The sequence below is a fragment of the Rhizobium sp. SAFR-030 genome (genome assembly GCF_059415005.1).
Genome location: NZ_JBPFDO010000009.1, coordinates 1 through 57097, shown reverse-complemented (window position 1 = coordinate 57097; position 57097 = coordinate 1). Strand labels below are relative to the sequence as shown.

55 protein-coding genes and 3 pseudogenes (1 of these 58 cut by a window edge) are annotated in these 57097 nt (G+C 58.6%); 38 read left to right on the top strand and 20 right to left on the bottom strand.

From position 1 onward, the window contains the following. Window positions 1–614 carry the final stretch of an nSTAND3 domain-containing NTPase gene (locus tag ACR65N_RS21665; RefSeq protein ID WP_440458708.1) on the top strand. The gene continues 3184 nt to the left of window position 1, outside the view, so only the last 614 of its 3798 coding nucleotides appear in the window; its start codon lies off the left edge, out of view; its stop codon occupies window positions 612–614. A gap of 136 nt (window positions 615–750) precedes the next feature. Here the strand turns inward: ACR65N_RS21665 and ACR65N_RS21660 are convergent, their stop codons facing one another. From ACR65N_RS21660 to ACR65N_RS21645, 4 genes are all read right to left on the bottom strand, one after another. Continuing rightward, window positions 751–1407 carry a hypothetical protein gene (locus ACR65N_RS21660; RefSeq protein ID WP_202048852.1) on the bottom strand — a complete coding sequence of 219 codons (657 nt, stop codon included), beginning with the start codon at window positions 1405–1407 and terminating at the stop codon, window positions 751–753. 175 nt (window positions 1408–1582) lie between these two features. Then, the gene (locus tag ACR65N_RS21655; RefSeq protein ID WP_202048853.1) at window positions 1583–2224 is read right to left on the bottom strand and encodes a hypothetical protein; all 642 of its coding nucleotides are present in this window, start codon (window positions 2222–2224) and stop codon (window positions 1583–1585) included. A 385-nt stretch (window positions 2225–2609) separates the two neighbouring features. Beyond that, window positions 2610–4061 carry an argonaute/piwi family protein gene (locus ACR65N_RS21650; RefSeq protein ID WP_440458707.1) on the bottom strand — a complete coding sequence of 484 codons (1452 nt, stop codon included), beginning with the start codon at window positions 4059–4061 and terminating at the stop codon, window positions 2610–2612. Continuing rightward, window positions 4061–5818: an SIR2 family protein gene (locus ACR65N_RS21645; RefSeq protein WP_440458706.1), complete on the bottom strand. Its 1758-nt coding sequence runs from the start codon at window positions 5816–5818 to the stop codon at window positions 4061–4063. Before ACR65N_RS21645 ends, ACR65N_RS21650 begins: the two co-directional genes overlap by 1 nt. A 254-nt stretch (window positions 5819–6072) precedes the next feature. On the opposite strand from ACR65N_RS21645, the gene ACR65N_RS21640 reads away from it, so the two are divergent. Continuing rightward, on the top strand, window positions 6073–6942 hold the full coding sequence (locus ACR65N_RS21640) for a hypothetical protein (RefSeq protein WP_440458705.1): 870 nt from the start codon (window positions 6073–6075) through the stop codon (window positions 6940–6942). Window positions 6943–7366: 424 nt separating this feature from the next. Here the strand turns inward: ACR65N_RS21640 and qatD are convergent, their stop codons facing one another. The 4 genes from qatD to qatA are packed head-to-tail and all read right to left on the bottom strand — an operon-like array spanning window position 7367 to window position 12397. After that, window positions 7367–8116, bottom strand: coding sequence for a Qat anti-phage system TatD family nuclease QatD (gene qatD / locus ACR65N_RS21635; protein ID WP_440458717.1), 750 nt, complete (start codon window positions 8114–8116; stop codon window positions 7367–7369). Beyond that, window positions 8113–9486, bottom strand: coding sequence for a Qat anti-phage system QueC-like protein QatC (gene qatC / locus ACR65N_RS21630; RefSeq protein WP_440458704.1), 1374 nt, complete (start codon window positions 9484–9486; stop codon window positions 8113–8115). Before qatC ends, qatD begins: the two co-directional genes overlap by 4 nt. Continuing rightward, window positions 9483–10418 (bottom strand): Qat anti-phage system associated protein QatB, encoded by a 936-nt coding sequence (gene qatB / locus ACR65N_RS21625; RefSeq protein ID WP_440458703.1) that lies wholly within the window; start codon window positions 10416–10418, stop codon window positions 9483–9485. The genes qatC and qatB overlap by 4 nt, the downstream gene beginning before the upstream one ends. After that, window positions 10418–12397 carry a Qat anti-phage system ATPase QatA gene (gene qatA, locus ACR65N_RS21620; RefSeq protein ID WP_440458702.1) on the bottom strand — a complete coding sequence of 660 codons (1980 nt, stop codon included), beginning with the start codon at window positions 12395–12397 and terminating at the stop codon, window positions 10418–10420. The genes qatB and qatA overlap by 1 nt, the downstream gene beginning before the upstream one ends. 527 nt (window positions 12398–12924) lie before the next feature. On the opposite strand from qatA, the gene ACR65N_RS21615 reads away from it, so the two are divergent. Further along, window positions 12925–13557 (top strand): hypothetical protein, encoded by a 633-nt coding sequence (locus ACR65N_RS21615; protein ID WP_440458701.1) that lies wholly within the window; start codon window positions 12925–12927, stop codon window positions 13555–13557. Between the two features lie 4 nt (window positions 13558–13561). On the opposite strand, the gene ACR65N_RS21610 is transcribed toward ACR65N_RS21615, so the two are convergent. The 6 genes from ACR65N_RS21610 to ACR65N_RS21585 form a co-directional block, all read right to left on the bottom strand. Continuing rightward, window positions 13562–14266: an SPM autocatalytic domain-containing protein gene (locus tag ACR65N_RS21610; RefSeq protein ID WP_440458700.1), complete on the bottom strand. Its 705-nt coding sequence runs from the start codon at window positions 14264–14266 to the stop codon at window positions 13562–13564. A gap of 579 nt (window positions 14267–14845) precedes the next feature. Next, the gene (locus tag ACR65N_RS21605; protein ID WP_440458699.1) at window positions 14846–16159 is read right to left on the bottom strand and encodes a hypothetical protein; all 1314 of its coding nucleotides are present in this window, start codon (window positions 16157–16159) and stop codon (window positions 14846–14848) included. An 842-nt stretch (window positions 16160–17001) separates the two neighbouring features. After that, window positions 17002–17469: a heme-degrading domain-containing protein gene (locus ACR65N_RS21600; protein WP_440458698.1), complete on the bottom strand. Its 468-nt coding sequence runs from the start codon at window positions 17467–17469 to the stop codon at window positions 17002–17004. A 12-nt stretch (window positions 17470–17481) separates the two neighbouring features. Next, window positions 17482–18465: a Gfo/Idh/MocA family protein gene (locus ACR65N_RS21595; protein ID WP_440458697.1), complete on the bottom strand. Its 984-nt coding sequence runs from the start codon at window positions 18463–18465 to the stop codon at window positions 17482–17484. Window positions 18466–18481: 16 nt separating this feature from the next. Next, the gene (locus ACR65N_RS21590) at window positions 18482–19678 is read right to left on the bottom strand and encodes a mandelate racemase/muconate lactonizing enzyme family protein (protein WP_440458696.1); all 1197 of its coding nucleotides are present in this window, start codon (window positions 19676–19678) and stop codon (window positions 18482–18484) included. 37 nt (window positions 19679–19715) lie between these two features. Continuing rightward, window positions 19716–20501: an IclR family transcriptional regulator gene (locus ACR65N_RS21585; RefSeq protein ID WP_440458695.1), complete on the bottom strand. Its 786-nt coding sequence runs from the start codon at window positions 20499–20501 to the stop codon at window positions 19716–19718. A gap of 325 nt (window positions 20502–20826) precedes the next feature. On the opposite strand from ACR65N_RS21585, the gene ACR65N_RS21580 reads away from it, so the two are divergent. The 13 genes from ACR65N_RS21580 (at window position 20827) to ACR65N_RS21520 (ending at window position 31281) form a co-directional block, all read left to right on the top strand. After that, on the top strand, window positions 20827–21930 hold the full coding sequence (locus tag ACR65N_RS21580; protein WP_440458694.1) for a mannonate dehydratase: 1104 nt from the start codon (window positions 20827–20829) through the stop codon (window positions 21928–21930). Between the two features lie 81 nt (window positions 21931–22011). Then, a complete protein-coding gene (locus tag ACR65N_RS21575) occupies window positions 22012–23229 on the top strand; it encodes an ABC transporter substrate-binding protein (protein ID WP_440458693.1) in 1218 nt (405 codons plus the stop codon). 69 nt (window positions 23230–23298) lie between these two features. After that, window positions 23299–24159: a carbohydrate ABC transporter permease gene (locus ACR65N_RS21570; protein WP_440458692.1), complete on the top strand. Its 861-nt coding sequence runs from the start codon at window positions 23299–23301 to the stop codon at window positions 24157–24159. Beyond that, window positions 24156–25007, top strand: a complete 852-nt coding sequence (locus tag ACR65N_RS21565; RefSeq protein WP_440458691.1) for a carbohydrate ABC transporter permease — start codon at window positions 24156–24158, stop codon at window positions 25005–25007. Before ACR65N_RS21570 ends, ACR65N_RS21565 begins: the two co-directional genes overlap by 4 nt. 4 nt (window positions 25008–25011) lie before the next feature. Then, window positions 25012–25824, top strand: a complete 813-nt coding sequence (locus ACR65N_RS21560) for an aldo/keto reductase (RefSeq protein WP_440458690.1) — start codon at window positions 25012–25014, stop codon at window positions 25822–25824. A 55-nt stretch (window positions 25825–25879) separates the two neighbouring features. Beyond that, a complete protein-coding gene (locus tag ACR65N_RS21555; RefSeq protein ID WP_440458689.1) occupies window positions 25880–26935 on the top strand; it encodes an ABC transporter ATP-binding protein in 1056 nt (351 codons plus the stop codon). 4 nt (window positions 26936–26939) lie between these two features. After that, window positions 26940–27419 carry a VOC family protein gene (locus ACR65N_RS21550; protein ID WP_440458688.1) on the top strand — a complete coding sequence of 160 codons (480 nt, stop codon included), beginning with the start codon at window positions 26940–26942 and terminating at the stop codon, window positions 27417–27419. Next, complete coding sequence (locus tag ACR65N_RS21545) at window positions 27419–28174, top strand: sugar phosphate isomerase/epimerase family protein (protein WP_440458687.1); 756 nt, start codon at window positions 27419–27421, stop codon at window positions 28172–28174. Before ACR65N_RS21550 ends, ACR65N_RS21545 begins: the two co-directional genes overlap by 1 nt. Before the next feature lie 37 nt (window positions 28175–28211). Beyond that, complete coding sequence (locus ACR65N_RS21540; protein WP_440458686.1) at window positions 28212–28637, top strand: VOC family protein; 426 nt, start codon at window positions 28212–28214, stop codon at window positions 28635–28637. Window positions 28638–28660: 23 nt separating this feature from the next. Next, window positions 28661–28981: a Gfo/Idh/MocA family protein gene (locus ACR65N_RS21535; protein ID WP_440458685.1), complete on the top strand. Its 321-nt coding sequence runs from the start codon at window positions 28661–28663 to the stop codon at window positions 28979–28981. Beyond that, window positions 28978–29646: a Gfo/Idh/MocA family protein gene (locus ACR65N_RS21530; RefSeq protein ID WP_440458684.1), complete on the top strand. Its 669-nt coding sequence runs from the start codon at window positions 28978–28980 to the stop codon at window positions 29644–29646. The genes ACR65N_RS21535 and ACR65N_RS21530 overlap by 4 nt, the downstream gene beginning before the upstream one ends. Before the next feature lie 280 nt (window positions 29647–29926). Further along, complete coding sequence (locus ACR65N_RS21525; protein WP_440458683.1) at window positions 29927–30667, top strand: RraA family protein; 741 nt, start codon at window positions 29927–29929, stop codon at window positions 30665–30667. Window positions 30668–30735: 68 nt separating this feature from the next. Beyond that, window positions 30736–31281 carry a helix-turn-helix domain-containing protein gene (locus tag ACR65N_RS21520; RefSeq protein WP_440458682.1) on the top strand — a complete coding sequence of 182 codons (546 nt, stop codon included), beginning with the start codon at window positions 30736–30738 and terminating at the stop codon, window positions 31279–31281. A gap of 287 nt (window positions 31282–31568) precedes the next feature. Here ACR65N_RS21520 and ACR65N_RS21515 read toward each other — a convergent pair whose 3' ends face one another. Further along, entirely contained in the window at window positions 31569–32594 is a 1026-nt protein-coding gene (locus tag ACR65N_RS21515) for an IS110 family RNA-guided transposase (RefSeq protein WP_440458681.1), read from the bottom strand. Window positions 32595–32608: 14 nt separating this feature from the next. On the opposite strand from ACR65N_RS21515, the gene ACR65N_RS21510 reads away from it, so the two are divergent. The 4 genes from ACR65N_RS21510 (at window position 32609) to ACR65N_RS21495 (ending at window position 35933) form a co-directional block, all read left to right on the top strand. Further along, window positions 32609–33157, top strand: a complete 549-nt coding sequence (locus ACR65N_RS21510) for an IS630 family transposase (protein ID WP_440458680.1) — start codon at window positions 32609–32611, stop codon at window positions 33155–33157. 422 nt (window positions 33158–33579) lie between these two features. After that, entirely contained in the window at window positions 33580–34245 is a 666-nt protein-coding gene (locus tag ACR65N_RS21505; RefSeq protein WP_440458679.1) for a transcriptional regulator, read from the top strand. Next, window positions 34211–34933, top strand: coding sequence for a prolipoprotein diacylglyceryl transferase (locus ACR65N_RS21500; protein ID WP_440458678.1), 723 nt, complete (start codon window positions 34211–34213; stop codon window positions 34931–34933). Before ACR65N_RS21505 ends, ACR65N_RS21500 begins: the two co-directional genes overlap by 35 nt. Window positions 34934–35390: 457 nt before the next feature. Then, window positions 35391–35933: a ribonuclease H family protein gene (locus tag ACR65N_RS21495; RefSeq protein WP_440458677.1), complete on the top strand. Its 543-nt coding sequence runs from the start codon at window positions 35391–35393 to the stop codon at window positions 35931–35933. A gap of 363 nt (window positions 35934–36296) precedes the next feature. Here the strand turns inward: ACR65N_RS21495 and ACR65N_RS21490 are convergent, their stop codons facing one another. Next, window positions 36297–36500, bottom strand: a complete 204-nt coding sequence (locus ACR65N_RS21490) for a hypothetical protein (RefSeq protein ID WP_440458719.1) — start codon at window positions 36498–36500, stop codon at window positions 36297–36299. Here ACR65N_RS21490 and ACR65N_RS21485 point away from each other — a divergent pair. From ACR65N_RS21485 to ACR65N_RS21445, 9 genes and pseudogenes are all read left to right on the top strand, one after another. Beyond that, window positions 36456–36804, top strand: a pseudogene (locus ACR65N_RS21485) (chromate resistance protein ChrB domain-containing protein); the annotation flags it as partial. The gene ACR65N_RS21490 and the pseudogene ACR65N_RS21485 overlap by 45 nt on opposite strands. A gap of 171 nt (window positions 36805–36975) precedes the next feature. Beyond that, window positions 36976–37836 (top strand): transketolase, encoded by an 861-nt coding sequence (locus tag ACR65N_RS21480; protein WP_440458676.1) that lies wholly within the window; start codon window positions 36976–36978, stop codon window positions 37834–37836. Then, window positions 37836–38825 (top strand): transketolase family protein, encoded by a 990-nt coding sequence (locus ACR65N_RS21475; RefSeq protein ID WP_440458675.1) that lies wholly within the window; start codon window positions 37836–37838, stop codon window positions 38823–38825. The genes ACR65N_RS21480 and ACR65N_RS21475 overlap by 1 nt, the downstream gene beginning before the upstream one ends. Next, window positions 38822–40123: an aspartate aminotransferase family protein gene (locus ACR65N_RS21470; RefSeq protein ID WP_440458674.1), complete on the top strand. Its 1302-nt coding sequence runs from the start codon at window positions 38822–38824 to the stop codon at window positions 40121–40123. Before ACR65N_RS21475 ends, ACR65N_RS21470 begins: the two co-directional genes overlap by 4 nt. Window positions 40124–40183: 60 nt before the next feature. Further along, complete coding sequence (locus tag ACR65N_RS21465) at window positions 40184–41191, top strand: ABC transporter substrate-binding protein (protein WP_440458673.1); 1008 nt, start codon at window positions 40184–40186, stop codon at window positions 41189–41191. Window positions 41192–41205: 14 nt separating this feature from the next. Continuing rightward, complete coding sequence (locus ACR65N_RS21460; RefSeq protein WP_440458672.1) at window positions 41206–42252, top strand: ABC transporter substrate-binding protein; 1047 nt, start codon at window positions 41206–41208, stop codon at window positions 42250–42252. Between the two features lie 113 nt (window positions 42253–42365). Next, window positions 42366–43523 carry an ABC transporter permease gene (locus ACR65N_RS21455; protein WP_440458716.1) on the top strand — a complete coding sequence of 386 codons (1158 nt, stop codon included), beginning with the start codon at window positions 42366–42368 and terminating at the stop codon, window positions 43521–43523. Window positions 43524–43526: 3 nt separating this feature from the next. Beyond that, window positions 43527–44327, top strand: a complete 801-nt coding sequence (locus ACR65N_RS21450; RefSeq protein ID WP_440458671.1) for an ABC transporter permease — start codon at window positions 43527–43529, stop codon at window positions 44325–44327. Between the two features lie 18 nt (window positions 44328–44345). Continuing rightward, entirely contained in the window at window positions 44346–45098 is a 753-nt protein-coding gene (locus ACR65N_RS21445) for an SDR family NAD(P)-dependent oxidoreductase (protein ID WP_440458670.1), read from the top strand. An 18-nt stretch (window positions 45099–45116) separates the two neighbouring features. Here the strand turns inward: ACR65N_RS21445 and ACR65N_RS21440 are convergent, their stop codons facing one another. Next, on the bottom strand, window positions 45117–45794 hold the full coding sequence (locus ACR65N_RS21440) for a GntR family transcriptional regulator (RefSeq protein WP_440458669.1): 678 nt from the start codon (window positions 45792–45794) through the stop codon (window positions 45117–45119). 191 nt (window positions 45795–45985) lie between these two features. Between ACR65N_RS21440 and ACR65N_RS21435 the strand changes: the two genes are divergently transcribed. From ACR65N_RS21435 to ACR65N_RS21395, 9 genes and pseudogenes are all read left to right on the top strand, one after another. Beyond that, entirely contained in the window at window positions 45986–47350 is a 1365-nt protein-coding gene (locus ACR65N_RS21435) for an aminotransferase (RefSeq protein WP_440458668.1), read from the top strand. 8 nt (window positions 47351–47358) lie between these two features. After that, complete coding sequence (locus tag ACR65N_RS21430; RefSeq protein WP_440458667.1) at window positions 47359–48795, top strand: amidase; 1437 nt, start codon at window positions 47359–47361, stop codon at window positions 48793–48795. 28 nt (window positions 48796–48823) lie between these two features. Beyond that, a complete protein-coding gene (locus ACR65N_RS21425; RefSeq protein ID WP_440458666.1) occupies window positions 48824–49903 on the top strand; it encodes an ABC transporter ATP-binding protein in 1080 nt (359 codons plus the stop codon). Window positions 49904–49922: 19 nt separating this feature from the next. Further along, entirely contained in the window at window positions 49923–51404 is a 1482-nt protein-coding gene (locus ACR65N_RS21420; RefSeq protein WP_440458665.1) for an NAD-dependent succinate-semialdehyde dehydrogenase, read from the top strand. A 40-nt stretch (window positions 51405–51444) separates the two neighbouring features. Continuing rightward, the gene (locus tag ACR65N_RS21415; RefSeq protein WP_440458664.1) at window positions 51445–52449 is read left to right on the top strand and encodes a histone deacetylase family protein; all 1005 of its coding nucleotides are present in this window, start codon (window positions 51445–51447) and stop codon (window positions 52447–52449) included. Further along, window positions 52446–52721: a hypothetical protein gene (locus ACR65N_RS21410; protein ID WP_440458663.1), complete on the top strand. Its 276-nt coding sequence runs from the start codon at window positions 52446–52448 to the stop codon at window positions 52719–52721. Before ACR65N_RS21415 ends, ACR65N_RS21410 begins: the two co-directional genes overlap by 4 nt. Further along, window positions 52691–53110, top strand: a pseudogene (locus ACR65N_RS21405) (alanine racemase); the annotation flags it as partial. The gene ACR65N_RS21410 and the pseudogene ACR65N_RS21405, both read left to right, overlap by 31 nt. Window positions 53111–53196: 86 nt before the next feature. Then, window positions 53197–53295: pseudogene (locus tag ACR65N_RS21400) on the top strand (hypothetical protein); the annotation flags it as partial. A 31-nt stretch (window positions 53296–53326) separates the two neighbouring features. Continuing rightward, window positions 53327–53569 carry an alanine racemase C-terminal domain-containing protein gene (locus tag ACR65N_RS21395; RefSeq protein WP_440458715.1) on the top strand — a complete coding sequence of 81 codons (243 nt, stop codon included), beginning with the start codon at window positions 53327–53329 and terminating at the stop codon, window positions 53567–53569. A 109-nt stretch (window positions 53570–53678) separates the two neighbouring features. Here the strand turns inward: ACR65N_RS21395 and ACR65N_RS21390 are convergent, their stop codons facing one another. The 3 genes from ACR65N_RS21390 to ACR65N_RS21380 all read right to left on the bottom strand — a co-directional run bounded on the left by ACR65N_RS21390 (window position 53679) and on the right by ACR65N_RS21380 (window position 56296). Beyond that, window positions 53679–53882 carry a cold-shock protein gene (locus ACR65N_RS21390; protein ID WP_148171087.1) on the bottom strand — a complete coding sequence of 68 codons (204 nt, stop codon included), beginning with the start codon at window positions 53880–53882 and terminating at the stop codon, window positions 53679–53681. 365 nt (window positions 53883–54247) lie between these two features. After that, window positions 54248–55240 (bottom strand): MBL fold metallo-hydrolase, encoded by a 993-nt coding sequence (locus tag ACR65N_RS21385; protein ID WP_440458662.1) that lies wholly within the window; start codon window positions 55238–55240, stop codon window positions 54248–54250. Window positions 55241–55393: 153 nt separating this feature from the next. Next, window positions 55394–56296: a LysR family transcriptional regulator gene (locus tag ACR65N_RS21380; protein WP_440458661.1), complete on the bottom strand. Its 903-nt coding sequence runs from the start codon at window positions 56294–56296 to the stop codon at window positions 55394–55396. Between the last annotated feature and the right edge of the window lie 801 nt (window positions 56297–57097).

The following is a 57097-nucleotide window of genomic DNA, read 5'->3' as shown; positions in this document are numbered from 1 at the left end:
GGCCGGATCATCCGTTGTTCGAATTGGCATGGAATGCGATATCGGGGACGGGCAAGGCCAACATCGTGCGCCAAATCATCGAGGACTGTGGACCCCAGCACGCCGAACTGTTTCTCGGTCTGTTGATCAAACACAAGGTTGGACGCGTCGGGGATTTTATGCCTCAAGCATGGTCCGCTGTTCTGGACCAAGCCCCTGATCGCGACACGCGGACCGAATGGCTCAGCCGCGCGCTAATTTACACGACAGTGATCCTAGAAGACTTGGGAGACCTAGAGCTCTGGTTACTTGACGAAGGCGATAAGATAATTGCGCTGCACATCCTCGAACCGGATATCAAAGCGATCATGACCTCGAGGGAGGTTTCTGAAAGGGAGGACAGGCTCTCAGCAGCGCTCGAGCTCCTTGAGCAATTTAATAGACAGCTTCCCCGTCTGCACGGCACTTACGGTCGCATTCAAAGACTTCTAACAGATCCGAATGAAGAGAATGTCGAATTCAACGAACTGCTAGAAAAGCTGCGCCTTAACAATTTGGCCTTGGGTGGCAAGCTGAAAAAGCACTTGCTTGGCGAAAAGGAATGGCCGGAGCCAATAGGATGGATGCACCCTTGATGGCCGAGAGGGCTGACAGCTAAGGCTATTCGGGCGGCGCGGGAGACCGGTTAGGAGCTTGGCATACGCGAAAGGCCCCGGTGGAGTGGTAGTCATCAATAGATGTGGTGTGCGATTAGTGCAAGAACAGGCGGGATCAGGGCTTGGTCGCGATCATTGAAGTGACGGTCTCGACCTTGTCGAGCCAATCGGCGGTGGTGACGTCGGTCCAGGCGACGATCGAGCGGATGCGATCATACTCCTGCTGGACATTGCGGCGGAAGATAGGTTCGTGATGGGCGATGCGGTTGCGCAGGTCGCGGATCCTTTGAAGCTTGTCAAAACCCTCGCCGCGCAGCTGCTGGACGGTTTTGGCCGGGTCGGCATTGGGAAAGACCGCCATCAGCTGAGAATTCCAGATCGTCTTGTCATGGCTCAAAGTGAACATGCGTTCCCAGAAGACGAACTTCAGTTCGGCGACGATCTTGCCGGCCGTCGGCAGCCGGCGTGCAAGATCGGTGAGGTCGCGCCGCGGACTATAGCCGCGCTGTGGGTTTCTGAGCGAAATCTCGAAGCCCTTCTCCCACGGCCAGTTGGCGCCGTACGTGTTTTCAATGGCGCTGACGATTGAATTTCGGACGCTGACTTCGCATATCTGAAGAGGAACAAAAAATGCTGCCGATACTTCCATGTTCCAGCGATACAGCTCTAACGCCGCTTCCTTGTCACTAGTCTTCTCGGCGAGATAGGTCGCAAAGCGAGGAGCCGACAGGACGGTCGGCAACCTATGGATCTCTTCGGGCGTGAATGGCATTGTCTCTATTCCATATGGTCAGCAGGCGACGATTTCGTTGACAGTAGTGCCGTGCTTGTAGTAAACGGGTGTCCGAAAGGCGCGTGAGGTCGCGGGTCAACACCACCCTCATCGTCATACGATCTAAGGGAAATGCCCGCTTCTGGCGGGCATTTCTCGTTTTGGTCCGCCGCCATCAGACGGTCTGCTCGCTGGCAGCTGCAACGGGTGCTTCGGAGGCGACTTGCCCCGCGGCTGCGGTTTTCGCTGCTTCCGCTGCGGCCTGCTGCTGTCTCACTAGGTCCATATGCTCGCGAAATCCTTCGATCTCGCCGAAAGCACCGACCTCCATGACCCGATCGATGAAGCGGGCGTAAAGACCATCCTGGATCTGCCCGTTCATCTTCATCCACTCGACCGCGACGTTGGGGTTGACGAGAAAGACGTAATGAAATTCTCCCGACGGACCCGCCTTGGTCTGAATAAACCACAGGGCTCGCAAGGCCTTCATCCGCTTTCGCCAGGTATCGACTACCCTTGTACCTGCAAAGCCAGCTTCTGCCGCAAAGGTCGTTGGGTTCTCGATTGTCAGGAACGGGTAGTCGGGCGCGCGCGCCCACAAGCTGAATAGGGTGTGGCCGGCCGGGTGTCCCTTAGACTGGTCGTCGATCGCCTGCATGGCGATCGGGAGGGTACGCGGCAGGGTGGTATAGCCATCATTCGTCTTGCGGTGCCAGAAGAAAGCTGCCGGCACGCCAGGAAAATGCAGCTGCATCTGTTGCTGTGCCCGCTCGGCCATCTTAAGGCGCTTTACCGTTGATTGCCGTCCGTTGGCCATTTGACCAGATCCTCTTCAGCTCGTTGCTGAACTGACAATGACTGAACCGGACGCGCGCCGCAACGAGGGAATACGCGCGCCAGATTGCTGTCTTCAATCCCACGAAATCGCCTTCGGCGTAGTGGTAGAGACACGATTTGGCAGGGCTTGATTACCTGAACTGCGCGATTTAGCGCAAAGGTGTGGAAATTATGTTTGCAATACAGTAGGTTGCGGTGTGTGTGCGGTGCTCCGCGTCTTCCTGTTCTGCCGTCCTCCCCTGTCTTCCCGATGCTCCTGGGGTTTTAGGGGGCTTCAGGTGGTGGCCTGACCCAGCTAAAAGCGCATTTTTAACCTGCCGGCTGTCGCCGATCGCGCCATCATGTCAGGCCGCGATCGAAACCTATTACATAAAAAGACGGTACGGATAGACACTCTTTGGCAGGTCGGGGACATTCGCGATCGTTCGCGCGAGCCGCTGTGAGTAGCGTATGCTTACCGGGACCGGATCGTAGAGCGCATCATTGTTCCAGTCCATTTTTGTCAATGCCAGTGCTTCATGGGCCGACAATTCGAGCGGGCCGCTCCCAGCGTGCCTGATCAATTGCAGCGGCTTTGGGATGCTCTTCTTACCCTGATAGTAGTCGCCCTTGGTCGAAACTTCAGGTGCATTGCCTGCCACCCAGACAAGCACCGAGGTCCCAGACCTGACGACACAGGTTCCCCTTGGGACGGGATAGCCCGACGGCTGCGAAGGTGGGGTCTTTCGCCCTGACGAGATGAGCCATACGCCACGCCAGCCGGGGGACGGGTTGATCTCGATACATTCTATTTCCGGAACACCGGCAAGAGCATCGAATGCTCCGTCGATCTCGGATTGTTTGAATGCGGTGGTCTTGTGAATCACCAGCCGCTTCGGGAGGATCCCGCCGTTGCGGCCCTGATAAAGCTCCAGGCTGCGGGCAAGCACGGCCCGCATGTCGTCCCGGCTCAGAAAGGGGTTCCGGCGGGCTTCGGCGGCATCCGCAACCGGATCGCGCGCCTCGAACGCGACAAACTGCATTCCCCCGCCATCCATGTCGAAAACCTGCGAACAACAAGTGACATAATGCGCGTCTCGCTGATCTCCTCTCAGCGCATAGGCCAGCCCGATATAGGCCGTATCGGTCGGAACACCTTTCAGAGGGGCAAGTTTCCAAGGCGTGCCGGCGGCTTTCACATAAAGAGCGATCGCGAGGCGCCAGGAGCGGGACGCTGCGTGTGAGAATGAGAAAACGCGGTCGTTGATAACCTGTGTCGGGATGTTGTATTTCGCACCAAGCGCCTTCAGCGCATCATGGGCGTCGAAAAACTTGCCGCGTGTCGCGAATGCCCAATCGTCGGGAAAATGCACAAGGACGACGTCGAATTCTGCCCGGACAGCGTCCAACCGCCTCAAAGCGTCTTCCATAGCAAGGAAGAGACGAGACTGGGCATCGCCTTGGCCAGGGAGCTGATCAAGAGCGTCCGGCCATTTGATATGGGTGCCGCGTCCGGCGGGTTCGAGGCTGACGCGAAAAAGCGCCTCGAAGCCGGGATAGGGCGGCACATATTCAGAGCGATCACTCGCCTGATAGGCATTGCGCAACGACGCCATCAAGTCGCCACGGCGCCTAAACGAGGCCTCGGGCCCGACAGTCGCAATCCGTAGTTTGGATGTGTAGCCGCCAAAAGAACCTTTCGAAAAAGGTCCGAAATTGAGCAGGCCGCGCAGCGGATGAACATCGACCTCCCGGTCGTCGGACGCCGAAAAGGAAAGCAGCGGCTCGTCGAGGAGCGAGAAAGGTGGAAGCTTCGACGTAGGACCTTGGGTTGCCATCACTTCTTCCTGTCAAAATAGCGGTGGTGGTGACTCGGCCGGCTCCATCCCGTAACTTCGGACAGTCGAAATACAGCATCCACGCCCACTTCGTCCTCAAGGCCGAATGCCTTGGTCTCGCCATCGGTGGAACGGGTCAAAAGGCCAGCCCATGCGTGAATAATGGCGGCCCACTGCTTGTTGTATCTCTGCGCCCAGCGCTCCCGTCGCCAGTCGCCTGCCGGATCGCCGCCATGGCGTTCACGGGGGGCGGACAGCGAATCAACCGAAGGTTCGTCGACGATGCCGCCGGTGCCTGTCGTGGGGTCCAGCCTTGGAATGTCCACATGGGTGTATGGGTCAAACCCACACCACCATCGTCCGTCGATCTGTTCGAGCTTCAACAGAATGCCCTCAGAAAATGGATAACCAAGGCCGGGGACTGCGCCGGTCAGCGGGGTTTGATAGGCGTCACGCAGCGGTTTCAGGGTCTCGCTACGTCTCCGTCGCCGCTGCTCATCTTCGCCCTCGCGTGGCGACGATACGGTCAAGGAGTGCCCTGACCGTCGTAGGCGTGGGGTAAGCGGGCGCCAACGCGAAAAGGCAGTCACCAGCGCGTCATAAAGAATGCCGAGAGCCCAGCTGTCGGCTTCTGGGTCGAGAGAAACCGTTCCGGCAAGTTTCGGATTGAGCGACGACAGAGCCTTCAATAGCTCCTGGTCATTTCCGAACGCTGCGATCTCGCGACCGTTCGCGGCGACGATCGCCCGGCATTTTGCAGCTTTGAGGAGCTCCCTTACGGCGGGGGAGGTTGTCGACTGCCCAAGGACAATCTTTCGCGCATGCGAAGGAAGCGTCTCCACCATGAGGGCGGAATATCGCAAAACGGGAAAGGCCCGCGCCTCGGAGGTGGGTACAGTGACCGGAATTAACCGAGAGTTGGGCCTGGCCTTCATGATGTGGTCGTGCAATTCGCTTGGGAGGTCTATTGCACTGATGACGTCCGCCGCAAGCTCGTCGAAGGTTGCGCATTCGACAACCGCAACATCGACCCCTGCCTTTTGCGCCTTCGTCAAGAATTCGGTCACGGCCGGCAGCAGACGGGACGCGGACGATGTCATCCAGTAAAGCCCGTTGGGAAACGGCGAGCGCTCGGTCAGCACAGACGACAAGGCGTCCATGACGGAAGCATCGCGCCCACTATATCCAACAAAAACCATGCCGAACCTTTTACTGGCCTCCACCAGCACATGCCTCATGCGCTCGTCTTGTTTCTCCAGCTCGGAGCCGGTGTTCTTGATGGATATCTCCTGATAGTCGCCGTGGAGCTTTGCAACCAGCGGCCAGTCCGACTCATTGAGACAGCGTAGCGCCCGTTCAGCAGAATCGATCCCTGCCACCGTCGGCCTGCGCTGCATGGCAACTGAACGCTGCGCGTTGGCCGATAAGGTTGCATCTTCGATCAGCGGATCGAAGTTCGTGGTGAACACGCAATCAGTCTTGCCGCCGGCGATGAGGCTCGCCAGGACCTTCTGGCCGAAACATGGGGAACCCTTCGAGATTGCATCGTCAATATACTGCCGGCGATGGCGAGCCTGCGGATAGACCGCTTCAAAGGCTGCAGCATACTCAGTCGGATCTCCGTCTGGCGGGAGCAGGGACGTGCGATGGAAAAAAGCGTCGATCCGGTCGATCCAGACCGGGTCGCCGATGTCTATCTCCCGCTTGGAGAGCTTGTTCTCACGGCAGAAAATCTGAGCCTTAAAGTCGCGGATCATCGCGTAACCGGTCGGAATTCCGGAAGCCGCCGATGCGCCAGCGCCCAAAAACCATGCGACCAGATTTGGCCTCAAGGCGAGAGCAGTCGAGAAAGCTCCCGCAGAAATCGTCGGAATGGGTGGAATAGCTACGCTCCTCTTTCGCGCGATTCTCGATGTTTTATAATCTATTCGATAGCGTGGGGCCTAACGCGAAAGAACAGCACGCAGACTAATCCACCGTTACTGTCGGGTGAGCTGGTGAGGGGTGATTGATGGCAAGAATTGATATCGGATTACGGCAGGCTCGAAAGATCGTTAACCTGCCTTTTGCCGAGCGCCTGGCGTTCATCGCGGAGGGATTACCGATACTCCTTCAGAGCGCGCAAGGTCTACACGCAGCATCCGAAGCGGTTTCGCAAATGCCGCGAGAATCCATGCTGCTCAAAGGGCATGCCGAAGAAGAAGCTGCCAAAATACTCATTTTCATGGACATCATACGGTGCCCAAAAAAAGAGGTTTCGAGGCGCATTGGAGTGTTGATGGGATGGTATTACGACCATTTGGCACGTCTTCTTTATGCTGAAGCCTGCCAGTGGCGCCCGGTCGATTTAAAGGAACTTCGCAGGATCATCGACCGACGTAGGGTGACCCACTATGTCGAAGGCAATATGGGAGAATTCATCGCACCAAACGATCTCATCTATCGCCGCGAAACGAGACTTTATGCCGACATCGAAGCCTTGGATGATGGTAGCCTGCAATGGGTTGTACCGTCTGCCTACGTCGGCTTCTACAATCCCAAGCCTGATGCCCTCGTCGTCGCCGAAGCGCTTGATGCGTTCGGTGCATTTACGATCGAGGGCCTGGAGCTGATCTCCTCTATTTGGAGCGAGGTCAATTTTCGAGATGAGACGCCGGCGCAGGAAAACGATCGGTTGATTGAAGCAACGCTGACGCGATTGTTCGAAAGAAAAATGGCATCGGAGAGCGCGACAACGGATAATGCTCGCGACCTGTATGGTCGTTGGCAGATGCCACTTTATGCGCTCGACATGAAGGCGATAGAGGTTGCTCGATCTGACTTGGAGGCAGAACAGGAGCGGTTGCTTCTGGTCGAAATGGGCGTTGAAAACGAATACTGACGCGGAGATAAATCGCAGTGCGGGTAGCCGCAATCGCGGCGCTGGCTAAGGCGCGCACCTTGATTAAGACCGCGGAAGGGGGATGTGAATTCCGAGACGCATTGATTCCTGTGACCTCCGTGGATGTGCTTCTTCAGGTGAGGACGATACGGAACAACCTCTTCCACGGCTCGACGGTGTATTTCACGGACCGTGACAGGGAACTTGTTCAGCAGGTATACACGTGATCCGTCTTATGTCTGAAGCGATTGAGAGGTCCGAGAAATCGAGAAGGATCCAGGCCGCCTGGGGCTATGCGCATGTAGGCCATCAATAACGGATGAAGAGTTGAGCTCGCCTGTCACCAATCCTCATTCTATCCGTCGCGAGTTCGTGTAGTCCAGCATAGTTCACGGCAGCCGAAGTGAGCTGGAGATTAGGCCACTCACCGGATTTGGCCGAGCAGGCGTTTAAGGTTCTCGAATACGAGTGATTGCACTGCGGTCGGATCACGTCCGATCTGGGCAGCGAGATGTTTGACGCAGATACCGACATCTTTCGGGCGGCTCGCCTTGCCGCCCGTTTCCGTGAACGGGCCATCTGTCTCCGTAAGCATCGCCTCCTCCGGAATGGCCTTCAGCAACTGCTCGGCCTTGGATCCGGTCAGCATGCGGTCGTTAATGGAGAACATGCAGCCGAGCTTAGCAGCCCGACGCGCTTCCGAGGGTGAACCGGAAAACCAGTGGAGTACCGGAGTGTTCGTCGATAGGTCGAGATGCTCTTCAAGCATGTCCAGGACAAGGGAAGCGGACCGGACAGCGTGGATGGAGAGGACCTTGCCGCCCTCGTACGAGCAGGCCTTTAGGACACGTTCGAAGACGTGCTTCTGTTCTGGCAGCGACTTGGCGTACTGGGGACTGGCATCAATACCCACTTCGCCCACATAGGCGGTTTCATGGAGAAGCTTCTCCCAGAGATCGATCTCATTGCCATGCGTACCGACAAGTTGGGGGTGGAGGCCAAGCCCGACACGGATGTATTTGGTCTTGGATGCGACGGACTTGTTCTTCGTCCAAGCGCGCGGCGTGGTGGTGACCGCAAGCGTGTAAATGGAAAGCCGCTCGCACTCCGCGACGAGGGCCTCGAAATCCGGGTAGAGGTCAAGGTGACAATGGAAGTCTACAAGACGGGTCAGGTGTCGGCCTCTGAAGATATGGTCTCGATCCCTTTCAGGAACGCTGCGACCTCCTCCATACCTCTCGAATAGACACCTTCCAACCCCTCGATCTTGTCCAGATCCTCCATGAGGGGGCCAGTCTTGTAGATGAAGGATCGGGTCCGGGTCGGATCCTGACGGAGACGTTCGATCGCGTATTCGAAGCCGCGGTACTGCTCGCCTTTCTTATTCGTGCTATCGAGGTCCGAATTCGCGGGATCTTCCATTCGATACTTGGACGGATCGGCCATGACCTCCGTTCCTTTGAGAAAGGCGGCGCGTCGGATGATGCAGGGCAGGCAATAGCCGCAGTGAGGCTCGCTGCTACCTTCCCACCTGCCGTGCGCGGGCTTGGCGCAGGAAATCGACAACCCCGCTGTCGCCCTGAGGATGTCCGGACGTGCGCATTCCAGGATCATCTCGCCTTTGGTCCTGTTCCAATAGGGATTTTGCACTGTCCCGGCGATGCCAAGCGTCGTCAGCAGCTCGTTCCAGCGGTGGAAATAGAACGGGTGCGTCGTCCTGGTGCTGTTGCTCGCCAGTCGCGTCGCGTCGAGCGGCACGTTAAGCGAGATAAGGCCGTTCTCCGGAACATAGATGGGGAATGGCGTTCCGAGAGCCGAGCCAGCGAACGCGGCCAGTGCGATGAAGAGGAATGAGCGCCCTCGTGTGGAATTTTCGCTCCCTAGTTCGGGGAATACGTCCTGAACTTTCCCCGTAGGAAAGGCCAACCGCATTGGAGAGCGGTTGCGGAAGGCCCGCGTGGCGAGCTCATAGACATCGTTCTGGGGCTTGCTGATCGCGCCGTCTGCCTTGTGGCTGACGAAATAGATGTTCTCGGCCCCATCGTCGAGTTTATCGATCGCGCCAATAAGACTATCGAGACCGCCCGAGAATAGCGACACTGCATTGAAAGTCGGTGTCATCAAGCTGCCTTGCAGACGCACTCGACCGAGTTCGCCAAGCCAGGCTCTGAAATCCACGGTCCAAAGGTCGCCAGTCAGGAAACGCAGCATCCTTTCGAGGATGGGTTTCGCGGGATACCAGCTCACCGGGTCGGCCACGGGAAGATAGAGCCCGATCTCGCGGGTCCATCCGTCCTGGCTTGAACGAGCCCGGTTGATGCGGGTGTCGGCCAGGGATACCACCGTGGCCAGAAGCAGCAGCTCGAGACCATGCCCGGTCGGGACCCCCTCCGCCTTTCTCAGTTGTGACAAAGCGCTCTTGATGCCCAGCCTTAGATGACCGTCGTGAAGGATGTCGAAACGGTGGATCTGCTCGTCACCCCTCGGTGCCGGATCAAAACCGTCGGATGGGCCAAGCAAGGGAGCGATTACGTATCTGGTCACTGGTCATCTCCATCGTGCTGTCCGGCCCGTTCGAGGATGCCGTAGGCGGTCTCGTAGATGCGGTCTATCTGAGCGGAAACCTGTCCTTCGCGGAACACCCCCTTGGTCGCCTCCATAGCATCCTGAACACGCCCGAGAATCCATTCCCGGAATGAATCGTTTAACGAAACGGCGGAGGCCGCCGTCTCAGGCAGCGTGATGGCACCGTTCCCGACGGCGTTGAGCAGCCTGCTCATGATGGTGTTCGTGATGAAGCGTTCTAGTACGAAGTTGATCGTCGCGCTGTCGGGGCGCTCGAGGCGGTCGATCATGTCCTTGGGCACCTCGTGCAGCGCCTCGGAATACGCGTCGCGGACGAAAGCCTGGTCGAGGTCTCCGCCTGGTTCGCAGACATAGTCGATCAGAGCCTCGAAGATCTCTGCGGTCGAGCGTTGTGCCAGCGACGCGAGGTCGAGGCGGCGCAACTCCTGGCGGATGTCAGAGCCCTCGGCACCTGCGCGCATGAGGAGATCGACCAGCCGTCCAGCGGCACGTCGGTCAGTGCTGGCTCTTGCAGACGCGCCCGCTCCGCCGCCGGAACGAGACACGTACGACGAAGCGGATCTTCCGAAGGCCCGTTCCCGATCACCCGAATCCCCTGATCGCGCGCCCTTGTTGAAGGCCTTCCGACCTGGAGTGAAGCGCTTGTCGGAGGGCGGAGGCGGCGCCGGCGCTGCGGGAGGAGTATGTGTTGGAGGCCCCCCGGGAGGCGGCGCGTCGGGTGCAGGGCCGCCAGGTGGCGGATTACTCGGTTGCGGCTGGCCGGGTTGTCCAGGCTCTGGTGGGGCGGGTGGTGCGGGTGGTGCCCCCGGGTCGCCGGAGGGGTCGTCCAGCCAGGATGGCAGGAGCGGGTTCGAGTTCTTGCCGCCGTTGAAAGGTGTGGAGGTACCCATCAGTCTTCCCCATCAACCTGGATCATCGACTTGAGGCTGTCGCTTCCCGTGGTCTTCCAGCCCTCGATGATCTGCTTGAGGCGTGCCTTTCCTGCCAGAGTCTTCACCGCCCGGTTATGGCCCGACGCTGCCCATGCGCCGAGCTTGTCCGCAGGTAGCTGTGCCAGCAGTTCAAGGTATCTGCTCTCGAATTCCGGGACCTTCGTCAGGAACTGGATCATGCCTGTGACCGCCTGGGGCTTCCGCTCCCAATCAGTGGTTCTGAGTACTTTGGCACGGAGTTCTTCGAAAACCAGCATCCGGTCTTCCGGGACGAGTGCGGCCACTGAGACGAGCGCGGTAGCTGCCGAAATGTCGTCTTTCGTGAGCTTGTCGACGATGACGAGAAGGCGCGGGTCGAGTGCTGCCGCGAGCATCGCGAAATTCTTGACGTCATTGACCACGAACAGATAGGGCCTAAGGTCAAGCGCGCCGATCTTGAGTTCCTGCCCCGCCCAAGGAATGATGTTCGGCTGGATCATCCACGCATCGATCCGCGGCTCATGGGCCTGCGCGCTAGCCACCGGCGCGATCGGTTCCGCCTGGTCGGTCGCGGCGCTCTCCGTCACCGCACTCTCGGCTGGTTTAGCCGTCTTGTCGCAACGCTGTTCCAGCCGTAGCAGGCTAGGGCTTATCCCGTCCGGATTTGCCCCGACTTCACGCGCGATCTCTTCGAACACGTCAGGGAAGAATTGCTCGGCAAGCATGATCTTGGCGAGGACCTGGCTATCGATTGCGTTCTCGAAGCCTCTCGCCTTGGCCACGGCGAGACGCAGCGTTAGGGAGTTCAGAAAGCGCTTGACGTTCCGTGGGTTGCCCTTCGTCCCGGATGCCAGAACGGCGGATATCTGATCGACCATAGTAACCGCCGCTACAACATCGGAGTCGTAGGCGTCGCCGAGGGCCTCAGCGACCTCGCTATCGCCGATCGACTTCTGAAGCCACGGTGTCGACATGTAGCCTTCGGCCTTCTTAAGGAGCGCCATGAACTGATCGCTTCCCTCGCCCACCAGAGACCCCACCGCCAACAGAGTGAGGTACGTCTTCGTCTCAGCCTCACCCATGGCAGGGATGCGGAACGGAACCTGTATGAGTTTCTCGAGATAGGCCCGCGGATAATCCTGGGTCGCGTTCCCTGTAGGAAGATCGGGGAAATGCCGCGTGACCGCATACCTGATCATCGCCTCATCCGCGCCTATGACGAAGGCGGTTCGCGGCAGCATGACGAATAGCCGGATCGCCTCCAGTGTCTCGATCGCTGTCTCAGGAAGGCATCGGTCGAGGTCGTCCACAAGGACGATCAGGCGCTCAATATCCGCTTTTTCAATGAGTTTCTGGAAGGCGCTGTTGAACTCGCGGATGTTTTTCGCAACTGTCGGCTTGTCTTCGGCATCCTTGAGGTAGCCCTTTACACCCTCGGCCGCCGCTTCGACATTTTCCTGTGTCGCCCATTCTCCGCCTGTGATTTTCCCCATGGCGAACTTTGCGAGGTCGATGGCCTGATCAGGCGAGGGCAATCCGGTGGCGGCCGTGAAGGCAAGCCCGCCGGCCTTTTTTGCTGCCTTGAGCCAGTCGATGCGTTTGACGACATCGAGGATTTGTTCCTTGGCCTTGGCGTAGATAGTCTTGTTTGCGATCAACTGATCGACCACGCCCTCGATCAAGGCGATCTTGGCGTCCTCGAAACCTTCGAATTGCCAACCGTTGAAGCGGATTACCAGAGTCTTTCCACCAGGAAACTGGTGCTCGGCGATCATTTCGAGAACGCTTGACTTGCCAGCACCCCAATAACCATGAACGCCGATCGTGAGAGGCTTTGTTCCGCTTCCGGTGATGATGCCTAGGATGGTGGTTGCTATCGCCTTGTTCCGGAGAAGATCAACCTTCGTTTCGTGGTCGCTGATATACCCCAACTTCCGGGTAGAAGATGCGTTTGCCAAGCGATATCTCCGCTGATTGCTCAACCTAGGATAACAGCTTGGCTCCTGCTGCGATTTGCTTGTCAATTACTTCATTGTCGGCCACGCAAAGAACCGGCCTGTATCCACAATCTTCTGAATGCAGATGGACGTGAGTTCTTTGCAAAGAGCATCAAGCCGACCTAGCAAAAATTTGGCGACGGATGGCGTGCTCGCGATAATGCCGTCCATCCTAGCCTACTTTCTGGCAAAATTGAAAATGGTTAGTGATTTCAATGCGCGAACTTGATGCACAAGGGGTCGCTGGTTCGTATCTCTTCAAGACCGTGTCGAAGGTCGTGGGATCATGGCTCCCTCGGTTCCAGTACGCGAAAGGATACGGAACGGGCTTCGTTGTGCGTCTAGCTTTTCCTGAGCTGGCTTCGCCTAAACGAATACGAGACCGAAGGAAATCGATCTGAAAATTGTTCTTTCCGAAGATACAAGCACTCGACTTGCACGCGAAATAAGTGGATGCTCAGGGCGAGTTTATTCGAACAGATGTGGCCATGCGCGTATATCTCAACACGAAAGCGGCGTTGTCGAAACGCTTACTTGTTTCCGCAGTCAAATATCTGAAAGCCTATACCTCAAGTGCAGCCGGAACTCGGGCGTTTATGGCTTTGCTTTTGGCTACCGCGTTCATCGTCACAATTGCCACCCCCTTTCTCTACGCGGAGATCGCTCGCGTGCGCGATTGGTGCTACGTTCCATATACAGAGACGACGCGCGGCATACTGCGCGAAGTTGCGGTCCTTGGCACTTTGATCGCCATGATATGCGTTTTCCTTGGCGCAACTATCTTGTCCCTGCTCAATTCTCGCAACATCGCTGCCAACGTCGCGGTTTTTTTGTGCGCATACCTCGTAGTTGTCAGCGCGTTCGCGATGTACTTCTATACCTTTGGCATCACTGTTACGCCCGTAGGCGCGAAGAACCTAGAGTTGGACAGCGGTTCCATCGTGTCCAATATGTCCGATTACATGTATTTCTCTCTCACAAATTCGATCTTTATGACGCCGACAGAGTTCGAGTCATGCCCATCGTTGAGGGCAGCGATAGTTGTCCAGCGCGTGTCGTCGCTCATTGTCGCATTCGGAGCAGGCCTTGTAGGATCACGGATCACGAAACTGATCGAGTAAGAGGCTACCAACTCACGAGGGTCGAGACGTCACGATCATATTCGTAGACTTCTCCCTCGTTCAGGAACCAAACGTCTTCCATGTAGAGACCATCACCTTCCAACGTTGCCGCGTAAGCCGTCATTTTGATCCCGCCATAAGGCGCCTTCGTTTCCTCGCTTTCCGTCGGCAAGCCGACGATCTGGTAGTCGCTGAGCTCCTTCATCTCTGATGTTTCAAATAGAGCATCACCATTGTCAATCCAGAGTTTGATGGCAACGAGTTCCTCTCCGGTCAGTTGCTCATCGGCGTTGGTGTCAAACTCTTTGAGCTTTGCAAACCCGTTTTCAGCGCCATCGAAATTGGCGAAAAGCCAGCTACCATCAATCTCCTTGGGGGGTGTTCCGCGCCGAACATCAAGAAGGAAACCGTCGGTGTTTGGCACAAGCCAGTCAATCTTCTGTTTGCCGCCACCCTGAAGATCGAATTCGACAAACCTCGGAATCGAGAAAAGGGTATAGATCTGCCGCTGTGTTGTAGTGAAGCCTCCAACGTCTATCTCCTTATTGCCGTTAAGGTCGATGACGATTGGGCAGTCCTGTGATATGGCCTGTTTGACAGATATGAGATAGATTGTTGCGGCGAATATCGGAACGCTGACAATGAGCGTAAAGTAGATTCTCCGCATTGATTGTGTTTTTCGCTGACCAATACCAATGTTCGCTTGCATCGAAATCGCTTTCTCCGGCGGTGACCTCTTTTGCAAGAATACGATAGTGGCAGGCGTTTACAAGGATAAGTAAAAGACACAACTGTTGGCGCGCAAAAATTGCTAAATGTTGGAACGCGGTTGACGGCTCACTTGATTCGCTAGTCTAGCGTGTTAGTTTAACGACATGAAGGCCGTCGGTATGCTATCGGCCCCATATCGGCCATTCCGAACAGCAAGTGGCCGCCTGGGTTAGGAAATTTGGTGCGAACATCGAGCTGAACGACGGGGTCGCGGGTCCATTTCCCTTAAAGAGCTTAGGACCATGGCCAAGCCTCGGAGGCAGGCGTACAGCTTTCTTACCAGCGTGAAAAACTCACGGATTTGGAAGAAGTTTGGGACAAGAACGGCTCAGTTGCGGTTGTTCCCAGCTCGGTCGTATCGGCTATAAAAACCGGCAAGGCTTTCAGGTTTCTGAACCGCGAGCGCGTGCTGCGCGCTGACCTACGGGAGCAATAATACGCGACCGTATGGGCGGGCGGCGGCGGGCCAAAATTTGGGTATCGAGAGGCGGCACATAGCCGAAGAGCTGTCCGCCGGTCAGGCTGCCTCAAGCCGTTGCTCGAGATTCTCGAATTGAAGAACGCCTTTGTAGGCAAGCAACGACGTGATGACAGACTCTCTCACATGGAATTTCTGCGCCGCGCCTGCGATTTGCACATCAGACGGTGCGCTCATGTCGATGCTGTCTTTGAGCGCATCGTACGGACAAAGCAGGCTTTGCGCAAAGGCACGCTGAAACTTCTGCCGATCCGTTTTGGCGCGGCTGACCAAGCCGAACTTCGCATCACCGCTCCAAATTGCATCACCCAACATGCGGGCGAGTTCGAAGCGGCGATCCTTCTGATGGGTTGTTTGCAGCGCAACATTATTGAGTTCGCCTTTTCCCATGAGTCTGGCGGCATAGGGCAGGTCGGCAGCGATCGCGCGAGCGTCTTTGATCGTCTGCCAATTTACGTTCAGAATTTGCGCGAAATCCCGGTTTAACAGAGGTGTTGATCGGAGACCAAGCTTCTGTCTCACATTTGCGGCGGCCGCTTCTGCCAGCTGCCACGGATGCGCATTGGACATACTCGCGTCAATGTTCACTCCCTCGATCACAGCGAAATCTAATTGCAGGGGAGAGTTTTGCGTCGCCTCGAGCGCTGTTGACAATGTGGATGCTGACTGCGCCCCAGGTGAAGAAGCGGCGGCTTCCTCGATGCCGCTTTCGCCAACCAAGGACTCAAGCTTGATAAGATGCTCCAACAGGTTTTCAGGAGCGGCATCGATGTTGTAGCCGAGCGCCGCCTCAAGCCTCCGCCAGCCGGCGAAGTCTGGATCTACCCTCTCGTCTCGCCACCTCGCGACGCGGGCTATCAACTCCTCACCGCTAGCGCGGTTTCCATGATGATCGATAACTTTCGAAAAGAACCGTTCTAGTTCGTCGTCAAAATCCCGCCCGATCACGGATCCAGGCAACACCTCAAGAAACTGTTGTGCCCCGACATTGGTGCGAGGCCCTACACTCGGCGCGAAAATAACCCTTTCACCGCTCCCGTAAATCATGGCGGGCGGCCACAGCAGACCGGCACCTACAGATGTCATGTCGTGGCTTAATCGCCAATCGACCGAGGGGTATCGCGGGTCGTGCAGCGTCTCGTATCTCAGCCGCCACGCATTCTCGACGAACCAAAGAGCCAGAGTGGTAGCCGAGGCGCGAAAGAAATCGCGATTGGTCCCCAGCTCGAAATCGGCAACTCTTGTCAGGATGTTATAGCCAAGCCGAATCCCGATCTCGGCAGTTTCCTCGTCACTCTTGTTGCGCGACGGCGGCCAGGTCGTGGAAAGCTCAAAAAATCGACGATCGCTCATTTATACTTCACCTGGGCAGCCTGCATTGAAACCGAAGCATTCGGATAGGAGAGTAGCTCACTCGCCGTCAAGTTGGAAATCCAGTCCTCGAAGCGCGCTATCACAAGACGTGCGAGCGCGTCAGATGGAAGTAGCGGGTAAGCATGGTAATTCGCTTGGCCTGGGATAGTAATCCGAGCTTCGTAGATCCAGCCATTCAAGTCGACCGTCCAGAGCATACTAGGATCGCCTTGGCTATCGTTTTCTCCCCATAGGCCGGCCATAATGCCAAGCGTCAACAAGCCCCCGATGCGAGGCACGTCCGCCGGCTGGAAATCTGCATGGTCATCGCAGAGGACTCGATCGGGAGAGACGCCTCGATAAGCTGGTAGCCCATAAGCATGTGGATGCGCCTTATGCTTGGAATATGGCGCATAAGTTGCGCGCTGGGACAGGTCGGCTCGTTCCTGTGCCGACGGTGAAGCCCGAAGGCCCCGCTTGGGGTTGTCACTGGATCGTTCGATCTCTCGGGCAGGAGGACGCTTTCGCCTCATAAGCATCCTTTTAAGCTGGTTTCCGACGCCTGCAACCGCGCAATGCACGATAATAGTAATTCAGTTTCGCTGACGTGGGCCTTTGAGAGTTCGTGTGTCAACCCTCAAGTGGCAGACCGCCTCAGATATCAGAGCTCTCCAATCGCCGCTTTTTTGCAACAGATGCATTCGCCGGCGCAACGGGAACGACTATTACTCAATGTAATGACATAACATGTCGCATAATTTCGTGGATGAATACAATCCTCAAGTTTCAATGGCTTAGGTTTTGAAACTTGGTACCGCAGATTCGAATCCCTTCAAGGCGCACTAACTCGATTGCAGTCTTAGCGTTTCGGAAATCAGGCGGTGGTCTTCGACATTCGGCAAACCGCTCACGCCCACCGAACCTATGAACGTTCCGCCTTTCAGCACAAGCGGGACCCCGCCGCCGCTGGCAGCGAAATCGGCGGGCGGCAATCGGAAACGCGTATTGAAGTCATACCCGTTCTGTTCCGCCTCAAGCCGCATGGCAAGCGAGCTGCGGTGGAAACGATGCACGACGGCACATTTGCGTCGTGCCCAGTCGAAATTGTCGATCGTCGCCTGACCAACCAGAGTAGCAAAAATGACGTCGCTGCCATGGCGAATTTCAATGGCGACGTCATGGCGGCCTTTATTCGCCTTATCGCGTATCTGCATACCCAGGTTCCAGGCAAATTCATGGTCGAACCTGTCAATCTCCAGGGACTTTAGCTCGTCCGCGAGCTCGGCAAGCGTCGGTTCCTTTGGCAACATGTACGTTCCTACTTATTTCGTTCGTGACAGCGGCAGGGTAAACCCCGCAGCTTGGTAGATGCGCTCAAGCGCGATCATGTTGTTGATGGAGTCCTCTGCACCGGTGAGCGGTTCCTTGCCGGTCAAGACCGCTTCCAGAAAAGCCTCGAGCTGGTAGTCATAGGTGGTGCCGCCCGCCAGGGTGAACTCCTGCAACGCGCAAGTCAGGTCATGGCGGATGGCGTGGCCCTTGTGCGGCAGGACCGGATTATCGATTTCCAGGAAACCATTGTCAGTCTCGATACGCAGCCGTGCCTCGAACGGGGGGTGGGCGATGTCGGCGAGCAAGGTCGCGGTGATCGAGCCGAAGCGCAGTTCGGCCGTCATGCTCTCATCGACGCCGAGGGGCGTTTTTCGTGCAGAGGCGGCGAGGACTTCAGGCTCCGAACCGAAGAAGCTTCGTAGCCAGTGCAAGGGATAGCAGCCAAGATCCATCATGCAGCCTCCGCCTTGCGCCGGGTCATGACGGATGGAGTTTTCGTCGAACGGAATGTTGACGTAAAATTCCGCCTTCACATGTTGAACCCGATCCAGCAGTCCATCCCGTTTCAGTGACATCAGATGCAGAAACACCGGATGGTAGCGGTCGTGGAACGCCTCCATCAGTATTTTCCCGCTATCTCTTGCGACGGCATACATTTCGCGAGCCTGCGTCACATCCATGGCGATCGGCTTTTCACACAGCACATGTTTGCCGGCTTTCAGCGCCGCAATCGCCCATTTTGCATGTCCGGCTGGGGGCAGGGCGTTGTAGACGAGGTCGATCTGTGGGTCGGCCAGAAGATCGTCATAACTGTCGTACGCCACCGTGATGCCATGCTTTTGGGCGTAGTCGCGCGCAACATCGGCCCGACGGGACGCCACGGCATGGACGACGATATCGTCGCGGCGGTTGACGGGTTGGATGATGGACCGCGGCGCGATGCCGGCGGCGCCGAGAATGCCAATCTTGAACAAGGTCATCTCCTCCCGCTCACTCGAAGAATGCCTGGTCTTCCGGTGCCAGATAGGCGCGCGCCGCTTCCGGGATGAGATCGACGCCCATGCCCGGCCGTTCGAGAACGTCGATGAAGCCGTTCTTGACAATGGTTTTCGGGAAACCCTCGACGATGTCGTACCACCAGGCCGGATCGCCCGTCGTGTATTCGAACGCGAGGAAATTATTGGGCAGCGTGGCGCTGACCTGGATCAGGGCAGCCAGTCCGAGCAGGCCGTTGGCGGTGCCATGCGGCGCCATCATTATGCCGTGCAGATCGGCATATTCGGCAATCCATTTCAGCTCGGCGATGCCGCCGACATCGGCCGGATCGGGGCCGATGACGCTTACCGCCTGGCTCTCGATCAGTTCCTTGAAGTTCTGGCGCAGATAGATCTGCTCGCCGGTGTGGATGGGCGTCGACGTCGCTCTGGTCAGTTCGCGATAGACGCCGGCATTCACCCAGGGCGTATAGTCGCCCGACAGCAGGTCCTCGACCCACAGGAGGTGATAGGGTTCGAGCTTGCGCGCCAGACGAATGGCATCCGGCAGCATCCAGCCTGGACCTGCATCGAGCGCTAGCCCGATCTTGTCGCCGGTGACTTCCTTCATCGCCGCAACGCAATCGACGAAATGGTTAAGGCCCTTTTCGGTGATCGGGCCGCGATCCAGGGCGCCATGAAACGGGCTCTTGTTCGGTTCGCCGTAGTAGAAGTCCGCCACCTCGCGCTTCATGGCCGAGTGGAAGCCGATCGGCTGCTTGATCATAGTGAACCCTTCGGGCAGGTCCATCATCCGCTTGATGTCGGCGGCAAGCGATTGCGGCGAGTGGTCGGGCATCGGGAAACGGATCGAGCCGTTATAGACGCGCACCTTATCGCGGACACGGCCGCCGAGCAGCTTGTGCACCGGTAGGCCGGCCGCCTTGCCGGCCACGTCCCAGAGCGCCATTTCGATGACGGAGACCGCCGATCCCCAGGGCTTGAACCCGCCGCGCTGGCGGATCTTCAGCATCACCCGCTCGACATTGGTGGGATCTTCGCCGATCAGCGCGTCGCGAAACGCCAGGATATGCGGCTTGAGATAGCTTTTCCAGGTTTCGGCCTGGCCGTAGCCGCTGATGCCTTCATCGGTCACGATCCGCACGATCGGGCTCTTGCCGATGATGGCGCATTTCAAGTCTATGATTTTCATGGTTCTCCTCCAGCCCGCGCGTCTCTCCCGAGTTCGTTCAGCGCGGCATGCTTTCCGTCATAAGTCGTGCCGCATCGATGACGGCAAGGCGGATGGTCGTCATCCGGTCGTTGGGCGTACCGGCAAGAAACGGCACGCTGATCGCGGCGACGACATTGCCGTTGCGATCAAAGACTGGGGCGGCGAAAGCCTGGATGCTCGGGCCGTTTTCGCCCTTGTCCTCGGCCCAGCCCTGCCGGCGGATGCGGGCAAGCTCGGTTTCCAGCCGTTTCGGATCGGTGATGGTCTTGCTGCTAAAGGCGGCGAGGGGTCGTGCAAGCCATGCCAGGATCTGGTCGTCCGGCAAATGGGCGAGCAGCAGCTTGCTGGCCGCGCCGGCATGGATCGGCATGCGCTGGCCGGGCGCAACCGACAGCGCGTATTCCTGTCGGCCCTGCACCGCGGACAGAACGAGAATGCCGGCATCGTCCATGATCGACAGCTTGACCGCTTCGCCCAGTTCGTTCGACAGGCGATCGAGATGCGGATGGGCAAGGGTGATGAGATCCAGCTCCTGGCCGCCGGGACCGACGTGAGCCGCAAGGCTGAGCAGGCGACGGCCGAGGAAATAGCTGCCCTCGGCATCGCGCCGGACCATGTCATGCAGCTGCAGGGTATTGAGAATGCGGTAGACTGTCGAACGCGGCACCATGAGGCCGGTGACGACGTCACTGATTTTCGCGCCGGGACGGCGTTCCAGATGGACGAGAACGTCCATCATCCGGTCGATCACAGGCACGCGGTGTTTTTGCGCAGCCTCGTCGTTGACGTCGAGCTCCAGCATTTCAACTTCCTCCACTACCACTGAGCTAACACGGCAGTCTGATCAAGTGAAGTTCAAATAGGAATATTAGACGAGAAATTTTCCAAGGAGTTCGACATTTAAAGCCTGCTTTCAGGAAAGTCCACCAGCGGAGATTACGGGTGCAAATTTCGGAAAGTCAGCAATAGATGCCAAAAATCTTCAGATCCACGGACAATGCTGCGCAGAAAGATTCCGGCAAGGCCCGATTGACAACCGTGTCGCTTCACCCCTATGGTTACAAATAGAACTGGTGTTGTTCATATTTGAACTGAAGGCTCGGGAGGCTGAACCAGCGGAGGAATGCATGCGCGTCGGAATGAGCCTGTTCGGTAAAACCCTCAACGAGGATGGTGCACGTTATGCGGCGCAGCTCGGCGTGAGCGACGTGGTGCTGCATCCGACCGACTATGCCCGCAATTGCGACAATTCCAGTTATCTTGCCGGCGGCGTCGGCCCGATCAATGGTGATTGCATCGATGCGCCGCTGTGGACCTTTGAGACCTTGGCGGATCTGGTCGCCATGCTGGCGCGGCACGACATTCGCCCTGCGGCGATCGAGAATGTTTCGCCGAACTTTTGGTCGGATATCCTGCTCGACGGACCGAACAAGCGCCGGCAGATGGACGGCATGAAGCAGCTGATCCGTGACGTCGGTCGCGCCGGCATCCCGGTGCTTGGCTACAATTTCTCGATCGCCGGCGTCTGGGGATGGCAACGCAAGCCTGTGGCACGCGGCGGCGCTATGACAGCGGTGTTCAACATGGCGGAAATTCCCGCCAATAGCCCGATGCCGGACGGCATGGTCGGCAATATGCGCTACCGCGCGGCACTCTCTACCTCGGAAATCATCGAGATCAGCGAGGATGAACTCTGGCAGCGCCTGGCCTGGTTCCTGTCGGAGCTGGTGCCTGTGGCGGAAGAGGCGAGAGTGCGGCTCGCCGCCCATCCCGACGATCCGCCGGTCGACCGGCTCCGCCGGACACCGCGCCTAGTCAACCAGCCCGACAAATATGACCGGCTGCTGGACATTGTTCCAAGCGCTGCAAATGCGCTCGAATTCTGCCTCGGCTCGATCCAGGAAATGCAGACCGGCAATGTCTACGCGGCGACTCGCCATTTCGCCCGCCGCCGGGCCATCGGTTATGTCCATTTTCGCAATGTCCGCGGCAAGGTCCCACATTACGAGGAAACTTTCGTCGATGACGGCGATATCGACATGGTCGAGATCGTCCGCATTTTGCGCGATGAGGCCTATGACGGCGTCCTCGTGCCGGACCATGTCCCGGATCTGGCCTGCCCGGCGCCATGGCACGCCGGCAATGCCTATACGATCGGGTTCATGAAAGCTCTTGTGTCCAATGCCGACGTGCTTGGACCGTCCACAACGCAGCCGAAGCTGGCCGCCTGAACATCGGGGTTCGCAAGCGGCATCTTGGGTTAACACAAGCGTCAAGTTTACCGACCAACAACCACTCAGGGAGGAGAGGTTATGACCAAACGAACTTTTGCAATGATCGCGATGCTTGCCGGCGGCATGATGGCTGCCGGCACCAGCTTTGCACGTGAAGTGACATGGTGGACGCCGAATTTCAACGAGGCCCGCGCACGCGGGCTGGTACAGGCGTTCGAGGCCGAGCATCCGGATATCAAGGTAAAGCTTGAGATTACCACGGCAGACGGTCTGCCGCAGCGCATTCTCACCACGCTGCAGTCCGGCGCCTCTCCGGATCTGATCGATGTCGCCCATGGCTGGATCAACGGCTACGCACAAAACAACCTTCTGACGAAAGTCGATGACGTTCTGACGGACAAGGACGACTATGTGCAGGCCGGGCTGGATTACGGCATGCTGAATGGAAGACTCTGGTCTATTCCCTATCGTGTGGAATCGCATGCGATCATCTTCAACAAGCAGCATTTCCGCGATGCAGGTCTCGACCCGGAAAACCCGCCCAAGACCTGGAGCGACCTGACAACGGCCGCCAAGGCGCTGACCAAAAGCGGGCGCTCGGGCTTTGCGATCACCGGTGGCGGTGAAGTCGGCAACACCATCTTTCGCTCGCTTCCGTTCATCTGGATGAAGGGCGGAGACATGATCTCGGCCGACCAGAAGACGGCGACGATCAACCAGCCTGCGGCCGTCGAAGCCGTCAAATTCTACACCGACATGCTGACAGAGCTGAAGGTCTCGCCGGCCTCGACGCTCGAAAACGACGGCACGGCAAACCGCCGGCTGTTCATTGCCGGTACGGTGTCGATGTATCAGTCGGGTCAGTTCGATGTCGCATCGATCAAGAAGGAGAATCCGCAAATCGAGATCGGCACCATGCCCATCCCGTCTCCGGATGGCGGCAAGACCGCCAGCATCATCGGAGGCTGGAGCCTGATCATTCCGGCGCATGCGAACAATCCGACGGATGGCAAGACGCTGCTGAAATTCCTCGCGGAGGCCAAGAACCAGGCGATCTTGACCGACACTTTCCCGGCCCGCAAGTCGGCGATGGATGCGGAGCGGTTCCAGGACCCGCTGCTCAATCCGTTCAAGGAGATGCTGGCCTTTGGTCGCGCCCTTCCGGCTAACCGCAACTGGGTACAGATCAGCCAGGCCTATTTCGACGGTATCCAGCGCATCCTTCTCGGTGACGAGGACGTCCAGGAAGCGATGGACGGCGCAGCGGAAGAAATCCAGGTCCTGCTCGACAACTAAAACGCCACCCTCGGGCAGGCAACATGATTGCGGGTTCCAATGCCCGCAATCATGCAACAGGAGTTTGTAATGGTTCGCCAATCGACGGGACTGATTTTTGTTCTTCCGGCACTGATGGTGCTGATGATGCTGATCGCCTATCCGCTCGCCTATACCGGCGTGCTGAGCGTCACAGATCAGCAGGGCGCCTTTGTCGGCACCAGCAATTTCGCCACCGTGCTTGCTGCCCGGGCAACGCCGCAGGCGTTCTGGAACACCGTCTATTTCGTCGGTATTTCCATCATCTTCCAGGTCGTGCTTGGAACGGCTGCCGCCATCCTATTGAACCAGAACTTTGCCGGCCGCGCCATCGTCCGCTCGATCACGATCATTCCGTGGGTTGTTCCCGGCATCGTCGCGGCGACAACCTGGGCGTGGATGTTCCACACCGAATTCGGCATCATCAACTACATGATGACAGCGCCAGGCCTGATCGAAGAGCCGGTCGGCTGGCTGACCAACCGCGACACGGTGATGCCGGTGCTGATCGCCATCAATGTCTGGAAGATGTTTCCCTTCGTCACGGTGATGGTGCTGGCCGGGCTTCAGTCCATTCCCAACGATCTCTACGAGGCCGCCCGCATTGACGGCGCCAATATCTGGGAAGAGATCTGGCACATCATGCTGCCGCAGGTGCGCTCGGTTATCACCGCGGTAACTTTGCTTTTGGTCATCTGGGGCCTCAACTCGATTACCATCATCTACGCCATCACCCGCGGTGGGCCAGCCAACCGTACGCTGATCACGCCGATCCAGATCTTCCGTCTCGCCTTTGATGCGGTCCAGTTCAATCAGGCCGCCGCATTGTCGGTCCTGTTCTTCGCCGTCGCGATCGTCATCGTCTTCATCTACGTCAAACTGGTGCAGACGCCTTCGGGAGAAACACGATGAGCATTCCAGGCTCCACCCCTGCACGCACCGGCCTGCCGCTGCCGGTCATCATCATCGGCGCGATCTTTCTCGTTCTGATCTCGATCTTCCCGTTCGTCTGGATGGCGATCTCGTCCATCAAGACGCTTGGCGAGCTTTACACGATACCGCCGCGCTGGTGGCCGCAAACCCCGACGCTCGCCAACTATTATACCGTGATCTTCGAGTCGAACATTCCGCGCTATTTCCTCAACAGCGTGATCATTTCAGTCGGCTCCACCGGGCTCGCCCTGTTCCTGGCGATCTTCGCATCCTACGGATTTGCGCGGTTCGATTTCCGCGGCAAGGCTGCCTTGCAGTCCTTCGTGCTGGTTGGGCAGCTGCTGCCGACTGCGGCCATTATCGTGCCGTTGTTCATCACCCTGCGGGTGCTCGGGCTGGTCAACACCTTCTGGGGGCTGATCCTCGTCTACATGATCATCACGCTGCCGCTGTCGGTCTGGATGCTGACCAGCTATTTCAAGGCCATTCCGGTGGAACTGGAAGAAGCGGCGATCGTCGACGGTGCGTCGCGACTGGGCGTGTTGTTCCGGATCACGCTGCCGCTTTCGACGCCGGGCATCGTCGCGGTTCTGGTCTATGCGTTCGTCACCACCTGGAACGAATTCATCTTCGCGCTGTGTTTTGCGACCGACAGTTCCGTCAAGACACTGCCGATCGGGCTCGCCGAATTCTCGACCGAGTTCAACACCGACTGGGGTGCGGTCATGGCCGCGTCGCTGGTGATGACGCTGCCGATCGCTCTCCTTTTTCTCACCATGCAGAAGCTGTTCGTCGGCGGCCTGACCGCTGGCGCCACCAAGGGGTAAGGCCATGTCCAATTCCAGCATTCCGGCGATCGGCCTTGGCACCTATGGCCGCACCGGTGACGAGGGGCTCGCAGCGCTGCTCTCGGCCATTGAAATCGGCTATCGCCATCTCGATACGGCGCAGAGCTACGGCACGGAGTCCACCGTCGGTCGCGCCTTGGCCGCGTCGGGACTGGCGCGGGATGCGTTCTTCGTCACCACCAAGGTTGCCGACACCAATCTCGCCCGATCGTCGTTCATGCCGAGCGTCGAAAAGAGCCTCGAAACGCTCGGTGTCGATCACGTCGATCTGCTGCTCATTCACTGGCCGACACTCGACGAAGTTGTGCCCTTCGAGGACTATATTACGGCGCTTGGGCAAGCGCGCGAACGCGGCTTTGCCCGCCACATTGGCGTGTCAAATTTTCCGATGGTACTTCTGGACCGGGCCGCCGGCATCCTGGGGGAGGGGCAGCTCGCCACCAACCAGATCGAGATCCATCCCTATCTACAGAGCCCGCGCATCCGCGACTACGCTCGCAAAGTGGGACTGCAACTGACCGCCTACATGCCGCTTGCCAAGGGCGCCGTGACGGATGACCCGCTGCTGGCAGCGATTGCCGAGACGCATGGCGTCACGACGGCGGCGGTCTCGCTCGCCTTCCTGATGGCCGAGGGGCACGTCGTCATCCCCTCGTCTGCCAACACACAGCGGTTGAACGACAACTGGTCAGCCCGCCGCATCACGCTGAGTGCCGACGACATGCAGCGGATACGCGGCCTCGACCGATCGAACCGAATGATCAACCCGGCGAAATCCCCCGCATGGGACGATTGAGACAGACTGTCCCGCCACAAAATGACAATCGGCCAGGTGCCGAGGAGACAACAACATGGGCTCAGTGAGCATACGCAACGTCCACAAATCCTACGGTGCCTTGCCGATCCTGCATGGCGTCTCGGTGGATATCGCCGACGGCGAATTCGTGATCCTTGTCGGCCCATCCGGCTGCGGCAAATCCACACTTTTGCGCATGCTGGCCGGCCTGGAAGGGATTACCGCGGGCGAGGTGATGATTGACGGACAGGTGGTCAACACCAAGCCGCCGAAGGACCGCGACATCGCCATGGTCTTCCAGTCCTATGCGCTCTACCCGCATATGACGGTTGAGGCGAATATGGGATTTTCGCTGAAACTCAGCCGCGCGCCGAAGGAGGAGATCAAGGAACGCGTTGCCAATGCCGCAAAAAGCCTCGGGCTTGAGCCGTATCTGCAGCGTTATCCGAAACATCTGTCCGGCGGCCAGAGACAGCGTGTCGCCATGGGCCGGGCAATCGTGCGAGATCCCAAGGTCTTCCTGTTCGACGAACCACTGAGCAATCTCGACGCCAAGCTGCGGGTGCAGATGCGCTCGGAGATCAAGCAGAACCACCAGCGGCTACGCACCACCACGGTCTACGTGACCCATGACCAGATCGAAGCCATGACCATGGCCGACCGGATCGTGGTCATGAATGCCGGCCGGATCGAACAGATCGGCACACCGCTCGAGCTTTACGATCGGCCCGCCAACCTGTTTGTTGCAGGTTTCATTGGCTCGCCGGCGATGAATTTCCTGACCGGCTCCCTGCAGCAATCGACCTTCGTTGCTCCTGACGGATCGAGACTGCCGCTTCCGTCGAGCGCCACGGCCAATGCCGACCAGATTACGCTCGGCATACGGCCCGAACATTTCCGGCTCGACCCGCAGGGTCTGCCGGCCGAGATCATCACCATCGAGCCCACTGGTGCGGAAACCCAGGCGATGATGCGTTTCGGTGGCCATGAGGTGGTCGGCGTCTTCCGTGAGCGTATCGATATCGCCGCCGGTCAGACGATCAATGTCGGCCTCGACACGGAAAAGCTGCATCTGTTCGACACCACCACCGGCAAGCGGATCGGCGGGTGATGCTATGAGCTTTGATCGCCGCCTTCTGGACGAAGACACCGTCATGCAGATCTGCTTCGTCACCCACGATGCAGTCAAGTCTGCATCCTGGTTTGCCGATCTCACCGGCAAGCCGATGCCGCCGATGACGTTCTCCGCCGATCCCGACAAGGCCCGGGCCGAATATCGAGGACAACCGGCAGACGTTACCTGCAAGATCATGATGTTCCACTTCGGCAATATCGACCTTGAATTTCTTGAGCCGGGACCGGAACAAAGCGCCTGGCGGGATCTGCTCGAGGAACGGGGGCCGGGCTGCCACCACATCGCCATCAAGACCCGCAACCTCGCCGAACGGGACGCCTACCTGACGTCGCGTGGGCATGAACGCCTGCAGCGCGGCGAGTTCCAGAGCGGGACCGGCCGTTATGCCTATTACGACACGCGCCCTGAACTCGGCGCGCTTGTCGAACTGCTCGAGTTCGATCGGGACAAGGTGATCTGATGTCTTACAAGCTCTCCTACCAGCTCTATTCATCTCGCAATTTTCCGCCTTTGTCTGCGCAATTGCCGCTTCTGAAAGCCATGGGTTATGATGCGGTCGAGCCATGGCTTCCGGCCTATGAAGCCGATCCTGCCCTGTTCCGCCGGCAGCTCGATGATGCCGGACTGTCCTGCCTCGGTTTCCACATGCCGCTGACCGGCCTGGTCGACGAGCCGGAACGGTTCTTCGATATTGCCGAAACCCTCGGCACCACGCTGTTGATACCGCCCTATGTCAAACCCGAGGATCGCGGCACGGGCATCGGCTACTGGAAGTCGCTGGGCGAGCAACTAGCAACGGGTGCCACCGGGGCCGCGCGCCGAGGTCTTCGTGTCGCCTGGCACAATCATGATTTCGAGTTCGCAGCGCTTGAGGATGGCAGCCGCCCGATCGACCATATCCTCGGTGCCGATCCCTCGGTTCTGTTCGAGATCGATTGCGGCTGGATTGCCCGCGCCGGCGGTGATCCGTCAGCCGAACTGCAACGTTTCGCCAGCCAGATCGTCGCTATCCAGATGAAGGATCTTGCGCCCGCCGGCACCGAGGCGGAAGACGGCTGGGCTGCCACCGGCGACGGCATCATCGACTGGCAGGCACTTGAGCCGCTTTTCGCATCGACGGCCGCCGATCAACTGATTGTCGAACATGACAATCCGGCGGACTGGCAGCGCGTGGCGCAACGGTCGATCGACTATATCAAGCGCCTCACGGCGTAAAATTTCTCCAGCCCTTTTCATTCCACGAGAGTTCAAGATGCTTACAGTTTCCGGCCTTGCCCATGTTGCCATCCGTGTCACCGATATCGATCGCGCCCTGGATTTCTACATCAATAAGCTCGGCTTCGAGCGATTGATGCATCTCGATCGTGACGGCAAACTGTGGCTCGTCTATCTGCGCGTCACTGACAATCAGTTCGTGGAGCTGTTTCTTGACGGGATCGGCGAGCGCGCGCCCGGTGCAGACACCACCGGTTACAACCATCTCTGCCTTTCCGTTCCGGACATCGAAACATCAGTGACGGAACTGCAGGCGGCTGGCATCGACCTGACGCGGCCGAAAGTGCTCGGTCTCGACGGCAACTGGCAGTGCTGGATCGAGGATCCGGATGGACACCGTATCGAGATCATGCAGATGATGCCTGATAGCATGCAGTCCAAAGCCATCGCTGCGCGCCTCTAGGCGGGCTAGCCGGGAGAATAAACATGGAAAATACGCTTGGCTGGGGAATTCTCGCCACCGGATGGATTGCCGGCCTGTTTGCGCAAGACCTTCAGGCCGCAGGGCTCAATGTCACTGCTGTCGGATCGAGATCGAAAAACAAGGCAAAAGATTTTGCCGAGCGATATGCGATTCGGAATTCGCATGGAAGTTATGAAGGTCTAGTGACAGATCCGGCTGTCGATATTGTTTATATCGCAACGCCGCATCCCCATCACGTCAGCGCAGCGCTCCTGGCGCTGGAAGCAGGCAAGCACGTCATGATCGAGAAACCCTTGCGCTTAACGCGGAAGAAGCGCGGATGATCGTAGAGAAGGCCCGAGCGAAGAACCTGGTTGTTCTCGAAGCCATGTGGACCCGTTTCTTGCCGCACATGAAGCGAATCCACGAAATCATCGACGCAGGGACGCTGGGGGAACTGCGCTCCGTCTTTGCCGAACATCGCCAGTTTCTTCCCACTGATCCGGGGCATCGGCTCAATGCTCCCGAGCTGGGAGGCGGGGCTCTGCTGGATCTGGGCATCTACCCGATCTCCTTTGCCTTCGACATTCTCGGCCGGCCAACCACCATCAAAGCCTCAGCGCGTTTCCAGGAGACTGGTGTGGATGCGGAGGTGGCCGTAATCATGGAGCATGACGGCGAGGCAATCTCGACCTCTGTTGCCGCACTGGACGTTGCCGGGCCGAATGGGGCGATGATTTACGGGTCGAAGGCGCGCATCGAGATCGCCGCGATCTGGTATACGCCGACATCGTTTAGGGTCATCGATCAAAAGGGCGAGGTTCTGGAAGACTACGATTTAGCAGTCGACAGTCGTGGCATGCAGTTTCAAGCATTCGAAATGGAGCGGCTGGTGCAAGAGGGCGAGGTGTCAACTTTGATGCCGCCAGATGAAACCGTTGAAATCTTGGCAGCACTGGACGCAGTCAGAAAGCAGATCGGGCTAAGTTACCCCGGCGAGGCACGCTAGGTGCGTCGATAGCACCGATTAACTGATGAAGACGATCAAAGGCCCGGCAATTTCTGGCACAATTCGCAGGCCAAGAGGCGCCTTTCGATACATTGGACGGTGCGGTTCACTGCACGGCAGCAAAGTTTGACTACCGCTCGAGGTGATCGACGGCGTGCTGTCGTCAGACTTGGAGGGGGCGAGGTTCTCGGCGGAGTAACTGGGGATAGAGGCTAATTACTCCTATCCCGGATTTGAACAGATGGCAGTTGCGAAACTTTCACGGAATGCAGGATCTCTTATGCAGATACTAACAATCAGCCGTCCCCCAAAAGAACTGATTCAAGCGCTCGCCAAAGTGGGCACGGCCACTCTCAGCGGCGAAATGAGTAGAATCGGTTTGCGGGATGCGTACATTTGTGGACCCGTTTCGGTCTCTCCCGGCATCACCATCGCTGGGCCTGCGCTGACACTACAGTTCCTGCCGAAGCGTGAAGACGTTTACGAGGACGATGAATACGGCGATCCGGAAGCGCAGATGCACCGGCAAGTTCTCTATCAGGTCGAGGAAGGTGATGTTGTCGTTGTCGATGCACGCGGCGACCTGCGTAGCGGCGTGTTTGGGGAGATGATGATTACCTATCTACAAGGCCGCGGCGGAGCGGGCCTCATCGTCGATGGATGCATCCGCGACTCTCGCAAGGCACGTGAAATTGGCCTGCCGATGTGGACGCGCGGCGCAACACCAAATTTTCACACTCAAACGGGACTTTTCCCTCACGCAGTGAATGTTCCAATTGCCTGCGGCGGCACGCTTGTCATGCCTGGCGACATCATCGTGGCGGACGACGACGGGGCGATTGTGGTGCCAATCAAGTTTGCGGAGCAGGCACTGAAAATCTCGAGCGAACATAGGGAGTGGGAAGAGTTCTCTCGCCTTCGCCTCTCGGAAGGCGGCGATCTCCGCAAATATTACCCCCTCCAGGCTGAGGCACGCGCTGAGTACGAAGCGTGGCGCGAAGCTGATACCAACCGTAAGTGAGTATGACTCTGAAGGGGATTCCCAGCAGCCGACGAATCTGAATCTGTGATGCAAACTGGAGGTTTGTGATGGGTTCAGCGATTTCTTTGCGATCGGACTTCGACGGAGCCAGGTTGCGGCTTCTGGCTCGGCAGACACGCGATGCCGATCAGGCACGGCGGCTTCTGGTACTTGCATCGATCTATGATGGCGGCTCACGCGCCGATGCCGCCCGGCTTGGCAGTGTGACGGTTCAGATCGTACGCGACTGGGTGGTGCGCTTCAATGAACGCGGTCCCCACGGCCTTATCAACGGCAAGGCCCCGGGCAAACCTTCTCTCCTGCACGATGAACAGCGAACGGCTTTGGCGCAAGCCATAGAGCGCGGACCGACCCCGTATCTGGATGGAGTCGTTCGCTGGCGTCTGTGTGATCTGGCGCAATGGATTTGGGAAGAGTTCCGCATCTCGGTGAGCGAGGAGACCCTTGGCCGCGAAGTGCGTGCCATGGGCTATCGCAAGCTCTCGGCTCGCCCAAGACATCATGCCCAGGATGCCGAGGTGGCGGAGGCATTTAAAAAAACTTCCCCACCGCTGTGGCAGAAATCGCTGCCGGTCCCGCCAAGGGCAAAGTGATCGAAATCTGGTTCCAGTGTATGGTTCGCCTCCGGTTTGCAAGAAGAAACGACAGTCCCGATAGACCCTGCTTCAGCGTATCCGGCTTTCTAATGGGCGAAGATGCCCGAGCCACAATGGGAGCCGCTGGGATGCGTTCCTTACAAGGCGACCAGATGCTGTGATCTCTGCATTCTCCGGTTTGTACCAGGGCGAGCCGGGATCAATCTACTGGAACATCAGGCTGCGCATCCTGTCAGATGCACGGTACCATCGCTTTCTCCTCGCAAGTCAATCAGCCTCGCACCTCAGGCGGCGTTCGGCTGAAACGATATATTCTGTGTTAGGATAGCCCAGATGATGCGCGCAGCCTTGTTGGCGCTCGCTACCACAATCTTGTTCGCATGCATGCCTCGCTCGACCAGCCTTTCCATGAAAGTTGAAAGGCCGTTCTCTCGCTTTTTGCGGTTATAGAAGGCCGAGCGCATACCGTGGATCATTAAGGTCCGGACGTAGGTGTTGCCACGTTTTGATATTCCCAACAGTGTCGTCTTTCCACCCGTTGATCGTTGCCGTGGAACGAGCCCCAGGAAGGCAGCAAGATCCCGGCCGCTCCTAAAATCCGAAATATTTGCCACAGCGCTGAACAGGGCCGTGGCCACGATCACGCCGACACCAGGCACCGACAACAACGCCCTGCAGGCAGAACTGGATTTGGCGAATGTGGCAAGCTCTGCATCGATCTCTTCGATGCGGGCGTCGACTGCTTCATATTCGGCGGTCAGTGTGGCGAATAATGCCCGGCAAACCGAGTTGAGCTGGATCTCTTGGCCGGTCAACAGTTCCCGCAGGAATCTATCGAAACGCATCCGGCCCGAGCCAAAGACCAGACCCCGTTCGCGCAGAAGGCCACGCACCTGGTTGATAATGGCGGTCCGTGCCGTCACCAACCGTTGCCGCACCCGGTGCAATGCCTGAATGTCCAGTCGCTCCTGTGACTTGACGCCCACGGCATGGCGGCCCGGTCGTTGCGCGGCTTCCGCGATCGCCAGTGCATCATTCCAGTCATTCTTCTGCGCCTTTGCGAAAGGCCGGACACTCTCGGGCGTCAGGAGCCGGACTTCATGGTCGATGGCGATGAGCTGATGCGCCAGCCAATGCGCCCCGGAACAAGCCTCGAAGGCGATCTCGAGCCGCTCCGTCTTTTGTTTAAAGAAAGCGATCAGCCCGGATCTGGTGAATTGTCGGCGAAACACGATATCGCCCTCCATGCCGAGCCCGATCACATGAAAGCTGTTCTTGCCAATGTCGATGCCGATTTGCTTGATTTGCATGTAATGCCTCCTTCTTGTTGGACGACGAAGCGTATCCGCCGGGGAGGAGGCGAACCATCCCACAAGACGAAGCCCGGATAGGCCAGAAGAACAAGATCACGCGTCGTTGGGCCAAGCGGGGCTCAAGGCCGTCCGCGCCGCACGACCAGCGAACCCGCTCAGCCTATATCTTCGGGGCGATCTGTCCCCGGCACGGCAAGGCCGCCGCTCTCGTCATGCCGTGGTACGATACCCATGCCATGAACCAGCACCTCATCGAGATATCCCGCAACATCGACGAAAATGCACACGCCGTCCTCATCATGGATCAGGCCGGATGGCACATGTCCAACAATCTTGTCGTTCCAGAAAACATCACCATCCTGCCACTACCGCCCAAATCGCCCGAGTTGAACTCGGTCGAAAACATCTGGCAGTTCATGAGGGACAACTGGCTCTCAAACCGCGTCTTCAAGTCCTACGAGGATATCGTCGAACACTGCTGCTACGCCTGGAGAACCCTCCACCAACAACCATGGAAGATCATGTCAATCGGCAGACGCAAGTGGGCGCAAGAGTTCTGATCAATGACGGTTGGTATGAGTCCTCAAGAGAGCTCAAATAGAACGGTGGGCGCTTCATAGGGAGAATAACGGGTCGTTGGTTCGTATCCGTTCAAGGCGAGCGGTCGACGGTGATCAAAGTTCGATTGGTTGCCGCCCGTCCCCAAGGGTCGTGTCGCGTTTCGGTACAACATCCGGATTTGCGGGCAAACGAGGCGCTAGCAAGCAGCACGAGGCTAAATTCCACCTACGCGATCGGCCGGAACGTTCTAATCCGTTCAAGCTGTTCCGAGCTTCCTATGCGCAGAAATACTAAGCGAAAATCCTTCCATAACTGGGATGTGTTGTAGGGCTAGACTGCCCGCGGCGTAGTCGCTATTTCAGAGCTGCAGCGATAGATAGATACCGCTATGAATTTCCTATCTCCACACGAAGGCCTCCGAGTGAAGAAAGTACAACGTAGTTTTGCCGTAGAGTACAAAGACGGCCGTCGGAAAACCGGTGTGAAGTCGAACTCGATCTGGGGCAGTATGGACCTTAAGTCCGTCGCAAGGGACGTAGAGGAATCGGCAATGCCGCCTATCCCGGACGGTACTATGGCTGATAAATCCACCGGAGACGTCTCGTCACCGAAAATGGATCGCATATTGCCAACATTGACACCGCCCGAGGCGACATCGAAAACTGCGGCAAATACACAGGAGTTAGTCATGGCCGAGGATACTGATACGATCGCCAATGCTGACGCGCCGGCCATTGCCGAGACGCCGGTTGAGCCGAAGAAGCAGCGCAAACCCCGCGCCAATAAAGCCGCTTCTGAAATGGCTGCGGCCGACATCGCGGCAGAGCCTGCAGGTGGCTTGGACGGTATCAGCGGTCAAAAAAAAGGTCGAAAGAGCAAGATAATCGAAGGTGCGGCAGGCGCTAAGAGAGCCTATGTAAAACGCGCGCCCAAGGCCGATCAGCCAGCAACGATCGTGTCGTCAGCTGGCGACGAAATGGCCGACCTCCTGCAATTGGAGGAAGAGAACCAGAGGCTGCGCAAGCTGTTGGCCGAGAAGCTTCGTTCCGAAAATGCCGATCTGCGGAAGAAGCTCAAACTCGGTTAATAGTGGACAGGCGGCTGACGCCGTCGACATCCTGCCTTTCGGTTTTTCATTTGGTGACGGGCCGACTGTCATCAAACCTAAAAACTCGCAGCCTGCATGCGGGGTAAGAAGCGAGGTTGAACGAATGGCGTCCCCATGGAAGTTTCTCAGCCGGCTGGTGTCACCCGGACGCAAGCAAAAGCCAGACGAGGGGACAGTTGACGAAGCGAAGCCAGATGTGTTGGCTATCGCCGGTCCAACCGAAACACCTGCCGAAGAGAACTTCAGTTCCGCAAACCGATCGACTGCCGCCGAGCTAATCAATGGTGAGTTCACTGATCGAGTTTCCCCTGACACTGCGCCGTCGGGTCAAGCTGAGAGCAAGGATCACCGTACAGCTGAGAGTGTTGGTACCGACGTCGCCGAAGCTGGCGGTTCGGTATCCTCCGATGAAACGGATGACGCTGTCGCTGCACCAGAGGCTGCGAACCTCAAGCCGGCCCTTGAGGGGACAGCGCGCAAGCAGAGGGGCCGCAGCAAGAAATCAGAGGCTGTGGTCGCCGAGCCATTCTATCCACCCGCCCAAGTTGTTGCTGATGTTACACTGAGGCTGGACGATGAGATTAAAGTGCTCAGGAGTCAGCTGGCGCGCAAGCTCCGGACGCAGAATGCGCAGCTGAAGAAGATGCTGGAGCGGTTCCAACGATGACGTACCCACTTGCCTTACCGACAAACCGGGCTCGATCATAGTCTTCGCGGGCTGATGTTTTTCCCGATCATTGATTTGAGCGCCAACAGGTGGCAGTTCTTTAGCCTTGAAGCGATACGATGATCGTAGCTCTTCGAGCGAGGCCTCTACGCTGAACGCTCCGGCGTTAGTGAGATCCGCAGTAGCGGGCATCTGGTCAACGCGTGAGAACAGAGTCAAGGGAGATGTCAAGGCGCCGTGCATCGCAGCGACACGTAGCACCAGTCAAAGGCCGAGCGAGAGGTGAAGTCCGGCTCAGAAGTACAAAGGCAAAGCTAGAACCTGACGAAAATGCTCTCATTGTTGTCCTAAGCCCAGGAGGTAAGGTCGATGCAGTGTCGCCCCGGCCTTTTTTGTTGCTCAAGAAGACCTTCCTTATGATGTCCAACCAGCTATGCCACACACGAGTGCGAGTCGAATGTCGTCGCGTGTCGTGCCGTTGGAGATCTTCACCGACGGGTCGTTTGATGCCGGCACACGGAGCGGGGGATGGGCCTTCGTGGTGACGCAAGGGGATCAGCGCATTTGCGCCATGCATGGCAGAGCGACAGCAAATTCAAACAATTCTCTCGAACTGCTGGCGGTCATCGAGGCGATAAGCTGGCTGGCTCGTTCGGGGGATCTTCCCTTTGCGACGATCTGGACCGACTCCGCCCATGTCGTCGACGGATGCCGCCACTGGAGAGCCATCTGGCGTAACAATGGCTGGAAACGCATCACCGCCAATCGCAAGCTGCGGAAACGCGCTATCCCGGACGCCCAGCTGTGGATCAAACTGGATGAACAGCTCGACCGTCATCGGGAGGTGACGGTCGCCTGGTGCAAGGGACATGCGGGGCTCGTCGGTAACGAGACTGCCGACGCCTTAGCCCGCGCTGGTACAGTGAATGGCGCCTCTGCACCTCGCTCGCGCTGGTGCAGAGTGGCTTCCACTACAGACATACGCTCTGCCATTCGCTGACGGCAGGCCGAACATCTGGTTCAGGCACCGAGGTACCGCGCAGGCTCAGCATGGCACGCTGATCTCTTCCAAGACGCCGCGGTTAGCCTCCTGAAAATTCAGCTGGGACCAATGGCGCAAGACGGCGCTTGGCATGTCCTGGATACGTGATCGCGGAGCCACAGAATTCCAAGGATAGGTCCGCGGTCGCGGTTTCCCAATAGCCAAAGAACATGCATACTTTGCGGTTACTTGCGGTTGACCCCCTATCAGCAGTCAGTTTGAAGCCTCCGCAGCGCCGCCAAGACCATTGGATGCTGGTAAGGACTTCGCCCTCGTCGTGGCATCGCACAAGCGCCCGGCAGCGCTTCTAGACTGGTCTCTTCACAAAGACAGCAGACACAGCGCCGTGGCTGCTGCAAAAAACGCTAGTTTTACCATATGAGGGGACGTCGGATCGAGCATATCTTCCAGGGCGGCTTTGATGAGAACAGCAACTCTGTGGAACCGATTATCAGTCCGCGGCAAGAAATCGCCAACAAAGAGCCAGTTGTGACCATCTGCCAGAAAGGCAAGAAGCTCAGCCATGGCGTGGCGGCCTATCTGCGCACGTAGAGCACGCCCGCCGAGGTCGTAGAGAACGGCATCGAGGCATGGGTACCCGCAGGTCTCCCTCTGGTCCCCCCCCAGTCAGTTGCCCGAACGCGGCGCGCAAGGGCGGACGGTCTGGGTGACACGATCGCGACCGAAGATCGACCGCATTGCCCGTCCATGGCCGATCCGGCGCTTCATCGATCCTGGTGCGGCCTTCCTGTTCGTCGCGCCAGGCGAAGTATCCGCCGCGGCTGATCGCTTCCGCGCAACGCCAATCGATGTCGACGATGTCTTCTGGAGGGATCCCACAACGATACCGTCCACGTCCAGCTTCCAGTTTTCGCAGCAGGTGCCGACGGTAAAAAACTGTTGCGCATCTTGAATTTCCATATATCTTATAAGTTATAAGTTAATGAATACCGGGAGCATATCCGTGCCAGCGTCACATCCTGTAGGCGGCCATCGCGAGATGGCGCGCAACGATGATCCATTGTCCAACGATCAGCTCGAACACCTCAAGGAGAGGGCGAAGTTCGTCCGTCTGGAGACGATCAGGCTGATCTCGATCGCCAAGGTGGGGCATTACACGTCCGTCTTTTCGTGCGCCGAGATTTTCGCGGCGCTCTACTACGACGTAATGAGGATTAGAAAAGGCGAACCCACCTGGCCCGATCGCGACCGCTTCCTGATGGGAAAGGGGCATGCCGCAGTAGGCCTATTTCCCATCCTCGCCGACCTGGGCTTCTTCGACTCAAGGTGGCTGGATACGTACACCCGTCTGGGGAGCCCGCTCGGCGATCACCCTGACATGACCAAGGTGCCCGGTGTCGATTTCAGCTCCGGCTCCATTGGGCATGCCCTGTCGAACGGGGTGGGAATGCTCCTCGGCGGACGCTTCCAGAAACGCGACTTCAACGCGTTCGTGCTTCTCGGAGACGGGGAGATGCAGGAAGGCCAGGTCTGGGAGGCTGCCCTGTCGGCTTCCAGTCACGGACTTTCGAGCCTTGTCGCGATCGTGGACCGCAACGGCTATCAGCTTGACGGGAAGGTGGACGACGTCCTGGCGGTGGAGCCGCTGGACGACAAATGGCGGTCCTTCGGATGGGAAGTGCATACCGTCAACGGGCACAACATTCACGCCCTGACCACGCTTCTCCGGCAGGTGAAGGCTGACAAAAGCCGCACGAAGCCGTGCTGCATCATCGCCCAGACGGTGAAGGGCAAGGGTATCGAGTACATGGAGACCGAGCCCGGTTGGCACCTTGGCTATCTCGGCGCGGAAGACGAAGCCAACGCCAGCGAAACGATCCTCAACACGGTGATCTCATAATGAACCAGCTGATTTCGAAGGACTCGTGGCAGTACCGCGAAGTGAACCGCCGCGCTCCGTCCCTTCCGACCCTCTCCAACGCTTTGATCGAACTTGTTGATGCTGGTTATCCCGTCATGGCGGGGACGGCTGACCTTCAGTATTCCAACGGGCTCAACGAATTCGCCAGACGTTTCCCCGAAAGGTTCGTCCAGTTCGGCATCTCAGAGCAGAACATGGTCTCGGCAGCGGCCGGAATGGCGACCACGGGAGTGATCCCCTACGTTGCCACGTTCGCCTCTTTCCTCGCGCTCCTTTGCTGCGAACAGATTCGGATGGATGTCGCGTACTGCAAGCAGCCGGTCCGCCTCATCGGCCATCACACCGGCATTTCGCTCGGCTTCTACGGCACGTCTCACCATGCCACCGAGGACATCGCGATCACCAGGAGCATCGCCAATCTTGCCGTCGTCTCCACGGCCGACGGACCTGCGCTGGCGGCTGCTCTGAAAGCCACCGTTGACTATCCCCTTCCGATCTACTTCCGCATTCATCGCGGGCACGATCCGGTGGTCTACGAGAACGGCGTCGAGTTTGAGCTAGGCAAGGCGGTGACCCACGGGATCGGCAGCGAGGTCACCATCATCGCGGCGGGTTACCCGGTTCATGGTGCGAAGAAGGCCATGGAGGAGCTGAATGCCGCGGGCCACTCCGTCGGCTTGATCGACATGCATTCCATCAAGCCTCTCGACGAGGAAGCCATCATCGAGGCGTCGGCGCGTTCAAGGATTATCCTTACGGTCGAAGAGCACAACGTACTCGGTGGCCTTGGCGGGGCGGTCGCGGAAGTTCTTGCCGAGAGGGGGAAGGGCGCTCGCCTTGTGCGCCATGGAATCAAGGACGAGTACAGCCTCATCGCGCCTCCGACGCACCTCTACAGGCATTACCGCCTGGATGCCGACGGCATCCGCGCGGTCGTCCTCGAGAACATCGAAGGAGCTGCCCGATGACTTCGAACAACGAGGCAATCGCAAGTCGTGCGGAGGTGGTCATCCCAGGTGGCCTTCTAAGCCCCAGCCGCCGACTGGGCGCGCCCGTAGCTTTCGCCAAGGCGGAGGGCCCCTATCTGTTTGACGCTGACGGCAATCGCTATACCGACTATCACTGCGCGTTCGGTGCGAACGTCCTGGGCCATCGCAACCCGGCGGTCTTCAACGCGATCGCGGAAGTCAACGAGAGTGTCGATCTGATCGGAGCGGGAGTTCTCGAGCTGGAGGTCGAGGTCGCAGAGCTTCTGGTGAGCGCAATCCCGTGTGCGGACCAGATCGCGTTTTGCAGCAGCGGATCGGAGGCTACCTATCACGCCCTGCGCCTGGCTCGCGCATATACCGGCCGCAAGCAGATCATCAAGTTCCAAGGCGGTTACCATGGTTGGCACGACTACGTGGCCATGAACGGCCAGTCCAGCCGCCAGATGATGAATTCGTTCGACCCGATGTCGGACGGAATACTCTACGACGCGGCTCGCCATACGAAGATACTGCCGTACAACGACGCGACTGCCGTCGAGGAGTATATCAAGGCGAACCCGGGCGAGGTCGCCGCCATCATAATCGAGCCGATCGCCCACAACATGGGAGCGGTTATCGCGCAACACCAGTTCCTGCGCGATCTCAGGCGCATCACTACCGAGAACGGCGTCGTGCTGATCTTCGACGAAGTGATAACGGGTTTCAGGCATGCGCTCGGCGGTTATCAATCAATCGTAGGCGTCACTCCGGACTTGGCCACGTTCGGCAAGGCAGCCACGAGCGGCTATCCCATAGGCTTGGTGGCCGGTTGTCGCGAGATCATGGAGCGCGTAGGTCGGACCGGCGAGGGGGCCGTCTTCATGGGCGGTACGTTCAACGGCACTCCGTCGTCGCTGGCGGCTGTCAAAGCGACTGTTCAGGAGCTGTCGAAGCCCGGCGTTTACGACCGCCTCTTCGATCTTGGAGACTACCTGCGGAAGCAGATCGACCAGATCATCGCGCGGCACGGCATCAAGGCCCAGACCGCGGGGTTCGGCTCGGTCTGGCTCGTGTACTTCTTCGACGGCGAGTTCAGTGAATACGCCGACCTGCTCCGGAACGACAACGAGCTCGACATGCGGTTCCGGCGGGCGCTGATTGCCGGAAGACATATCTTCCAGCCTCTGCAGCTCAAGCGCCTGTACCTGTCCCTCAGCCACGACCAGAGCGTGCTGAACGACACCCTCGAGCTTATCGACACTGCCATGGCCGACCTCGCGCGGTCGGCTGCGGCTTAACTTCCACAACCTGATCTCAATAAAAAAGGGGAACCAATGAGACATCGGTTAATAAAATGGATGGTCACCGCCGCCTGTCTTGCGGCCACGACTCCGGCCCTTGCCCGCGATCTCACTGTCGTCGGCTTCGGGGGCGCGACGCAGGAGGCGATGCGCGGCACACTTTTCAAGCCATACGAGAAGATGTCCGGCTCACCGCTTCTCGAGGAGTCCTACACCGGAGGCATCGCCAAGGTGAAGGCGATGGTCGAGACCGGAACGACGACTTGGGATGTCGTGCAGATGGACGAGAACGAGATGATCCTGGCATGCGATCAAGGCCTCCTCGAGACTTTTGACTGGAAGACATTGCCGAACTCGAGCGACATCATCGGCCCGGCCAAATCGGACTGCGGGGTCGGCGCGTTCGTCTGGTCGAAGATACTGGCCTACGACGGAGACAAGACGACGGACGTCTCTTCATGGGCAGACTTCTGGGACGTCAAGAAGTGGCCGGGAAAGCGGGGGCTACGCAAGCAGGCGCGGATGACCCTGGAGATCGCGTTGCTGGCGGACGGCGTGAAACCCGAAGAGCTTTATAAGGTTCTGGCGACAAAGGAAGGTCAGGACCGCGCCTTCGCTAAGCTCGATCAGCTGAAGCCGAACATCCAGTGGTGGGAGAGCGGCGCTCAACCGATGGAATGGTTGGCTTCAGGCGAAGTTACCATGACCTCCGCGTATAACGGCCGGGTAATCGTCGCCAACCAGCAGGGCAAGCACTTCAGGATGTCCTGGACCAACCAGCTTTATGCGATGGACTTCTGGGCCATTCCCAAGGGCGGAAACAGAGACAAGGCTTTCGACCTCGTGAACTACATGACAAGTGCCAAGCCGCAGACGGCATTCGCCGAAAAGATGGTCTACGGCGTCACGAACGCGAGCGCGACATCCAGAATTTCAGCGGACATCGCTCCGCAACTTCCTACTGCCGAGAAGAACATGTCGGGCGCGCTAGCTCTGAGCACGCCGTTCTGGGTGGATCACGAAGAAGAACTGCAGCAGCGGTTCAATCGGTGGGTGGCACAATGAGGAGGAGAGGTTCCATGCATTATCGCACACTCGTTGGCGGGCTCGTCGTGCTTGCCGGGCTTGGTATCACATCGGCTGCATTGGCTGACTCCGGCAAGCTGACTGTGGTCGGAGCCGGCGGCGTGCTGCAGGACGCGGAGCGGAAGGCGTTTTTCGAACCGTTTGCCAAGTCCTCGGGCGTCGCCGTCACAGAGGACTCATATTCTGGGCAGATGGCCAAGGTCCGCGCCATGGTCTCCAGTGGCAGCGTTTCTTGGGACGTAATGCAGGTCGAGCAAAACACCTTGCTTTCGGGCTGCGCTGAGGGCCTCTTCGAAGAACTCGACTGGGCGAAGATCGGCAATAAGGAAGACTTCATTCCGGAAGCCTACAGCGACTGCGGCGTGGGGGCTTTCGTCTGGTCCATGGTTCCCAGCTACGACAAGACCAGGATTTCCGACGGACCGAAAAACTGGGCCGACTTCTGGGACATGAAGAAGTGGCCGGGGAAGCGGGGCTTCCGCCAGACGGCGAAGATGACGCTCGAAATCGCGCTTCTCGCGGACGGCGTTGCTCCAGGCGAGGTGTACAAAGTTCTCGCGACGAAGGCCGGGCAGGACCGCGCGTTCGGCAAGTTGGACCAGATCAAGGGCGACATCATCTGGTGGACTTCCGGCGCCGAATCCCTCGAACGGCTTGCGGCGGGCGACGTGACGGCCACCGCGACGTTCAATGGCCGGGTGACCGCCGCCAACGCGGCAGGCAAGGATTTCGCGCTCATCTGGAACGGCCAGGTTTACGGAATCGACTACTGGGGTATCGTGAAGGGCAGCGCGAACCGCGAGAATGCGGAGAAGTTCATCGGCTTTGCCGCCTCCGATGCGGCTCAGTCGGCTTTTCCCCAGTACATCGCGTATGGCGTCACCAACAAGAAAGCCATTGGGAGCGTCAAACCTGAGTTGGCGAAGGACCTGCCGACGACGGAGGCGAACATGAAGGCCGCGGTCGGACTGAACACAGAGTTCTGGGCAGACAACGGCGAGGCCCTTGAGGCGAGGTTCGCGACATGGCGGGCTCAGTGACGTCTGAACCTACTGTGCGGCAGCCCTCCCGGGCTGCCGCTACCCAGCCGGAACGCGCTTCTGCGTTGGCGGCCGGGTTCCGCGCTGATCGACGAAGGCAGACCGTGACCTCGATGGCGCTCATCGGTCCGCTTGTCGCCTTCATCGTGTTCGCATTCGTACTGCCGCTCGGGACAATGCTGTTCTACGCGATAAACAACCCCGAAGTACGTAATGCTCTTCCCCGGACGCTGGAAGTTCTTAAGTCCTGGGACGGAGCGTCCGATCCGCCCGCGGCCGCCTACGAAGCCCTCGTCGCGGATATAAAGTCAAACGGCCGGCCCAACGTTCTCGCCGAAGCGGGACGCAGGCTGAACTACGAGATCACCGGCTTTCGAAGCCTTCTGGCAAAGACGGTGAGAAGCACGAGGAACGCCGAGGTACCGGCGGCCCAGCAGTACCTTGTCGGCATCGACGAGCAATGGAACAATCCCTCCTACTGGAGGGCGATCCAGCGTAACGGTTCGCCTCTGACAGCGTTCTATCTGCTGTCTGCGGTTGACCTCAGGCCGGGCGACGACGGAGGCGTGAAGCTTGCTCCGCCGGAAGAGCGGCTGTTCCTCTCGACGCTCGTGAGGACGCTTACCATAAGCGCCTTCGTCACGATCATCTGCGTGATGCTCGCATACCCGATCGCAAACGCGGTCGTGGCTGTCGGCGGACGCTTTTCGGCCGTCATGCTGGCTTGCGTCCTACTGCCGTTTTGGACGTCCCTTCTAGTGCGGACGAGCGCATGGATCGTGATCCTTCAAAAGGAGGGAATCGTGAACCGCGCGCTTCAGGCGGTCGGGTTTACCAGCGCGCCACTGGAACTCGTGTTCAACAGGACCGGGCTCTACATAGCGATGGTGCACATACTGCTGCCGTTTATGGTCCTGCCGCTAATCAGCGTGATGAAGGGTATCTCTCCGTCCTACGTCCGGGCCTCATCTTCTCTCGGAGCAGGGCCCGTGACGACATTCCTGCGGGTCTATCTTCCGCTGACGCTGCCGGGCGTCGGAGCAGGTTGTCTATTAACGTTCATCATCGCCGCCGGATACTACGTTACACCCACGCTGGTCGGAGGCGCGTCGGATCAGATGCTGAGCTATTTCGTCGCCTTCTACGCGAATACGACGATCAACTGGGGGATGTCCGCAGCTCTGGGGGTCTTGCTTCTAAGCTGCATCCTGGCGCTTTACGTCATCGTCGGCAGGGTCGTCGGGATCGGCCGCATCGTAGGAATGGAGTGAGCCGTGCCTTCAATTATCCGACGCGTGCAGATTGCCTTCTGCATAGTGGCGATGGTCTTCCTGATCGGGCCGACCTTCGCCATCATCCCGATCTCGTTCAGTTCCGCCAACTTCCTTTCATATCCGGTGCCCGGGCTCTCTCTGCAGTGGTATTATAAAATACTTCAGCCGCAGCCTTGGATGTCTGCTTTGCTGAACAGTCTGATCATCGGCGTGGGGGCGACAATCCTATCCAGCATTCTTGGCACGCTGGCGGCCCTCGGTCTGTCGAGAGGACATCTGCCTGCAAGGGGGGCAATTCTGGCCGTCGTGATTTCGCCGATGATCGTTCCCGTCGTCATCAGTGGAGTGGGGATGTACTTCTTCTTCGCGAAGCTCGGTCTCGTAGCGTCGTTTCTGGGACTCGTTCTGGCCCACGCGGTTCTTGCCGTTCCCTTTGTCGTGATTACGGTCACGGCTACCTTGAAGAATTTCGATGTGAATCTCGCACGCGCTGCGGCCAGCCTCGGAGCTACGCCCTTCCATGCCTTCCGAACCGTCACGCTACCGCTTATCGCGCCTGGCGTCGTGTCTGGAGCTCTCTTCGCGTTCGTTTTTTCCTTCGACGAGGTGGTCGTGGCACTCTTCATCAGCGGCCCGGGCCAGCGCACGCTGCCACGCCAGATGTTCGATGGTCTGAGAGATAATATCGATCCTTCCATACTCGCGATGTCGACTCTGCTTGTCATCGTTTCAATCATTCTTATGGGCGTAGGGGCGCTCGTTCAGAAAGGCGCGGCGGCCAACAAGGCCCCGGTCAGATAATCCGGAGAAATTCTACAGATGATCATCGTCACAGGTGCCACCCACGGAATCGGTCGCGCATGCGTGGAGACACTCGCCGCCGCAGGAAAACAGGTGCTCGCGACTGGCCGAGACGCCACAGCCGGTGCCGAGCTGGCGGCTTCAAACCGCGGCGTCACGTTTGTCGCGGGCGACGTCAGCCACGAGAGCGACTGCAGGACGGTCGTCGAGCGAGCTCTGGAGCTCGGTGGCGGGCGGCTTTCCGGCTTGGTGAACAACGCCGGTATGTCAAAACGCATCTCCTTCGCCGAGGCCACTCAGGCCGACTGGGACGAGGTGCTGGCTGTCAATGCCCGTAGTGCGTTCCTCTTCACGCGCCATGCCCTTGAAGGGTTGCGCAAAGGGCGGGGCTCGGTGGTCAATGTTGCTAGCATTGCTGGAAAGACAGGCGAGGAAGGCCTCGCCGTCTACTGCGCCTCGAAAGCAGCGGTGATCGGAATGACCGAAGCGCTCGCCTTGGAGTTCGGCGAGGAGGTGCGTTTCAACGCGGTCTGCCCCGGCCAGATAGCGACCCGTATGATGAACAAGATCATGACAGACCCGCTTCGGAAAAAGCAGCTGGAACTCAGAATCCCCGCCAATCGCTTCGGCGCGCCCGAAGAAGTCGCGGACGTCGTCGCATGGCTACTTTCAGAGCAGTCGAGCTACGTGAACGGGACCGTGATCACCGTGGACGGCGGCGAGACCGCAGGGCTGAGGACTCCCCGGGTCGCCGAGCTGCCCAAGGTCTAAGAGCAGTCCGAGCGGAGGTCACGCCAGCTCCCGCTCGTCGAAATACCTTAGAAGGCTTGTTGCCGCGCGCTTGATATCGTTCTCGACCGCGATACGCGCCTTCTCCTTGTCCCCGGCACGAAGGGCTTCTATCACGTGCAGGTGTTCCTCCGCACCGACGTACTCGTGCGGGATTTCCCTGTAGTAGACGTTCAGGATCGGTCCCATGGACACCCACATGCTCTCGATCTGGCCGATGAGCATTGGCATCTTGGACAGGCGGTAGACGCCGAAGTGGAAAGACCTGTTGGCCGTTCTTGCAGCTTCGAAGTCGCCTGCCTTCTCGCTTCTCACGAAAGCGGAATGGAAGGTTTCGAGCTGCTTCGTGTCGCCGGCGGCGACATTCTCCACGGCGAGTTCCGCGGCAAGGCCCTCGAGCGCCATCCGGATCGACTTGATCTGGATGTACCGATCGCGGCTGAGCTCGGGGACAATGACGAACCTGCCTGAGCGCAGCTCGAGCGCCTGCTCGCTTACGAGCCTTAGGCACGCCTCTCGGACGGGCGTGACGCTGGTTCCGAGCTGCTCCGCCAGGTCCTGCATTAGCAGCCGTTCACCAGGAGCGAAGTTCCCCACGATGAGTCCTTCGCGCACTTTATTGTAAATGCGGGCCGACAGGCTCCCGATCTCGCCGGGCTGCATCTCCATGGTGTTCATCCGATAACTCCTCATCCTCGGTTGCAGGGTTATCGGAAACGAGCCGGCCCGCCACCCACTTATATCTTATGATAACAGTGCCGGTTGTCGCTGAGCCAGAAAAAACTCGGCCTACATTCCAAATCCGCTTGCAACGCAGATCTGATAACTTATAACTTATAACTTACCAAGACAATTTCGGAGGGCATCCCTTGCTGAATTCGCTCAGATCGCGTGACATGGCGTACCATTTCCACTCCCAGACGAACCCGCGTCGCCACGAAGGAGACGGGCCTTTGGTAATTGCCAAGGGCGAGGGGTGCTATGTCGTCGACGAACTCGGCAACCGCTATCTAGAGGGTATGGGAGGACTGTGGTGCGCGTCGCTCGGCTTCGAGAACGAGCGCTTGGCAGAGGTGGCGGCCACCCAGATGAAGACCCTCGCCACCTACCACACCTTCAACCACCGCTCGAATAATCCGTGCGTAGACGTCGTTGAACAGGTGGCGGAGCTTTCACCGATCCCAGGCAGCAAGGTGTTCTTGGTGAACTCGGGTTCGGAAGCCAACGACACCATGGTCAAGCTCGCGTGGTATTACAACCTCGCGAGAGGCAAGCCGTCCAAACGGAAAATCATCAGCCGCAAGGGCGCGTTTCACGGCAGCACTGTGATGGGAGCGGCTCTTGGTGGGCTGCCTCACATGCACAAGAGTTTCAATCTTCCTGGCCTAAACGTCGTCTTCGCCGAGAAACCGCACTTTTACAAGAACGGCTTGCCTGGCGAAACGGAGGAGGCTTATTGCGACCGCCTCATCGCAGACCTGGAAAGTCTTATCGCGGCGGAAGGTGCGGATACGATCGCGGCTATGATAGCGGAGCCCATAATGGGCGCGGGTGGGGTGGTCTCACCTCCCGCCGGCTACTTTCCTCGTGTACGGGAAATTCTGACCCGTAACGATATTCTCCTTCTCTCCGACGAAGTGGTCTGCGGCTTTGGACGAAGCGGAAACTGGTTCGGGTGCGACACCTTCGGCTTTGTGCCGGACATGATGTCCATCGCCAAGGGGCTCTCGTCCGGCTACGTGCCTATAGCCGCGGCGGTCATAGGCGACCACGTTTACCAGACCGTGGCCGACGAAGCCGACCGCATCGGGGTCTTTGGCCACGGCTTTACCTATTCCGGCCATCCCGTAACGGCGGCGGTAGCTGCCGAGGTTCTACGAACCTATCGCGAAATGGACGTGCCGGGTCGTGCCAGAGAGCTTGGGGCACGCCTTTTCGAGAGACTCGAGGCAGCGATCGGCAATCATCCTCTTGTAGGAGAGATTCGCGGTGCGGGCTTCCTCGCGGGCATCGAGCTTGTTGCGGATAGGTCCGCGAGAACGCCTTTCGATCCGGCCCTCAAAGTCGGAGCCCTTGTCGAACGGCGCTGCCGCGCGCACGGGGTGATGATCCGAAATATGGGCGACGTGATCTCGATCTGCCCTCCCTTCGTGATGACAATGTCTCAAGTCGACGAGCTGGTGACCGGCATCGCCGCCGCTCTCGACGACGTCACCGGCGAAATGGCGAAGTGAGCGCGATCATGGATGATTTCGTAGAACTCGATCTCACGGCCCAGGCAGGCCTCGTCAAGTCTGGAGAGGTGACTGCCGGGGAGCTTCTCGAGGCGGCCATACGCCGCGCCGAAGATGTCAATCCGCAGTTGAACGCGATTATCAGGCCGCTGCACGAAGAGGCGCGCGCCGAGGCGAGAGGCCATGCCAGAGACAGCGTCTTCGCCGGAGCCCCTTTTCTGGTCAAGGACCTATATTGCCATATGGCAGGTGTGCCAACTACGGGCGCCTCCGTGATCACGAAGGACTTCGTTCCGGATCGTGACAGCGAGCTGATGAGAAGATACCGCAGGGCGGGGCTCAGCACGTTCGGAAAGACGAACCTCTGTGAGTTCGGCACGCTCGGAACAACCGAGCCCAAGCTGTTCGGACCTACCCGTAATCCATGGGATACCTCCCGTTCGAGCGGCGGCTCGAGCGGCGGCGCTGGTGCCGCCGTGGCCGCGGGTATCGTTCCCGCGGCCCACGGCGGGGACGGTGCGGGATCGATCCGCATTCCGGCTTCATGCTGCGGCCTGTTCGGCCTCAAGCCATCGCGAGGCAGAATAAGCCTCGGTCCCGATCTCGGCGACAGCACTGGCGGGATCGTCAACGAACATGTCCTTTCTGTTACCGTACGGGACAGCGCGGCACTGCTCGACGCGACCCGAGGAGCGATGGCGGGAGACCCCTATACGGCTCCTTCTCCCGAGATGGATTACGTCAAGACCCTCCAGTCCGTGCCGCGCAAGCTCAGGATTGCCTATACGACCGGGTCGTTGCTCGGCACGCATGTTGATCCAGACTGCGTCGCGGCCACGCTGGAGGCAGCCAGGCTCTGCGAAAGCCTTGGCCACGAAGTCGTAGAGGCCACTCCGCGCCTGGATGCCGAGACCTATCAAGCCTACTACAAACGCTTTTGGGCGATGACGGCCACGCGAGCCATTACCGCACTTGCCCGAGCTAGGAAAGTACCCGCCGAGACACTGGCCGGAGGGGTGGAGACCTTCAACCAGTACCTCTTCGGGGTCGGCTCCAAAATCACCGCGGCCGACTACCTCGTCGATCTGAACTGGTTCCATGGCGTAGGCCGCACCATCGCCAACTTCCTGGGCGACTTCGACGTCTGGCTGACGCCGACGCTCGGCTCGCCTCCGCCGGTGCTGGGACACTTCGACGCGGACGTCCACGGCGGCGAGGAAGTAATGGAACGCTTCCTTCAGTTCCTCGCATTCACGACCTTCGCCAATATGGCCGGTCTACCGTCCATGAGCGTCCCGCTTTCCTGGACAAGCAGCGGCTTGCCCGTAGGTTCCCAGTTCACCGGGCGCTTCAACGAGGAGGGCACGCTCTTCCGGCTCGCGGCCCAACTCGAGGAAGCACGTCCCTGGTCGGGCAAGCGGCCTCCGGTCTTCGCAACGGCATAAGCGCATCACACAAAAAAGGGGAACCGCTATGTCATCCAAATACGTCGAGTTTATCAACGTCGACAAGAGCTACGACGGTCGTAATCTGGTCGTGGACAACCTCAACTTGACCATCGCCCAGGGCGAATTCCTGACGATGCTTGGGCCTTCCGGTTCCGGCAAGACGACAAGTCTCATGATGCTCGCTGGCTTCGAAGCTCCAAGCGGTGGCCACATCCGTATCGCGGGCCGCTCGCTCGAGGCTGTTCCGCCTCACCGGAGGAACATCGGCATGGTGTTCCAGAATTACGCTCTTTTTCCGCATATGACCGTGGCGGAAAACCTGGATTATCCGCTTCGGGTACGCAAGATGACGAAATCTGAGCGGACCGAGCGGGTCCGGCGTGTTCTCGATGTCGTACAGATGTCGGCACTCGGCGAGCGGAAGCCCGCCCAGCTTTCGGGGGGACAGCAGCAACGTATCGCGCTCGCGCGTGCCATCGTATTCGAGCCCGACGTCGTCTTGATGGACGAGCCCCTCGGGGCGCTGGACAAGAACCTCCGCGAACACCTGCAGCTCGAGATCAAGCACCTCCACGAACGCCTTGGCTTCACTGTCGTCTATGTCACGCACGACCAGTCGGAGGCACTGACGATGTCCGACAGGGTAGCCGTCTTCAACGCGGGAAAAATCGAACAGCTGGCTCCGCCGACGGAACTATACGAACGCCCTTTGACCCCCTTCGTTTCGGGGTTCATTGGCGAGAACAACCGGCTCTCCGGGGAAATTGCCGGGCGCGACGGTGACGAGTACTCGGTGCAGACCGAGACGGGCCACCGGATGTACGTCCGCAGCAGCTTGCCGTTCAAGGAGCGACAGAGAGTGCTCGTGGCCGTTCGCCCGGAGCGCGTGAGGCTCGATCCGGACGAAGTCTGCCCGAACACTTTTGCCGGAACAGTCGAAGAGGTCATCTACCTTGGAGACCACAAGCGCGTTCACGTCAGGCTCACGGAGACGTCCACTCTCGTAGCCAAGGTGCCCAACGCAGGTGCGCATATCGACATCAGGCCGTCCCAGGCTCTGTCCCTCGGCTGGAACAGCAGCGATGCGGTTTTGATCCCCGCTTGAACTTCAGGATACGAAAACGATGACCATCTTCCGAGACCTCAATCTCCGGGACCCCGAACTGCTGCGTGACCGGGCCTTCGTGGCGGGGACCTGGTCCGATTCATCGACTTACGAACGGGTCACGGTATGCGACCCTTTCGACGGCAGCCCGATCGCCGACCTCCCGAGCCTTGGCCCGGATGCTGTGCGGCTTGCGATCGACGTGGCTCACGAGAGCCAGAAGGCCTGGGCGGCACGTCCGGCGCGGGAGAGGGCGATCGTGCTGAGGCGGTGGTTCGACCTGATCGTGGAGAACTGCGACGACCTCGCGCTCATTTTGACCCGGGAGCAGGGCAAACCATTGAACGAAGCCCGAGGCGAAATTCTTGCCAATGCCAACTATATCGAGTGGTTTGCCGAGGAAGCCAAGCGAATGGATGGAGACCTTATCGCTGCTCCCGTTTCAGGGCAGCGCCATATAGTCTTCAAGCAGCCCGTTGGTACGTGCGCGGCGATTACTCCTTGGAATTTCCCAAACGGCATGATCACCCGGAAAGCGGGTCCCGCCTTTGCCGCGGGGTGCAGCGTCGTGCTCAAGCCGGCCTCGCAGACGCCCTTGTCGGCGCTCGCTCTAGCATACCTCGGTCAGAAAGCCGGCATTCCCGACGGCCTTTTCTCGGTGGTGACCGGACCCGCCAAAGCAATAGGCGAGGAGTTCTGTACCAACCCCAAGATCGCGAAGATCAGCTTCACGGGGTCCACCGAGGTAGGGCGGTGGCTGATGGAGCGTGGCGCGGCACAGATCAAGCGGCTCTCGCTCGAACTGGGGGGCAACGCTCCTTTCATCGTCTTCGATGACGCGGATGTGGAGGTCGCCGTCGAGGGCGCTATCTCGTCAAAATTCCGAAATGCAGGTCAGACGTGTGTCTGCGCTAACAGGCTCTACGTACAGGAGGGGATTTTGCCCGCCTTTTCCGCTGCTCTCGCGAAACGCGTGGCAGACCTCAAGCTAGGCAACGGCACAGACCCGGACACGAAACAGGGGCCGCTGATAGACCAGAAAGCCGTTGCAAAAATCGAGGAGCATATCGAGGACGCGGTGTCCAAAGGGGCGGTCGTAATCACAGGCGGACGAAGAAGCCAGCTCGGGGGCAATTTCTTCGAGCCGACCGTCATGACCGGGGTTACCCAGGGGATGAAGGTGGCGAAGGAGGAGACTTTCGCTCCGCTCGCTCCGCTGATCTCCTTCCGCACCGAAAGCGAGGTCGTCGCGATGGCTAACGATACCGAATATGGCCTTGCCTCCTATTTCTTCACCCGGGATTACGCGCGCATCTGGCGGGTCGCTGAGGCGCTCGAAGCGGGCATGGTTGGCGTGAACACGGGCTTGATCGGCAGCGAGGCGGCTCCCTTTGGCGGCGTAAAGCAATCGGGGCTCGGGCGCGAGGGCTCCAAGTACGGAATTTCCGAGTATCTCGAGATCAAATACGTTTGCGTCGCCGGGATCGGACCAGCCGCGTAACATGAGAGTCGTATATTCGGAATTCCATCGCGGACACGTGGTGGGTGACGTGGTCGAGAACGGTCTTGTTCGTTCCAGCCGGGACGTCCCCGAACGTCTGGACGCGCTGCTCCTTGCCGCGCAGCGGGCGGGTTGCCATGTCGTAGATGCGTACGACCATGGCTTTGATCCGCTATCTGCCGTCCACTCGCCGGATTATCTGGAATTTCTCTCGACTGCCTTCACGCAGTGGACAGCTGCCGGGCTGCCCGGACAAGTGGTCCCGTCGGCCTTCGCGACCCGATGCGAGGCATGTCGGACGGACTGGTCGATTGTCGCCAATGCGGGATATCATCTGCGGGACCAGATCACTCCGCTCGGAGAAGGCACATGGCGCGCGGCCTACTGGGCAGCCCAGACCGCCGTAACGGCAGCCGATCTCGTGACGAAGGGAGAGCGCAGGGTCTACGCGCTCTGCCGTCCATCAGGACATCACGCGGGGCAGGATTACGGTGGAGGAGCCACCTATCTCAACAACGCTGCCATAGCCGCCCGGCGCCTCGCCGGGGGAGGTCGTCGGGTTTCCGTTGTCGACTTCGATGTCCATCATGGCAACGGCACACAGGACATATTCTGGGACGATCCCGTGGTTCTATTTGCGTCCACCCACCGCAGCCCAACGGACTACTATCCCCATTTTTCCGGCTTCCGAGATGAAACGGGCGGTGTCCATGCTGCCGGGCTCACCGTGAACTGGCCGCTGGCAAGAGGGGTCGGGGATAGCGGATTTCTCGAAGGCGTCCGGATCTGCCTTTCTGCCGCGCTGAAGCACGATCCCGTTGCGGTTGTCGTATCGCTGGGCTTCGACGCGCTTGAAACCGACCCGGCCAAAGGGCTCCTCGTCAGCGGAGCGGCATTTAAAGAGGTGGGCATGATGCTTTCGAGGCTTCCCGTTCCTGTCGTGCTGGTACAAGAGGGCGGGTATGACCTGCAGCGGCTGGAAGAGGTGGCTGCGGGTCTCTTCGCGGGCCTTTTCTCCGGGACTTCCGAACGAGGGGCACGTTGAACATGCTTTTGTCGGTTGTTTCTCCCCCGCGAATTCGGGCGGACACGACCGCCGCGGGAGAGTCGATGGATGCGGGCGGTGTCATGTCTATCGATCTGCGGGCGATCAGGCCGAATTACAGGACTCTGATGTCGGAGCTTGGCAGCACGCCTTTGGGTGGGGTGGTAAAGGCCGACGCCTATGGCTCGGCGCAGCCGGTGTCGCCTCTGTTCTATATGACGAGGGGTGTCGGCACTTCTTCGTGGCAACGCTCCGGGAAGGAAAAGAGCTGAGACCACACGTCCCGGACGCTGCCGCCATCTTCATACTGAACGGGGTGCAACCCGGCGGGGAGGAGGCGTGTGCGAACGCCAGGCTAGTACCTGTCGCGAACTCGATAGATCAACTCAAGGCATGGCACCACCTGGCGCTGTCTCGCGGCAAGGCACTCCCGGTCGTGCTGCAGTTCGACACCGGAATGACACGCCTCGGGTTCGATGAAGACGACGTGTCGGTGATCGGCCGTTATCTAGGTTCGGTGAGAATCGAGCTAATCATAAGCCATCTCGCATCTGCAGACGATGCGCACAGCCATCAAAACGCGCTTCAGTACGCGCGGATGCAAAAGATCAGCAGGTTCTATCCGGGTGTTCCGGTCTCGCTGGCAAACTCGGCAGGTATCTCTCTTGAGAAGAAATTTCATGGGGACTTGGCCCGGTCGGGCATCGCGCTCCTCGGCGGGATAGGTACCATAAGCTGGCGAACCATATGCTACCCGCCTTGTCGTTCGACCACGAGGTCGTCCAGACCCGGGAGGTGGGCGCGGGTACCCTTGTCGGCTACTCCGGTTCCTTCATCTCCACGCATCCGATGCGTATCGCGACGCTGGCCGCGGGCGATGCGGACGGCATCCCCGAAGCCTGTCGAACGTGGGTTCGTCTATTTCGACGAGAAACGCCTGCCTATCGTCGGAAGGATCTCGATGGACAGCATGATGGTCGACATCACCGAAATTCATGCGGATCGGCTCCAGGCCCTCCAGGCTATGGCGGCGGCGTATGCAATTACCGAAACTACGGTCCGTATTCTTCGCGTCCTCCATGGTGCGCAGGAATGGCCAGACACTTCGCCCGCGAGCTAGACTTTGTTCTCGGTGCTGAGAAACACCGTGTCGGTGGTTCGAACTGGTTCAAGGTGAAGACGATCAAATTAGCCCCGATCTCGCGTTTTCAACGAGACCAGGGATGATTTCAGAGGACGCTAACGTTCTCGGCCTTAGACTTTCCTGTCTTCCGGTCTTGTCCCACGTCGTAGCTGACCTTCTGGCCATCGGTTAGAGAAGCGCCGAAGCCTACAGCCGAGATGTGGACGAACACATCCGGTCCACCATTATCGGGGGTGATGAAGCCGAAGCCTTTGTCCTGAGCGAAAAACTTCACAGTGCCAGTTGCCATCTCTATCCCCTTTGATTGGAAGCGCCCAAAAACATTAGCGATCGGACAGGCGATCAGCAAGGTATGTTCGGTCAGCGGCCGTTCGGGAAGATGCAGGCTAACGGCAACGCCTAATTATCGATGACGACTGAGACGACGGTTCGACGCCCATAGCGAGACGATACGTTTCTTGGAGGCAGAAGCGGATCCTGTTTCCGTATCGTGCAACACGCTGCGAATAAGGCATTGCTGCTTCATCCATACGTGACGATCCGCGCTGCGAGCCGCCTTTTTAAGCGGCACGCTTCGGGTCGTTCACGTTGTTCATATGCTCTGGCAGGGGACGTGGCACAGGTCGGATCTACCAGTTTGCGGTTGTCAGGTACTCACCTGACCATCCCACCCTCGCCATCGGAGTAGTTCACCGGCATCCAGTCAAAGTGTTCGCCTTCTTCACAGACATTGCCTATTCCTGGAAAGGCGATGTGCGCACCGGCTACAAGATAACCTTCCGCGATAGCCTCGGTGAAAGCTTTGCGGCGGGATCGTGCCGCCCCAGAACGATCTACGTCGAACTCGATGGTCACCTCAGGCTGCTCGAACTGTACGACATCGCCATGAGTGATGTCGCCCCAAAACATCAGTTTCTTGCCTCCACTTTCAACGGCGATGGAACTGTGGCCCGGAGTATGTCCGGGGCGCAAGATCGATTGGAAACCCGAAATTACCTCATCATCATCTTGGAACACTTCCGCCCGACCACGCTGCAGATATGGCCGAAGGCACTCCTCTGCTTCCTGGAACAGCTGTTGGTTCAAACCTTCCGGTCGCGCCTCTGCTGGGGTCTTCAACCAGAATTCAAGCTCACGCGCGGGAACATGCAGGGTTGCGTTTTCAAAAACGAGCTTCCCATCCCGGACCAGACCACCAGAATGATCCGTGTGGACGTGTGTTAGAATGACATGATCGATCTGGGAGGCCGTGTAGCCCGACGCTTCCAAGTTGGCGAACAGCTGCCCGGCTTCTCCCCCTAGGTAGCTCCCACTCCCGGCATCGATCAGGACGAGACGCTCACCGTCATTGACGAGGAAGGCATTCACCGATGTGTCGGTCGGAATGTCCCGGTATGCTGCGCGCAGCAGTCGAGCCGCTTCCTCGGTGATCACGTCGCGGTACATTCCCGGAAGAGGGAGCGGCAGTGTGCCATCTGAGAGTGCGGTGATCTCCAGATCGCCCAGAGCCATTCGGTAGAAGCCGGGCGACTGAAAGTGCTGCTTGGGAGCAGCCCCAAAAGTGAGGGAAGGGGATCCTGAAATGGCCGCGACCGTGGCCAACATCGAAGCCCCCTTGAGGACGTTTCGTCGCGATACGTTGTTCATTATAAATCCTTCATCCATTGTCGCAGCACGCCAGTTCGATGCGCGGCGGTTACGGGACGAAGGTAAGTGGCGACCGTTCGAGCGATTAGGCACTGAACCTCGACCGCGCTGTCAGCGATTTGATCACAATTGAGGACTGCGCAGATAGGCCGCTCAGCTCAGTCGCAGTACGTTTTCGAGGTTCTCGCTCAAATAGTCGATGAAGGCTCTCACCTTGAGAGGTTGGACGCGCCCACCGGCCCTGACGGCATGTAATGTGGCGCTGGGTCCGGACCATTCGGGGAGAATGCGAATGACGTCGCCGGCCTCCGCGGCTTGGTGGACCAGGTGGGGATTGGTGAGCTGTATCCCCTGTCCCCTGATCAAAAATTCCAACAAGGCCTCTGGATCTGTTGCGACAACCACCGGGTTGATCGGGAAATCCATGACCTCGCTCTGCCGTGTCAAAGGCCATGATTGCTGAGGCTTGCCGTAAAACAATTGCGTCACGAGACAGGCATGGTCTTTCAGCTGCGATGGATGTTCTAGCACTCCGTGTTGTTGAAGGTATTCCGTCGACGCATAAAGGCCCGTCTGAATGTCGGTCAGGCGACGGGCGGCAAGGTTGGAGTCAGGCATAGGACCGTTCCACAGGCGACAGGCGACATCAATGTCCTCGTGCACGATGTTCTTGACGTCATGGTCGAGAAGCAGTTGCAGCTTGACTTGCGGATAGGCCTCGCGAAACCCGACCATAAGCGGGGCAAGGGCCTTGGTCACTAGCCAATGCGGTGCCGTCACCCTTAGCCATCCAGAGGGTCTGCCATGCACCTTCTCGACCGCACTTTCCGCATCACCAATGAGGCGCGCGAGATCGCGGCACTGCTCAAAGTAGATCGATCCCGCCTCGGTCAATCGGATGCTGCGAGTGGTTCGGTGAAGCAGCTTTACACCCAGCCTCTGCTCCAGATCCTGCACTTTCTTGCTGATCCGCGCCTTGGATGTTCTCAGGCTCTCTGCCGCTGCGGTGAAGCTTCCCCGCTCCACAACTTCGACAAAGGCTAGCGTGTCGCTCATGTCTCGAAGCATCAACGGAGTCCCTCTAGCGTTTGGGTCGGCATGTATACTTCACCGGCTGCCACGGCGAGCTATGCGAGACACATCCGCTTGGGCTCATCACTTATGGCATTCTGATCCGATGAAGGCGGATTGCGTTCTAAAACGTTTCTGATTGTTCCAGAGATGAGGCGAAGAAGCGCGACGGTGACGAGACTGATGTCGGTGTAAGGTCCATTTGGAGCGCCTGACATGCATTGCCTGGGTCGTAGCATCCATGCGCTTGGCGAACATCAACCAACGCTTCATTATCCAGCTCGACCTCTGAGCTGTAGAGCGCTCGCATGACAGGGCCTACTGTCTGTCCGGGGCAGGGCGCGGGCTCCTTCTTCCACTTTCGTAAAGGCCGATATCGCCTCCGGTAGGCTGCAGTTTGCGCCCGCTCGTGAGAACTTGGCATAGTCCTTTTCCTTGTACTATGCCCCGAGGGCGAGCATTCTAGCAAAGCGAAATGGAGGACCATTTTCGATCCATATCAAAGGTAGCGGCAACTAGCATTGCGGGGCCCCTATTTCCGATGACCGGCTTGGGCCCAAAGGGGTCTTCGCCGCCGGAGCAAGTGCCGCGAAGCCCTAACATTCGTGACAAAATCAGCGGCGCTCCAAAAACTAGCATTCGCGATCGAGTTTCCGAAGGAATTGGATCACCGGAAGTGACCCTTCTAAGCCATTCCACAATTGCGCGCCTACTCCTGCTAGGCTGCCGTTCACTTTTCTCCTTCATGCCTAAGCCTCGTGTATCGACAGAAGCCGTAGAGAGCCA

Excerpts from the sequence above, each read along its gene's own strand:
- ACR65N_RS21660 (WP_202048852.1), bottom strand. The coding sequence starts at position 1,407 with ATGCCATTCACGCCCGAAGAGATCCATAGGTTGCCGACCGTCCTGTCG.
- ACR65N_RS21655 (WP_202048853.1), bottom strand. The coding sequence starts at position 2,224 with ATGGCCAACGGACGGCAATCAACGGTAAAGCGCCTTAAGATGGCCGAG.
- ACR65N_RS21650 (WP_440458707.1), bottom strand. The coding sequence starts at position 4,061 with ATGGCAACCCAAGGTCCTACGTCGAAGCTTCCACCTTTCTCGCTCCTC.
- ACR65N_RS21645 (WP_440458706.1), bottom strand. The coding sequence starts at position 5,818 with ATGATCCGCGACTTTAAGGCTCAGATTTTCTGCCGTGAGAACAAGCTC.
- ACR65N_RS21640 (WP_440458705.1), top strand. The coding sequence starts at position 6,073 with ATGGCAAGAATTGATATCGGATTACGGCAGGCTCGAAAGATCGTTAAC.
- qatB (WP_440458703.1), bottom strand. The coding sequence starts at position 10,418 with ATGGGTACCTCCACACCTTTCAACGGCGGCAAGAACTCGAACCCGCTC.
- ACR65N_RS21615 (WP_440458701.1), top strand. The coding sequence starts at position 12,925 with ATGCGCGTATATCTCAACACGAAAGCGGCGTTGTCGAAACGCTTACTT.
- ACR65N_RS21610 (WP_440458700.1), bottom strand. The coding sequence starts at position 14,266 with ATGCAAGCGAACATTGGTATTGGTCAGCGAAAAACACAATCAATGCGG.
- ACR65N_RS21605 (WP_440458699.1), bottom strand. The coding sequence starts at position 16,159 with ATGAGCGATCGTCGATTTTTTGAGCTTTCCACGACCTGGCCGCCGTCG.
- ACR65N_RS21600 (WP_440458698.1), bottom strand. The coding sequence starts at position 17,469 with ATGTTGCCAAAGGAACCGACGCTTGCCGAGCTCGCGGACGAGCTAAAG.
- ACR65N_RS21590 (WP_440458696.1), bottom strand. The coding sequence starts at position 19,678 with ATGAAAATCATAGACTTGAAATGCGCCATCATCGGCAAGAGCCCGATC.
- ACR65N_RS21585 (WP_440458695.1), bottom strand. The coding sequence starts at position 20,501 with ATGCTGGAGCTCGACGTCAACGACGAGGCTGCGCAAAAACACCGCGTG.
- ACR65N_RS21580 (WP_440458694.1), top strand. The coding sequence starts at position 20,827 with ATGCGCGTCGGAATGAGCCTGTTCGGTAAAACCCTCAACGAGGATGGT.
- ACR65N_RS21575 (WP_440458693.1), top strand. The coding sequence starts at position 22,012 with ATGACCAAACGAACTTTTGCAATGATCGCGATGCTTGCCGGCGGCATG.
- ACR65N_RS21570 (WP_440458692.1), top strand. The coding sequence starts at position 23,299 with ATGGTTCGCCAATCGACGGGACTGATTTTTGTTCTTCCGGCACTGATG.
- ACR65N_RS21565 (WP_440458691.1), top strand. The coding sequence starts at position 24,156 with ATGAGCATTCCAGGCTCCACCCCTGCACGCACCGGCCTGCCGCTGCCG.
- ACR65N_RS21560 (WP_440458690.1), top strand. The coding sequence starts at position 25,012 with ATGTCCAATTCCAGCATTCCGGCGATCGGCCTTGGCACCTATGGCCGC.
- ACR65N_RS21555 (WP_440458689.1), top strand. The coding sequence starts at position 25,880 with ATGGGCTCAGTGAGCATACGCAACGTCCACAAATCCTACGGTGCCTTG.
- ACR65N_RS21550 (WP_440458688.1), top strand. The coding sequence starts at position 26,940 with ATGAGCTTTGATCGCCGCCTTCTGGACGAAGACACCGTCATGCAGATC.
- ACR65N_RS21545 (WP_440458687.1), top strand. The coding sequence starts at position 27,419 with ATGTCTTACAAGCTCTCCTACCAGCTCTATTCATCTCGCAATTTTCCG.
- ACR65N_RS21540 (WP_440458686.1), top strand. The coding sequence starts at position 28,212 with ATGCTTACAGTTTCCGGCCTTGCCCATGTTGCCATCCGTGTCACCGAT.
- ACR65N_RS21535 (WP_440458685.1), top strand. The coding sequence starts at position 28,661 with ATGGAAAATACGCTTGGCTGGGGAATTCTCGCCACCGGATGGATTGCC.
- ACR65N_RS21530 (WP_440458684.1), top strand. The coding sequence starts at position 28,978 with ATGATCGTAGAGAAGGCCCGAGCGAAGAACCTGGTTGTTCTCGAAGCC.
- ACR65N_RS21525 (WP_440458683.1), top strand. The coding sequence starts at position 29,927 with ATGCAGATACTAACAATCAGCCGTCCCCCAAAAGAACTGATTCAAGCG.
- ACR65N_RS21520 (WP_440458682.1), top strand. The coding sequence starts at position 30,736 with ATGGGTTCAGCGATTTCTTTGCGATCGGACTTCGACGGAGCCAGGTTG.
- ACR65N_RS21515 (WP_440458681.1), bottom strand. The coding sequence starts at position 32,594 with ATGCAAATCAAGCAAATCGGCATCGACATTGGCAAGAACAGCTTTCAT.
- ACR65N_RS21500 (WP_440458678.1), top strand. The coding sequence starts at position 34,211 with ATGCCGATCTGCGGAAGAAGCTCAAACTCGGTTAATAGTGGACAGGCG.
- ACR65N_RS21495 (WP_440458677.1), top strand. The coding sequence starts at position 35,391 with ATGTCGTCGCGTGTCGTGCCGTTGGAGATCTTCACCGACGGGTCGTTT.
- ACR65N_RS21490 (WP_440458719.1), bottom strand. The coding sequence starts at position 36,500 with ATGGCTGAGCTTCTTGCCTTTCTGGCAGATGGTCACAACTGGCTCTTT.
- ACR65N_RS21480 (WP_440458676.1), top strand. The coding sequence starts at position 36,976 with ATGGCGCGCAACGATGATCCATTGTCCAACGATCAGCTCGAACACCTC.
- ACR65N_RS21475 (WP_440458675.1), top strand. The coding sequence starts at position 37,836 with ATGAACCAGCTGATTTCGAAGGACTCGTGGCAGTACCGCGAAGTGAAC.
- ACR65N_RS21470 (WP_440458674.1), top strand. The coding sequence starts at position 38,822 with ATGACTTCGAACAACGAGGCAATCGCAAGTCGTGCGGAGGTGGTCATC.
- ACR65N_RS21465 (WP_440458673.1), top strand. The coding sequence starts at position 40,184 with ATGGTCACCGCCGCCTGTCTTGCGGCCACGACTCCGGCCCTTGCCCGC.
- ACR65N_RS21460 (WP_440458672.1), top strand. The coding sequence starts at position 41,206 with ATGCATTATCGCACACTCGTTGGCGGGCTCGTCGTGCTTGCCGGGCTT.
- ACR65N_RS21455 (WP_440458716.1), top strand. The coding sequence starts at position 42,366 with ATGGCGCTCATCGGTCCGCTTGTCGCCTTCATCGTGTTCGCATTCGTA.
- ACR65N_RS21445 (WP_440458670.1), top strand. The coding sequence starts at position 44,346 with ATGATCATCGTCACAGGTGCCACCCACGGAATCGGTCGCGCATGCGTG.
- ACR65N_RS21440 (WP_440458669.1), bottom strand. The coding sequence starts at position 45,794 with ATGAACACCATGGAGATGCAGCCCGGCGAGATCGGGAGCCTGTCGGCC.
- ACR65N_RS21430 (WP_440458667.1), top strand. The coding sequence starts at position 47,359 with ATGGATGATTTCGTAGAACTCGATCTCACGGCCCAGGCAGGCCTCGTC.
- ACR65N_RS21425 (WP_440458666.1), top strand. The coding sequence starts at position 48,824 with ATGTCATCCAAATACGTCGAGTTTATCAACGTCGACAAGAGCTACGAC.
- ACR65N_RS21420 (WP_440458665.1), top strand. The coding sequence starts at position 49,923 with ATGACCATCTTCCGAGACCTCAATCTCCGGGACCCCGAACTGCTGCGT.
- ACR65N_RS21395 (WP_440458715.1), top strand. The coding sequence starts at position 53,327 with ATGCGGACGGCATCCCCGAAGCCTGTCGAACGTGGGTTCGTCTATTTC.
- ACR65N_RS21390 (WP_148171087.1), bottom strand. The coding sequence starts at position 53,882 with ATGGCAACTGGCACTGTGAAGTTTTTCGCTCAGGACAAAGGCTTCGGC.
- ACR65N_RS21385 (WP_440458662.1), bottom strand. The coding sequence starts at position 55,240 with ATGAACAACGTATCGCGACGAAACGTCCTCAAGGGGGCTTCGATGTTG.
- ACR65N_RS21380 (WP_440458661.1), bottom strand. The coding sequence starts at position 56,296 with ATGAGCGACACGCTAGCCTTTGTCGAAGTTGTGGAGCGGGGAAGCTTC.